The sequence below is a fragment of the Protofrankia sp. BMG5.30 genome (assembly GCF_001983005.1).
Taxonomy (GTDB): Bacteria; Actinomycetota; Actinomycetes; order Frankiales; family Frankiaceae; genus Protofrankia; species Protofrankia coriariae.
In genome coordinates this window covers 115,343-168,726 of record NZ_MOME01000016.1, presented here as the reverse complement: position 1 = coordinate 168,726, position 53,384 = coordinate 115,343, and the positions used below count along the sequence as shown (strand labels likewise).

Below are 53,384 nucleotides of genomic sequence, written 5' to 3'. Positions count from 1 at the left end.
GCCCGGGTCCGGTCCCGGCCCAGGCAGGCCACCACCAGCTCCCGCAGCCCACCCGGCGCCAGCCGGCTACCGGTCGACGTCACCCGGCCCTGTGTCCTCCACACCGACGCGCCGTCGACCTCGGCCCTGCTGCCCGGGGACGGCACCTTCGCCCCCGGGCTGGACGGCACAGGCGGCGGTGCCGTGTCAGCCGAACCCGGCTTGCCGGTGTGGCTCCACTGGTCCGGATCCCGGCCGGCACCATGCCGCCGGCCGGGAACGCGCACGGCACGACCGCCGGCCTCCAGCACGGTCAACGAACGACTCACCGTCGTGCGCGCCAGCCCCGTCTTCTCCACCAGCTCCGCCACCGTCACCGAACCCTCCGCGGCGGCAAGCGCCCCTGCCACCAGGCGCGAGGTAGCGGACCTGTACCCGTCGTCGTTCGAGGAAACCGACACCAGAAACCCTCCGCATATTTCCGAACGGCGACCCGACATGTGCCGGGCCGCCAGCAGGAGAACTCCAAACCGCCGCCCTTGCAAGCAAAAACCAAAAGAAAACCCGGATGCCCACGTTCTGGGCATCGGAAGTTGAGAAGAGTCTCGACGGAGATCTCCGGTGTCGGAGCGCGACGTCGCGCAGGAAAAGTCCGTAGTGCCTAGGCAGAGGAGAACAGGGCTATCGCGTCAACCGGTGACACGACCCCGCCAGACCCGAGCGCAACCCGGCCCGTAGTCGGACGCCGCCCGGCCACCCACCGGCCGAAGAAACCTGTCAGGCGGAGAAGCCCAGCCCTCCCATCTATCGACGTAGTCGTCGCAGCGCCGCACTTCATTTCCCTGACGGTTGAGGTACGCGCCGCCGCGGTCAGCGCCCTCACGGACCTCCTTCGCGCACATCGAAGCAGGCAACAGGAAGAGCCGCCAAATAATGTCGAATGACGGTCGTCCCGCCGTTGAATGCGAGCGATAATAAACAGCGATAACCCGGTTTTCACCATTATCGGTGTTTCGCTGACCTGTCGATCGTTCATTCCCGAGGAGCTCTGACGTGACGTCCAGCCATCGAAAAGGCCGCATCCACCAGCCCGACCGCACGACCAAACGGGTAGCGATCTACCTGCGCATCTCCACCGACGAGAAGAACCAGCCGTTCTCCCTGGAAGCGCAGGAGACCAAGCTCCTGGCGTTCATCACCAGCCAGGACGGCTGGGAACTGGCCAGCAAGTACGTCGACCAGGCGTCCGGCGCCACCACCGACCGCCCCCAGCTCCAACGCGCCCTCACCGCGGCACGCGCCGGGAAGTTCGACATCCTGCTCGTCTACCGCCTCGACCGCCTCACCCGCTCTCTACGCGGCCTGACCGAACTCCTCGAAACCCTCGACAAGGCCGGAGTCGCGTTCCGCTCCGCCACTGAACCCTTCGATACAGGCAACGCCACCGGGCGAATGATTATCCAGATTCTCGGCGTCATCRCCGAGTTCGAACGAGCTCTCATCATCGACCGTGTCATCAACGGCATGGAAGTCAAAGCCAGCCTCGGGCAATGGCAAGGAGGATCCCGCCCCTACGGCTACCAGATCGACCCCAACACCGATCACCTGATGGTGGACCCCGTCGAAGCCCCCATCGTCCGCCGTATCTTCACCGAGTATGTCAACGACCGCCTCGGCAGCCAGGCCATCGCTCGCAAACTCACCAGCGACGGCCTGCGCACCAAAACCGGCCTTCCCTGGTCTCCCGCCGCGATCCTCACCATCCTGCGCAACCGCGTTTACCTCGGTTACATCAGCTTCCGTGATGTCGAGCACGCCGCACCACACCCCACCATCATCGACCCCGACCTCTTCGGTCAAGCCCAGAAGATCCTGACGGAACGCGCCAAATCCACCGCCACCAAACGCGCCGCGTCCGGGTCCGACTACCTGCTCACCGGAAAGATCCGCTGCGCCCACTGCGGCAGGCACTACATCGGCACCGCCGCCCGCGGAAACCTCTACCGATACCGCTACTACAGCTGCTGGACCCGCAACCGCTACGGCACCAGCATCTGCCCCGCCGAGCGCCTGCCCGCCGAACAGGTCGACACCGCCATCCTCAACGCCATGATCGAAACCTACGCCGGCAGCGGACTGGTCACCGAAGCCGCCGCCGCGCTCGCCGGCCGCATCGCGGACACCCGCGCTGCCCACCGCGACGAACTCGCCACCGTCGACAGCGAGATCAGCAAGGCCGAGACCGCTATCGACCGCTACTTCAACGCCTTCGAAGCCGGCACCATGACCRACGCCCTCGCGGGTGGCCGCATCGAGAAGCTCACCATCAAGATCAAGGAACTGCAGGGCCGCCGGGCTGAACTCGTCGATCRCCTCGCCGACGACGCCACCCAGCCCGTCCCACCCACCGCCGCCGACCTGACCCGCCTGTCCACCCAGATCGCCGACGCCATCCACGACGGCGCGCCGGCCACACTGCGCCGGCTCACCGAGGCCCTCGTGGCTGAGATCACCGTGACCAGCCGCGCCCACATCCAGCCCACGTTCCGCATCCCCACCCAGCCAGCCGCACCCACGGGCGGCAGCGACAGCGGGCAGGACGGAACGCAACCGTCCAGCGACGGTACGGAGGTTCGCGCAATACACGGATCGGTGCGCCCGGCAGGAATCGAACCTGCGACCTGGTGCTTAGAAGGCACGGATTGCACTCAGTGTCACAAACCCTCGCCCAGCTCGGACGGTCCAGCACAGTCCGCCATCGTCCGCCTACGTACGCACCCGTTGCTACAGGCGTAGCTACACCTTGAAGCCGCGCACCACACTTCGCCCGGGATCGCTCAGCGATATATCGCAACCACGCTTACAGTGACGCCCGGCCCCTCGACGGCCAGACCATCAGGTGCGCTGGATGTACCAGATGCCTGCATTCTCCGACGATCAGCACGGCTGAAGAGATTTAGTCCAGGAACGGCGAGGAGCGGGTAGTTCTCGCCCTGCGGCCATTTCTTGCGCACTTTACCGAAGACCGTAGCGTCGCCTTCTATATCGGTAACGCTGACCCGAAGGTAATTCTTCTTCAGGTCGAATACCAGGGTCGGTTGACCCTCGTCTATCTCGCCAGTACAAATAACCGATTCACCGACTCCACCAGAGAGTGCGGTGAGACCGTTCAACACTTCCCTATCGCTGGAAGAAATCCTCTCCGGAGCRAATGTCTGCATCAAATCAAAGATGCCCTGGAGTTGTCCTGGTTCCGCCAGCGCCCGACCGATGCTCGGTATATCGATATAGCAATCGCACCGAAACAGCCTCATCGGCTGAATTTGGCCATAGACGTTCGATGCGTCCGCGGAGTCGATCATAATGTACTCGGACTCCGGCATCGAGGCGGCACTCTCGTGGAGTCGGTTAAAGCGACTCTCTGGAGTCTGCCTGCGAGTGCGAGAAGTCTCGGACTCCCGGGTTCTGGTGGAGGTACCTTCGATATTCACGGGAGCGATTGCTACACCAGCGGTTYCCCCGCGCTCACCCGACCRCCGTTCACTTTCCGCCTCTTCGTCGTACAGTCCGTTCTCGACCTGCGCAAGAAACTGGTCAACCAGTTCAGTGTTCAAATATAGAAACTCGCGCATCTGATCTCCCCCTTGAGATGGTGCGGGGGCGAGTCCAACATGTCGTGACCTGCCCACATCCGCGGCTGCCACGGTACAACATCCATAGCTGTCCGCCCGGACGGTGACGCGCCAGCGAGCACGGTTGTCCCACGGTGCGCGCAGGCGGTCGCGCGGAGCCTCCCGCGCCGCGTGCTTGATCATCCACAGCTTTTCCGATGGCGCTGCTACGGTGGATGCACTTCCTGGCTCCGCCGGCTGGTCTCGATCTGCCGGCGCTTGTCCTGTTCGACCGGTAGCGGCGCCGGCTGCGCGACGCAAGGCACCTCGACGACGCGGATCGGTAGTACATCACGAGCTTGGGAATCTTGTGGGCCGCTTGCTGCTGACCTGGGTTCGCATGTTCCGGCCCAGGTCAGCGGCAGTTCGGTACCCGTCGTAGCTTCTCGTTCCAACCCGATGGCCACCGGTGCTACGGGCACACGGCGGGCACGACTTGGTCGTTCCTGGTTTTCCATAGCTGCCTGTCGCGGTTTCCGTCAGCCCCGCGTGGGAGAGCCTCCGCTTGGGGGCTCTTTGATGTCCATGGTAACCGATCTGCTACCATACGATCGCGTCAGCACTTTAGGGGGGATTGTGTCGTCAGTCAGGCAAGCCATAGGTATGGCTTTTACTGTCGTAGTAGCCTTCGGCCGGCTAGCGCGGTCTGCTATGCGGTTTGTTAGAAGAAGTCGAGTATCTCAAGGCGTTGGCACAGGAATTGCATTATTGGGTCTTGTTCTCGCTTTTTTGACCTACTGCGAGYAAAGGCAAGCCTCGAAACCTCCGAAGCTGACCGTAGAAAAAACTCCAACTGTTACCTATACTGCTTTCCCGGCTCCAGGGGCTGACGTTCGAACTGCCGACCGCTTTGTCCTCGGTATTAATGATTCACTAGACGTCGACAAGGACAAGAAGGATTGGCCGAAGTCGCAACCTTCACAGGGAGATGATATCTCCTATAATGGAGAATCCATTTCTTCATCGACAGGCRCCCAATTCAATAGGCTGGGTGAAGGCGTCATTCCTACCTATCGAAAATGTCGTGAAGCTAAAAATATCGCTACAAAGATTAACGTAATTGATTTGCCGACGATTCCACTTATATGTGTTATCACAAATGAAGGACACCTTGCGCTGCTTTCCTATCGGGGAGTCGATTCAAATAGCTCCCTAGTTCTCGATATAACGGTCTGGGAGCCCAAGCCGGACTTGCCGTAGGTATCTCTGATGCTGGGCTGAACGTTGATCAGGAAAATGCAGATGGGCGCGAACGGGCTATTGTATTGCTCTGTGTAGGGATCAGGATCACGTCTTGCGGAACTTGAAGGCCAGCAGCAGACGCGAACGTAATCATGTTGTGCGACAACGGGGCGGCAGGGTGCGACGCGCCCGGCGAGCACGGCCGTCCACGGCCGCGCGCAGCCGGTCGCGCGGCGCGGCCTGCCACCGCCTTGATCCTAAAACGGCTAATTCGGCAGTCCGCTGGACTTGGCTGACGCCGGGTCGGGGCGTACGTACCGTCGTGTGGGTGGATGTAGTGGYTGCTGAGCGGTTGGCGAGCGAGCTTCTTGCGCCTTTGGGTGACCGGTGGGCTCATGTGCAGGCAGTTGCTGCCCGTGCCCGGGAAGCGGCGGCGGCAGTGGACCCGGAGGAACGGGACCTGTTGGTCACCGCGGCCTGGCTGCATGACATCGGCTATGCCCCGGCGGTGGGGCTGCTGCGGTTCCATCCTGCGGACGGTGCTCGGTTCCTCCAACAGCGCCCGGACGTCTCCCGCCGGTTGTGCGCGTTGGTGGCGCATCACTCCTGTGCCCGGATCGAAGCCGAGGAACGCGGCCTGTCCGACGTGCTGGCCTCCTGGGAACTGGAGGAGTCGCCGGTGATGGACGCCCTGGTGTTCGCGGACATGACGACCGGTCCGAGGGGGCAGCGGTTCACCTTCACCGAACGGGTGGAGGAGATTTTCTCCCGGTATGGGGAGGGTTCGGTGGTGCATCGTTCGATTGCGCGTGCTCGTCCGCTGCTTGGGGTCTCGATCGATCGGACGTTGCATCGTCTGGCGGTGGCCGGTCAGCCGATGTAGGGGGTGGCCCGGCCTTCGAGGTAGTGGTCGATGCGTAGCCGCATGGACGGATGGATGTTCAGCTTGTCGAGGTCGGCGGGGGTGACGAACTGGACTTCCTTCGTTTCGCTGGAGGTGCGTAGGGTGCCGCCGAGCATGCGGGTGGTGAAGCATAGGGAGAACTGTTGGCGGACCTCGCCGTCGTCGTAGGCCAGGACGTGGCGGGGGTTGGTGTAGACGCCGATCAGGCCGGTGACTTCGATGTCGATGCCGGTTTCCTCTTTGGTTTCTCGGATGGCGGCGTCCGTGATCGATTCGCCGAGGTCCATGCCTCCGCCGGGTAGTGCCCACAGGTCGTTGTCGGTCTTGTGGACCATGAGGATGCGTCCGTCGGGGTCGGTGACGACCGCGGTGACCGAGGGGACGACGCTGTTGGCCTGGGGGGCGTTGGGGTCGTTGAAGTAGTCGATCCGTGCCAAGGGTTATCAGGCTCCTTCGGTGGTGGCCCAGACGCGCTCGAATCCGGCGGCGTGGTGGTCGAACAGGCTGCCTCCGGTGGTCTGGCGCAGGTGCAACACGGGGGAGTGTGCCGCCGGGGCGCCGTAGACGTGGGTGTTCACGAGCATCTCGTTGTCGAACCGGTAGACGGAGTTGTACAGGGTCGTGCTGTGGAGCCGCAGATCGATGCCGGGGATGTCGCGCAGGCCGGACAGGTAGGTCAGCGTCATCCGGGTGCGGGCGGCGAGGTTGTCACCGATGCCTTCCTCAGCGCCGCGCAGCGCCACCGCGTCGGACGCGGGGTCGCCGAGCACGTAGCGGATCTTCACGCCGCTGGCGGCCTTCGCACGCAGGAGCGGGACGAGATCGGCGTGTCCGTCAGGGAGGAACAGGCCGGCGATCACGAGGATGTCCACGGTGTCCTGGGCGTGGTTGAGCAGCGCCCGCCATATCTCGCCGGGGACGGTGCCGCGGTTGGGATAGATCCGCACGACTTCGGGGACGAGCTCGGTCGGCAGGGGCCGAGTGGGAGCGTCTCGACCGTCCGGCCGCCGGGTGCCCGGTTTTTCGGCAAGGCCGAGCGGGGTCCGGGGGATCCCGAGACCGTCGGCGAGACGCTCGAACAGTTCCAGGCTGGTGACCCGTCGGCGGCCGCTCTGGATCTCGCTGACGTGGGACTGTGGGATCTCACAGGCGCCCGCGATCTGGGTCTGTGTCGCACCGGTGTACTTCCGATAGATGGCCAGGACGACGGCCATGTCCCGGCCGCTGATCGCTTCGGCCATGTCGGGTCGCTCCCACAGCCCTTCGGGTGCGGGGGGTAGCGGACGGCGTCCGGTTCCCATGGGGCCTCCCGATGGCCTGCACGCAAACGGTACGAACGCTCATCGAACGACACGACTATACGGCCAGTGGATAGATCRTGGGGTGTTCGGCGTATACGGCCTGGGACTTTCGGCGACATCCGCGCGCTCGGCACAGTCGTTCGCAACCGGCCCTGTCCCGCGTTGAGGGATCTTGCCCGCGGGACCGAGCCGGCATCCAACCGACGATGCGGACGGGACGGTGAAGCCGGTGACGGTGACCAGCAACGGGACGAGAAACGGTGTGGAGGACAACAGGGCGGACATCCGGACGCCTGCGCTGTGGGGTGTCGTGCGGTTCGAGCCAGGAGCGGAACGCCGCGTCCGCGACACAATGATCACRTTTGATTCGGCGGCGTCGGCGAACCTGTTCGCCATCGAGAACGGCTGGCACGACTACCAGGTCACGCCGCTGTTCTTCTTCGTGGAGAACGTCTCCCGGCAGGTGGGGAGCCGTAGCCAGCTCGAGGCGGCACTCGCACGTGCCGCGYGGCGGCCCGGGCCGCGGTGACCACCGACGCCGACGACGCGGACCGTCCCTTCGACGACGCGCAGACGCCGATCAGCGGAGAGTCGCTGTTCCCCGCTGGCGCGGGGGAGTGGGTTGTCACCCTCACGCCGTCCATGCGGCCGGCGGAGCTGATCCGGATGCTGCGGACGCTGCCGGAGACCGCCGAGTTCGTCGAGTCGTTCGGCGACGTCGACCTATTTCTGATCTTCTGTCTGGCGCTGCCACAGCGAGCCGCGCCGCCGGGATAGCTCGACAGCACGGCCGTGGGAAAGGGCTGGAACCACGCGGGGAGGACTCCGTGAGGTTCCAGCCCTTCCGCGTTTCACAGGCCGCACGTGCTGAGGTGCCGTTCGATGAGAGCAAGACGCTGATCCATCCGCCGGAGATGGCCTTCGATCGCGTCGAGGCGTGCCACGACCCAGCGGTCCGCCGGGGAGGTGGTCCGGTCGGTGTCGTCGTCCGCCTGGTCGCCGAGCAGGACTCGGATCAGGTGGTCGTCCGGCCAGTCCAGCGCGCGGGCCACCGCGGACAGGGTGGCGTTCTGGACCCGGCGGGAGTGCCGGCCGTGCTGGAGCTGCCGCAGAGTGGCCACGGACACCCCGGACGCGGTCGCGAGGGCCTGTTGTCCGATGCGGCGGGCGGCCATGCGGGCGTTGAGCGCGTCGGCGACGGCCTGCCAGTTCTCACCCTCAACCCGGCCGCGTGCCGTGTACGGCGGGACGCCGTTCTTGTTTGTCACCTGTCAAAAATAGCTGTGGGGCAAACGAGTGTCGACATTCCAACCGGTCGGGGTATGGATTTCATACGGGGTGTATATACATAGGCGCGATAACGCTTGGCAAGCGGTTCCTGAGCGCCTCATTGTGGAGGCTGTCCGGGACGCGGCGTCCCGCCGGAACCCGGACCTGATCCCTGTGGAGGTGGGTGACGGTGGCGCTGCCGCGACGAATTCCGGTGCGGTTCGAGGACGTGTTCCCGCACGGCGCGTTCGTGCTCGGTGTGGAGGCCGCCCGCGACTTCGTGAAGGCGCAGGCGGGTGAGGCCGACGTCCAGGAGCGCGACAAGGACACCGGAGAGCCGCTGTGGACGGTGCGGGTCATGGACCCGGATCCGACCGCGCGTGCCGGCTCGGCGGAAGTGAAGGTGAAGATGGCGGCGGCGGTGATGCCGGTGACGCCGGAACCGTTGGCGGGCACGATGCTGCGGCCGGTGGAGTTCATCGGGTTGACGGTGATGCCGTGGGTGAACAGCAACGGGCCACGGGCGGTGCAGGCGTTCGCCTACCGGRCGACGGGCCTGCGTGCCCCGCGGGCAACCACGGGGAAGGCAGCGGCGTGAAGCTCCCGGCCCACGCCCCGGCTGACAACGGTGAACCGGGCTCGTCGTTGCATCTGGGGCTCCACGTCGGTGGGGACTGGACGGTGTTCTGCCACCGCTACCCGGACCGGACACCGATCCTCGGTATCGACACCGGCGCGGCATCCCTCACGTTGTCAGCCCGGGAGCAGGCGGTGACCGCGGGGCATCTGGAGTTCGCCCACGCGCTGGTCCAGGCCGCCAATGACTATCTGTTGGAATGCGAGCGGCTGATGCTGGAGGCCGCCGACACAGGCCCGGACGAGGGGCCCGCGGTCGCGGCATGACCGCCTCCGGCGGATTTCCTGCCCGCCGGATTCTTTTCCTCTGATTCTTCTTTCCGCAAGGTGGGTGTGATCTGCCATGGCAAAAATCAACGGGTCGCGGCCGTTTCCCGAGATGCCGACCCGTAATCCGAAGGTCGACGTGCCGCTGTGGGCGCTGCTCGTCGGGCTGGCGGGCAAGATTCTGTGGCATCTGCTGCGGTGGCTGGCCCGCCGGCCGGTGAGCGTCGCCGTGGTCGCCACCATCATGATGATCCACCACAGGTAYGGGACGGCCGGTCTTGGTGTGGCCGCTGGCGGCTTGGTCCTCGTCGCCGCGGTGTGGTGGCGGCTGCACCGCCGGTCATTCTCCTGGCTGGCCTGGTGGGTGGTCGGCCGCGCACGGTTGGGGTTGGTCTACCGGCGGCGGTGGCGACCGGTCATGGTCCACACCGGGCTGGCGATCCGGGAGCCGACCTCGACCGGGGACCGGGTGGCGTTCGCCGAGACCTTCCCCCGCATCCGACGGATCCGCTGCACCCGCTGGGCCGACCGGCTGCGCGTAGAGCTGCTCTACGGGCAGACGCCACAGCAGTGGGCGGAACAGGCTGAAGCGTTGCGACAGGCGTTCCGCGCCCAGGGCTGCCGGGTGCGGGCTGACCGGCGGGTCGGGTTCGTCTGGGTGGAGCTCATCCGCCGGGATCCGCTGGCTCGCCCGATCCTCCCGGCCGATCTCGACGCCGATGGCGACGGTGACCACTCCGACCACGGGGACAGCGACCCGGCGGACGTGGACGCGGTCACCGTCGGCCGACGCGAGGACGGCGACCCGTGGCGGCTGCCGGTGCGTGGCACGCATGTGCTGGTCGCCGGGGCCACCGGGTCGGGGAAGGGCTCGGTCCTCTGGTCGGTCATCCGCGGCCTGGCGCCGGCGGTACGCGCCGGGCTGGTGGAACTGTGGGTGTGCGACCCGAAGGGCGGGATGGAACTGGCCTTCGGCGAGGCGCTGTTCACCCGGTTCGCCGTCGACACGGCCGGCATCGCCGACCTCCTCGACGACGCGGTCACGGAGATGCGGAACCGGGCGGCCGAACTCCGCGGAGTTTCCCGGCTGCACGCACCGACTGTCGGCGAGCCGCTGATCGTCGTGCTGGTCGATGAGATCGCATCCCTGACCGCGTATGTCACCGACCGGGAGCTGAAGAAGCGGATTGGCGCGTCCCTGCCGCTGCTGCTCTCGCAGGGCCGGGCGCCCGGGGTGGTCGTGGTGGCGGCGGTGCAGGACCCGCGTAAGGAGGTGCTGTCCTTCCGGGACCTGTTCCCGGTGCGGGTGGCGCTGCGGATGACCGAACCCGATCAGGCGGATCTCGTGTTGGGGGACGGTGCCCACGACCGGGGCGCGGTCGCCGAGCAGATCCCCACCCATCTTCAGGGAGTCGGCTACGTGCTGGCGGACGGGCAGAGCGACCCGGTGCGGGTGCGGGCGTCCTGGGTCGACGATGCGGAGATCGCCCGGATCGCGGCGGTCTACCGGAAGCCGATCGTCGGTCAGGTCGTCGGCATCGACCCGTCCACCGGCGACGGCTGGACCCCGGATGCGACCGGCTGGGCGGCATGACAGGTCCGCAACGGCTGGCCGTGGTGTTCGTGCTGCCGCTCTGCGCCTGGTGCCGGCATCTACTGGCCGCGCACTGGTCGGCTGAGGGCTGCCAGGTCCCCACCGGCAGAGGCCGGATATGCGGCTGCCGGGAGCCGCCACCCGATCATCCCGACCGTCCCCATCTCGACCCTGATGATCAGGAGGATTGCGCAGCATGACCGACGGTCAGGCCATCCCGCTTCCCCTCGACCTCACGGAGGAGCGGCCCGGGTCGCGGGCGGCCCGGATGCGGATGCCGCTGGCCCGCCACGTCGTCGAAGCCGTCGCGGCGGAGAACGGGGTGTGCGTCCGGCCGCTGGCGATGCGGAGGACCAACCTGACCACCGGGGAAACCGAGATCGTCCCGGTGGCCTGCCGGTCCACCCTCGCCAGCAAGTGCCCGCCGTGTGCGGAGTACGCCCGCAAGCTGCGGATGGCGCAGTGCGCCGCCGGCTGGCACCTCGACGACGAGCCGTTGCCCGACCCGGATCCGCCCGGTGACGAAGCGAAGATCCTCGTCCAACTGCGCGCGGACCTGGAGGCCGTCCGCACCGACGCGGCGACCCGGCATGACGGCGGCCAGGCCACCGAGGCCGACATGCTGATCAGCCAGGTGGATGAACGGCTTACGGATCTCGGTGTGCGGGGCAGGGCGGCTCCGGACGCCCGGGACCGACCCCGGCGCACCCGGTCGACGAAACGGCGCCAGGACGCCCCCGACCTGCCCCGGCTGCCCGTAGACCGGCGCACGGTGGGCCGGACGTTCACCGCGGCGGACGGCACGGTGTGGCGGCCGTCGATGTTCCTGACGTTGACCTGCGATTCCTACGGGCGGGTGACCTCGGAGGGCACCCCTGTCGACCCGGACAGCTACGACTACCGACGGGCGGCCCGGGACGCGATCCACTTTCCGAAGCTGCTGGATCGCTTCTGGCAGAACCTGCGCCGGGCGGTCGGCTGGGATGTGCAGTACTTCGCCTGCCTGGAACCCCAACGGCGCCTCGCCCCGCACCTGCACGCGGCCATGCGCGGCACGATCCCGCGGGTGCTACTGCGACAGGTGGCGGCGGCGACCTATCACCAGGTGTGGTGGCCACGCTGTGACCAGCCGGTCTACAGCTCGGACCGGCTGCCCGTCTGGGACGACCAGTCCGGCGGCTACCTCGACCCGGATACAGGAGCACCGTTGCCGATCTGGGATGAGGCCCTGGACGCGATCAGTGAGGACGACGAACCCGTCCACGTCGTCCGCTTCGGCGTGCAGATCCGCGCGGACGGCGTCACCGCGAACAGCCGGAACACCGGCAAACTGATCGGCTACCTGACCAAGTATCTGACCAAGAGCCTGGATACCTGCCACGACGTCGCCACCGACGCCCAGCGCACCCATGTCGACCGGTTGGCCGACGCGCTGCGGCACGAACCGTGCGCGCCGACGTGCGCGAACTGGCTGCTCTACGGCGTCCAGCCGAAGAACCCGCGGGCCGGGCTCGTTCCCGGGCGCTGCACCGGCAAGGCCCACCGGCGGGAAACCCTGGGCTTCGGTGGCCGGCGGGTCCTGGTCTCGCGCCGCTGGTCCGGCAAGACCCTCACCGATCACCGCGAAGATCGGAAAGAGTGGGTGCGGCGGCAACTCGCAGTCCTCGGCCACACCCCGGACGACGACACCGCGGACGGCGCGGCAGACCGGACGGTTTGGCAGCTTCTGCGTCCCGGGGACCCGGCCGCACCCCGACGGGAACATCTGCTGCTACGCGCGATCGCCGACCGGCACCGCTGGCGCGCCCAACTGGATGCCGCCCGTACCGCCGGTCCGTCCGGAGCTGGTGCGCTTCCGGCAACCGTCTTCGATCCATCCCGCGCGGCATGATCCCTGACCCGCTCCTTGGAGAATCCATGATCAGGCTCCTGCTCACCACCGGTGAAGTCGCCGACCTGCTCGGGGTCAGCCGCACCACCGTCTATGACCTGATTCGCACGGGTCGGCTCGCGTCTGTCCGTATCGGCCGGTCCCGCCGTATCCACCGTGACGAGCTCGTCGCCTACATCGGTCGGTTGCGGGAGATCGACGGTTACGAGGTGGCGGCATGATCGTCGTCAGGGCTGTCCGTCGGACGGTGTGGGCCGGTATTCGGCAACACCGCCCGGCGCGGGGACCTCCGGATCATCCATAGCGATCATCACGTGACAGATGCTCGAAGCGGTCCCGGTGGGTGCTGGAACACCACACCGGGACCTGAGATCCCGATCCTGCACGAACAGGAGCGAGACCCTGATGCCCATCATTCCGCCTGACCTCGACCCGCCACGCGACCCCTCCGACGGACAGCCCTTCGTCCGCTTGGACGCCCCCGGCCACGGCTACTACGAGATGACCGTCAAGCCGGGCGCAGACCCCTTCGACGTCGCCCGGATCGCCATCGCGATCCCGCACAGCGCGGTGTTCGTCGAAGCCCTCGGAGACGTGGACGTCGTGTTGGTGTTCCGCGTGATCCCCGGCAGCACGCTTCCGGCAACTGCCCCGCCGCCTCGGCCGCATCCGACCGGCGGATGGATTCCCGACGTCACCCCGTACGGACGGATTCCCGCGCAGCGTCAGCCACGCTGATCAGACCTCGCGGTTCTTCTCCCCATTTTTCTGTTCCTCCGCTGGGCGTTGCACCCGCCGGGGGACCGGACGGGTCCAGGGTCGGCGAAGCCGATCACGCAGTGACGCGTAGCGCCCTGGACGCGGCCGGTTCCCCGGCGGACCCTTCACCGCCCGGAGGAACGGAACCCCACCGCCAGCGATCGGCCTGCCGTCCTGGCGGACCCCTGATTCCCTCTTTCTCGCAAGGAGTTGTCCTCGTCATGTCCGAGACTTCCGGCAGGCGTCGGGAACGCAAGAAACGCGCCAACGGTCAGGGCTCGATCTACCAGCGGGCGGACGGTATGTGGGTCGGCGCGGCCTACGTGCTCATGCCCGACGGCAGCACAAGACGACGCCCGGTCTACGGCAGCTCTGAGGACGTCATCCGGAAGAAGCTCACCGAACTTCAGTCCAACTCCGACCAGGGCATTCCGGCGGACGCGACCGGATGGACCGTCGAGAAGTTCCTGACGGTGTGGCTCGCGCAGACGGTGAAGCCGAACCGGCAGCCGAACACCTACGTCACGTACGAAAAGGCGGTCCGGATCTACCTCGTTCCGGGGCTCGGTAAGAAACGGCTGAACAAGCTGACGGCGGCCGATGTCCGGCAGTTCATCCGGCGGATGGAGAACACCTGTCTGTGCTGCGCTCGTGGTCGGGACGAGGCGCGTCCGGAGGGGGAACGGCGCTGCTGCGCGCTCGGCCGGTGCTGCGAACGGCGGCCGTCGAAACGTCAGGTCCAGGTCGTGCATGCCGTGCTGCGCAACGCGCTACAGGCGGCCGTTCGTGAGGAACTGGTCCGACGCAACGTCGCCAAGCTCGTGCAGGTCTCGACCCCGCGCTACGGGATCGACCGGGGCCTGACGGTCGACCAGGCACACACGCTGCTTGACGCGGCGGCCGGTGACCGGCTGTACGCGCTGCTGGTCCTGGCGCTGTTCCTCGGTATGCGCCGCGGGGAGCTGCTCGGACTCCAGTGGTCCGACATCGACGAAGAGCGGAAAACGCTGACCGTCCGGCACACGCTTCAGCGGGTCGGCGGGGAACTGCGGCTGCTTCCGCCGAAGACGGAGGACTCGGAACGCACGCTTCCGCTGCTGGGCCTGGTGGCCGACGCGCTGACCGAGCATCGCAAGCTTCAGGACGCCGAGCGTGAGGCGGCCGGCAAGCGGTGGGTGAAGAGCGGCCACGTCTTCACCACGAGGATCGGTACGGCGATCGAACCGGACAACCTGCGCCGCTTCTGGCTGCCGCTGCGGCAGGCGGCCGGGCTCGACGGGGTGGTGTTCCACGGGCTGCGGCACACCTGCGTGACGCTGCTGCTCGACCTCGGCGTCCCGCCGCACATCGTCCGCGAGATCGCCGGGCACTCGGCCATCGAGGTCACCATGACCATCTACGCGCATGCTTCGATGGGGGAGAAGCGCCGCGCGCTCGGCAAGCTGGACAAACGCCTGACCGGCCCGGCCCGCGGCACCAAGCGTGACTGAGCGCGTTGCTACAGGGGTTGCTACACCTGGGGGTCCCGGGAGGCTCGGGCCTCGGCCGGACGGGGGTCCGGGGACGTGATGATGCAGCGTAGGGGCTTGATCCCCGAGTGCGCCCGGCAGGGATCGAACCTGCGACCTGGTGCTTAGAAGGAACCGGGGCCCTATCGCTGAGCTGACCTGCGAAAACGCAGGTCAGCGCGAACCGAAGAGTCGGTAATTACTCTCTCGCTACGCCTGACCCTGAGAGCGCCGAGATGGCGCCGGATGGGATGGGGAAGCTGTGACCACCGCCACACACCGAATCCGCGTGTCGGATCTCCGACACCGCACCGATGATGCCATACGGGCCGCCGAGCGGGCCGTCACCTCCGGGCCTGCGATGTACTGCGCCCAGTGGCGCGGGGAGCAGTACCCGGAACTCCACCCGGACGAGCGCCAGGAGCGCGCCCTGGATGCGCTGGACGCGCTGACCGCCGCGGTAGCCACCGTCCAGGCCGCCCGCGACGCCCTGGAGGCCGAACTCGTCGACGCCGGCGTCATCGCAGGCCCGCCGGAGCGGCCGACCGAGGACTACCCGGATGCAGCCTGGAAGCGCCTCGAGGAGGAGGGCCACTGGTCGACCCCGCCGGCCCGGCTCGCCCGGCTGGTCGTCTCGGACCGGGCGGCCGACGTCGCGGACACGGCCCGAGGCATGGTGCCGACGGAGGGCCGGCCGAGAGGCGCGCTCGTCGGGGCGGCCCGCTTGGTGGTCCAGGAGGCCGAGGAACTGCTGACCTCCGCCGTCATCGCCGAGCATCTCGCCGGCATGCCGTGGGCGGAGATCGATGAGGAGCTCTCCGGCGGAGCTGCGGCCCGCCAGCCGGCCGAGGCGCACTACGCCGCTGCGGTGGCCTCCTGGCGTAACGGCGTCCTGACGCCGTATCACTATTCGCCCAACACGACTTTCGGCGCCGCCCTTCTGCCCGAGGCCGCGCTGCGCCCCCGATCGACCGCCCGACGGCTGGACAAGTGGGTGGTCGAGCATCGCAGCCCCAGAGATCGTCGGGGCCAGGGCGATGCACCCGTGTCGGCCGCCCTCACGGCCCCGGTCGACGGGTTGACGGCATCCTCGTGGCTGATCGATATCTCCGGCTCCATCATCTCGCTGCCCTGGGGGCGGGGAGTCGGTCCGGAGGGGCGCTGCCTCCAGGAGCGGAAGGGCGCCGCCATGAAGGCCCTCGTCGCGGCTCGACCGGCCGATATCCGTCTGGCCGAGCAGTTCGCTGAGGCCCGGGCTCGACTGGCAGAGCTCCGCGGGGACCAGACGGACACCGAGTGCCATCCCTCGCTCGACACCGGCCCGACCCCGGCCGGCCTGACCGACGACAAGGACTGATCAACGCCAGAAAGCCGGCTCTCCTGCCTGGCGGGCAGGAGAGCCGGGAGAGGCCGGGGTGGGGCCGGCTGAGGTCAGCCGATGAAGTAGGTACTGCGGGCGGCGACGAACGCCCGGTCGGTGGCCGGCCCCCAGACGCCGTCGACGGCCACAGCGAGGATGGATTGGATCGTCCGCACCGTCGCGACGTAGGCGGCCTGCGACCGGGGGCCCCAGGCGCCGTCGACGACGGTGCCGACGGCGGCCTGCTCGGCGCGGGTCCACTGGTGGGTGCGCACGGCGGCCAGGGCGGCGTCGGTGACCGGTCCCCAGATGCCGTCGGCGATCACGTGCACCGCGTGCTGGAGGGCGACGACGGCCGGTGGCGTGGGTGAGCCGGAGTCGTCGACGAGCTGAGCCGCCTGGGCGATGATCTGATGGCGCTGGCCGGTCCGGATGCCGCCGGGACAGCCCGGGTGGTTGCCCCAGCTCGCCGCGCCGGCCCCGTGGGTGATCAGCCCGGACTGGCCGGGCGTGTCCGTCACCGCCAGCGCCCAGCCGAAGGCGTGCACCCCGTCGGCGTAGGCGACGGCCACGCTCTCGATCTGCTCGGGGGTCAGCGCCTCGGTGTCGAAGCCCTCGGTTTCGATCGAGTTGTAGGTACCGTTCCCGCCGAGCTGGGCCCAGGCCCGGACGTCCGAGGGCACGTACTGCTCGCGCTGCCCGGCCTTGCCCGCCCATAAGTTCGACGACACCTGAGAGCGCGGGTCGTTGAACCAGTTGAACTGAGAGCCGTTGCCCTKGGCGACGTGCAGGACGAGGCCGATGGGGACGATCCCCTTGCCATCCGTGTTGCGGACCGGACGGAAGGCGAATGTTTCGACAATGTGGGGCATGACGATCTCCTCACCAGTTCCTGATCACGATGACACTGCTGGCGATCGCCAGCGCGAGCAGGACTGCGGCCAGGGCCCGGGTCGACCAGGTCACCGCAGCGACCAGATGCACACTGCCGCGGGCACAGCGCCCACAGCGATGATGAGCAGGGCCGAGAGCAGCCGGGCCGCGATCGTCTCCGCCGGTGGCCGGCCGGCCGGGCGCATCCACTCCGGTGGCTCAGAGCGGGTGTAGTCCTGGCGGACCTCCCACTCCGCCCACGTCAGGCGCCGCTGCGCAGACCACCTGTCGGCCTGGCGCCACCACGGCTCGGTATCGCTCACGGGTGGCCGTCCAGGTGGCTGTCGAGCCGCTCGCCGATGGCCAGGACGTCGACGGCCAGCCCTTGGAGTCGGCCGTCGACCGTGCCGAGCATCTCGTGGGTTTCCACGATGCGGCGGACCACATGCCAGCCGCGCCGCGCGGTGACGATCAGGACGCCGGTGATGACGGAGAGAGCCGTGATCAGGGCGGCTATGCGGAGGATCGCTTCCTCGGCGCCGGTCACGGCCGACACGTTCCGGTGTCGGCGATCTCTGGCATGGGCTCAGAGTAGCCTGAATCGAAAATTCTTCCGTCTCGCTGCTGTTACGACGGAAGATCTGTCGATGTAGTGCTGCTGTGGCGCTGCCTTCTTCGTGCTGGAGCCCAGATGACAGTGAAGATCCGTGAGTTGAAGGCGAAGCGCACCAAGCTCGGCGCCGACGCCAAAGCGATCATGGATGTGGCCTCGACGGCCGGCCGGAACCTGACCCCGGAGGAAGAGGCGACCTTCGATCAGTTGCTCGACGAACGCGACCAGGTCGACGCCACCATCGACCGGGCGCAACGGCTCCTGGACGACGAGCGTGACCGGCTCGACGACGACCCGGACGAGCCGGACGGCCCCGGCAACCGCGGCGGCGACGACCAGATGGCGGCCTGGCGGTCGTTCCTGGTGGGTGGCCGGTCCGCGCTGACGGYCGCGCAGGCCCGCGCGCTCAACGCCGGCAACGACCCCGACGGCGGGTTCCTCGTCGCCCCGGAGCAGTTCGTGCAGCAGCTGCTCGCCGTGGTCGACGACCTGACACCGCTACGGGGGCTGGCGACCGTGCAGCGTCTGACCACGTCGGAGTCCCTGGGAGTGCCGACCCGGGACAGCGACCTGGCGGACGCGGAGTGGACATCCGAGGTGGGCACCGGCACGCAGGACGACGGCCTGCAGTTCGGGAAGCGGGAGCTGCGGCCGCATCCGCTGGCGAAGCGGGTCCTCGTCAGCCGGAAATTGCTGCGGGTGGCGGCGATCGGGCCGGAGGCGATCGTGCGGGACCGGCTCGCCTACCGGCACGCGACCGCGCAGGAGAACGCGTTCATGACCGGTGACGGTAACCAGAAACCGCTGGGGCTGTTCACCGCCAGCGCGGACGGCATCTCGACCGCGCGGGATGTCGATATCTCGACCGACGCGGCGACGTTCGTCAACGTGGCCACGGGTAACGCGGCGGACGATCTGATCGACGCGAAATACACCCTGAAACCGCAATACCACCCGCGGGCGCAGTGGCTTTTCCACCGGCTGGTACTCGCATCCGTCCGGAAGTTGAAGGACGGCGACGGCAACTACGTCTGGCGGCCTGGTCTGGCGACCGACCGGCCGGACACGATCCTCGATATCCCGTACATCCTGTCGGAGTTCGCGCCGTCGACGTTCGCGAACAACGACTACGTCGGTCTTCTGGGAGATTTCTCTTTCTACTGGATCGTCGACGCCTTGCAGTTCGAGGTGCAGCGGCTCGTCGAGCTCTACGCGGAGACGAACCAGATAGGGTTTATCGGCCGTGCCGAGGTGGACGCGATGCCGGTGCTGGAGGAGCCGTTCGTCAGGCTCCAGTCGAACGACGTGGTGCCGTAAACACCCTTTCTTTACGAAGATCACAGTAATGATGTGAGACTCTGAGAAAGGAACAAGGATGAGGAATGACATCAAAAACCACCTGTCGGTGGTGCAGTCCCTGGCGCCCGCGTCCCGCACGGCCGCGGCGAACGGCACCGGTGTGGACCTGGCGAACTACGACGGCGCGATGATCGTGATCGACGCCGGTGCCGCCGGCGGCACCACACCGTCGTTCACCTTCAAGGTGCAGGAGTCCGCCGACAACAGCACCTTTACCGCGGTCGCTGCCAGCAATCTCGACGGCGCCGAGCCGGTCATCACCGACGCGAACGACCTGGCCGTCTACACGATCGGCTACCACGGCATCAAGCGCTATGTACGGGTAGCGATCACGGTGGTGGCCGGTACGACTCCGACGCTGGTGGCGTCGGCCACAGTCGTGCGGGGTCTCGGCCGGGTGAAGCCCTGATGAAGGTCAGGTTTCTGCGCCGGGTCGCCAACCCCGTGTTCAGCGCGCAGCCCGGAGACGTCAGGGATCTTCCCGAGCAAGACGCGGCGAAGCGGATCGCCGCCGGTGACTGCGTCGCCGTCGACCAGCCGAAGCCGCGGTTGCGGGACCGGCTGCGCCGCCAGCCCGAGCTGGCAGCCCCGCCGGCGCCGGCGGACAAGCCGCTGGACCGGCTCACCGTCGACGAGCTCCGGGAGTACGCCGACGAGCACGACATAGACCTCGGCGAGGCGAGCAAGAAGGCGGACATCATCGCCGTCATCCGCGCGGCCGCCGGCGAGGGTGACGGCGCGGGCTGATGGCGTACRCCACCGCGGAGGACCTGCGGCTCCTGCTCGGTCAGGACGCGTTCAGCGCTGAGGAGACCGCCCGGGCCGACCTGCTTATCGGCATGGCGGAGGGCGCGGTCGAGGACGAGACCGGCCAGCCACTGGAGCAGTCCACCGACACGGTGATCCTGGACGCGCCGACGCGGTCGGACCGCTGGCCGGACTCGCCCGGCACCGGAAGCCGGAAACTGCTCCTGCCGCGGTGGCCCGTCACGTCTGTCACGTCGGTGACGTGGCTGCGGGACGACGCGGACGACGAGCTGCTCGTCGAGGGGGCGGCCGCGGACTACACCTGGTCGGCGTCCGGGATCCTGACCCGGGTGGGCGCCTGGTGGCCGACGACGGACCGGTCCACCGAGGTCGTCTACACCGCCGGGTACGCCACCATCCCGAACGGGGTGAAGCGGATCATTCTCCGGCTGGCGGCGGCCGCGTGGAACAACCCGGCCTTGCTGGCGTCCGAATCCCTCGGGGATCATTCCCGGTCGTTCGCGACGTCCGACGGTGGCGCGGTCGGGATGGCCCTGTCCGCGTCCGACGTGCGAGCCCTTGGCTCCTACCGGGCCCGCACATGATCGGGCACTGGCTGAACCGGACGTTGCAGGTGTGGCGGCCGACCCGGACACAGGACGGCGCCGGCGGCTACCGCACTGTCTACGTCCGGCAGCCGTCGGACGTCCGGGCAAAAGTGGATCAGCCGTCGGACGCGGAGCGGCTGCTGGCCGTGCAGACCCAGTCCGAGCAGACCGACGGCATCTACCTGCTGCCGACCGACGATGTCCGCCGCGGCGACGAGCTGCGCGACCCGGACAGCGGCGAGGTGTGGCGGGTCGCCGGCGTGATGCGGCCGTCGAGCGTCCGCTACCGCAAGGCCCACGGCGAACTGGTCCAGAGCGAAGGGGAAACGAATGGCTGACCTCACCCCCGTGTCCGCGCCCATCGATGGGGGCCGGCCCGATCTGGGCGCCGCCGCCGTGGCCGCGGCCGGCGGCGGTGACACCGCCCCGGTCGGCCCGGGCCTGTTCTTCTACCTGAACAACGGCTCGGGCGGCACAGTCACGGCGACCTTCGCCACGCCCGGCACGGTCAAGGGCCTGGACGTGGAGAACGCGACGCTGGTCGTCCCCGCCGGCAAGCACGGCATCCTGCCCCTGGCCAGCGTCTTCCGGGGCGCGAACGGCCGGGCGGCGATCACCTACAGCGCGGTCACGACCGTGACCGTCGCCGTGGTCCAGATGGGAACCTGATGGCCGGCCCGAAAGCGCCGCCGGCCGGGCCGGAGTACTGCCGGACCCGCGCCCAGGAGATTCTGGCCCGCGACATCCAGGCCACCCCGCTGGAGGCGGTGGGCTGGGCGCTGCTGGCGGTCGTCGGGGAGCTCACCGCGATCCGCCGCGCGCTGGGGAAACGGTGACCGATGGCCAGCAGCGATCGGAGCACGGTCCGGATCGAAGGGCTCGACCGGCTGGCGCGGCGGCTGGCCGACCTGGGCAACGAGGTCAACGAGGCGGTACGCCGCGCGGTACGGACCACGGCCGAGGAGGTCCGCCGCGACACCCAGGCCCAGGTCCGGGTCGACACCGGCGGCCTGCTGCACAACGTCGACATCGAGTACGAGCAGGACGGCCTGGTCGCCGAGGTGGGCTGGCTGGGTGACCGGACGCCGTACTACTACGCGGCGTTCCACGAGGAGGGCACGGCGAAGATCAGGAAGCGTCCGGCGTTGCGTCCGGCGGCCGAGGCCGCCCGGGAGGTCCTCAAGGAGCAGCTGCGGGTCGAGATCCGCAGGGAACTGCGCTGACTGTCGTTCAGAGGAGGTGAGGTGAGAGGTGGCGCAGAAGCAGAACAGCTTCGAGGGCCAGGCGGACGGCGTCACCATCACCGCCGCGAACTCGGGCGCTGGAAGCGGCGACGCCTGGGATGTCGTCAACCTCGACGGCAGCACGGTCGAGGGTGACACGGCCCTTGCGGCGCACGGTCTCGTCTCGGCGCGGCTGGCGACCGGCGGTACGGCGGGTTCCCCGTATCTGTCATGGACGTCCGGTGTCAGCGCCACGGCGGTCTACTCCCGCGCTTATATCCGTACGGGATCTGTCCCCGGATCGAACCTGAACCTGATGCGTTTTCTCGTTGGCACCACCATCGTGGGAACTGTTCGGCTCAACAGCTCAGGGAAACTCGCTTTCCTGTATTCGTCCGGATCACTAGGCGGAACCAGCGCGGCCGATTTTCCGCTCAGTCAATGGTTCCGCGTCGAAATGGATGAGGTGGTCTCCACTACGGCGGGCAGTATGACCGTGCGTTGTTATTTCGGTAACCCGGACGACACGACCGCCACGGAAACCCTATCCATATCCGGCGTCAGCACCGGCAGCAACGGCCCGGTCGACCGCTTCCGCGCTGGGATCATCAGTTCGGCGGCGAACACGGAGCTCAGTTTCGATGGTGTCGCCTGGTCGGACGCCGGGCCCATTGGCCCGGTTGCCGGCTTGGCAGCCGCGACCCCCGCCCCCGTTGTTTCTACGGCAGCCCTGGTGCGTGCCGCTACCTGGTAAGGAGATCTCTCATGGCCAAAGCCGGATACAGCGCCGCTGTCGGCGCCGCCGTTGCCCTGGCTGCTGCGACACCGAAATCGATCCTTTCGGTGATCGCGCCGAGCCAGTTCGGTGTCGATTTGAAAAAGGTCAGGATCAGTTTCGACGGTGTCACCGCCTCGGCGGCACCGGTCCTGGTCGAGATCGTGTCGTTCACGACGGATGGGACCGGTACGGCTGGCACCGTCAACCAGATTTATGGCCGGACAGTGACCCCGGGTTTCACCAGCAAATACAACTATTCGGCCGAGCCCACCACACCCACGGTCATCGACCGGTACACGCTTACTCCGAACGGTGGGCTCGCCATTTACGACTGGCCGCTGGGGGATTCCCCGGACTGTGCAGCTTCCAGCCTGATCGCGGTCAGGTGCACGGCGCCGGCGATCGTGAACGCGAACGCGACGCTGTGGTTCGAGCGCTGCTGACCGCCCGGGTAGGAGGCGGCCATGGCGATCACCGGGCGGAGCCATCCGAATCCTTCGGTGATCTCCCGTGGGTCGCTGGAGGACGAACCGGTCCTGACGACACCGGCTCCGCTGGTCGTCGCTGCCCCGGCTCGGCGGCGGCTGCCGCACGCGCCGATCGTCAGCCGGTCCTCCCTGGAGGACGTCCCGCCGCCGGCGCTGGCGGCTCCGCTGCCGGTCGTCGTCACGCGGCAGCCGCCGCGGCTGGTTCCGGCGCCGGCGCTGATCTCCCGGTCGTCGCTGGAGGACGTGGCAGCGCCGGCAGCGGCTGTACCGCCGGCGCCGGTCGTGGTCTCGCCGCGGCCGCCGCGACGGACACCGGCAGCGGCGATCATTCTGCGGTCCTCGGCCGAGGAGACGATCGCCGAGCCGGCGGTGGCGGCGCCGGCGCCGCTGGTGGTGGCCGCGCCGCGGCCGCGGCCACGGCCGCCAGCCCCGCTGGTGCTGCGGGGCGCGCTCGTCGACGACCCGGTCCTGACGACCCCTGCACCGGTCATCGTCGCCCCGCGGGTCCGGCCGGTACCGGTACGCCCACCGGTGATCTCCCGGGGGTCGCTGGAGGACACGGTCGTCCCGCTGCCGGTCATCGTCACGCGGCAGTCGCCGCGGCTGGTCCCGGCGCCGGCGCTGATCTCCCGGGCCGTGGCGGGGGACGCCCCGGTCGTGGTGGCGCCGAGCACCCCGGCGCCGATCGTGGTGCTGCCGGCTGCGAGGCGCGTCCGGGGACGGCCGCCGCTCGTGCTGCGTGCACCGGCGCCCGGCGACGAGCCACCGCCAGACCTCGGCGTGCCTGCCGAGAGCGCGATGGGGCCGATCCAGCGGGCGGTCTATGAGGTGCTGACCGGGTGGCTCGCCAGCGGTGGCCTGCCCGTGGTCGGCGGGTCGGGCTCGCCGATAGGTCCGATGCAAATAGCTATCTATGATCTGCTCGTTTCCGATACGACGTTGATGGGCGGCTGACGTGATAACCGGTGTTTTCGATGACGTTCCGGAGGGTCAGGAATTCCCCTATGTGACCCTCGGGGATGCTGTCGAAACCCCGGATAACGATCATGGTGGGTTTGGCCGGGAGAGCGTCATGGACATCCATGTGTGGACGAGGGAGCGCGGCCATTCCCAGGGAGCCGACATCGCGAACCAGATCATCAGACTGCTGGACCATCAGGCGCTCCTGATCGATGGCTGGCGGCACATCGTGACCCGCTACCTGCGTCAGCAGGCCATGCGGGACCCCGACCCGGAGATCCGCCACCGCGTTTTGCAGTTCCTGGTCATCACAGCACAGGAGTAACGGAGGAAAAATGCCCGGCATAGACGCGTTCGGTACGCAGTTCAAGCGGGACACCACGGGCGCCGGAGTATTCGCCGCGATCGCGAATGTGAGCGATGTCTCCGGTCCGTCCCGGGAGAGGGAGGGGATCGAGGTCACCGCCCACGACTCACCGGACCAGTACCGGGAGTTCGTGAAGGGGTTGAAGGACGGCGGGGAGGTGGAGATCACCATCAACTACGATCCGGGCGCGGTCACCCACGCGGACCTCGATGCCGATTTCGAGGAGAAGCCGCTGCGGGATTACCAGGTGGTCATCCTCCCCGGTGAGGCCGACGAGCACACCTGGGAATTCAGCGCACTGATCACCAACATTGGTGATGAATTCCCGCACGACGACAAGATGGAACGCACCGTCACATTCAAGATCAGCGGTAAGCCGACGCTGACCGCCACCTGACCGGGAGGAGTCTGAATCATGGGGCTGAAAGACCTTATCCGCGCCGCGGACGACATCCGCCACCAGGACGACGTCGAGATCCCGGAGTGGGCTCCCGGGGTCATGTTCCAGGTCCGCGGCCTGCCTGACGAGGACTGGGAGGAGTACCAGAACAAGCTCAGCCGGCTCACGGTGAAGCAGGGCCGGAATGCGGACGCCGAAATGGCCGTGCGTACCAACAAGGCTGAGATCGTCGCGAAGGCTCTCTACGACCAGGAGAGCGGCGAGTTGGTCTTCCCAGAGCTTAAGGAAGGGGTGGCGATCCTCCGGAAGAAGTCCGCCGGGATTGTGAACGGCCTGTTCGAGCTGGTGAAACATCTTTCCGATGACGACAAGGATTTCGTGGAGAAGGTCAAGGACGCTGAGGAGGATTTCTCGGGCGGCCAGAACTAAAGATCCAGTACGACCTGGCCGTCGCGTTCCGCATGCCCCCCAGCGAGGTACTGGACCGGTTCACCGAAAGAGAGATCATCCGGATGATCGCCTACCAGAACCTGTACGGCCCCGTCACGCCGCGCAGGTACGACCTGCTGGTCGCCCGGCTGGGCATGGACGTCGTCTCCCCCCACATGAAGCGGGGGCGGCGCCCGCACCTGCGGGACCATCTCATCGTCTGGTCACGGCGCCGGGCGCGTAAGACCCCGCAGGAGATCCTGGCTGCGATCAAGGGCATTCAGGCCGGCTACGACGTGGCGGACCAGGCGCGGCGGGGGCGGCGCCGGTGACGCTCCTGGAAGAGCTCCTCATCCGCATCGGCGTCGAAGACGACACCGAGGAAGGTGCCTCGCGGGTCACCCGGGGGATGGAGCGGCTGGCCGCGCCGGCGGCGGCCGCCGGCGGCCTGGCCGGGCTGGCGTTCGCGACCGGGCTCGGGTCGGCGATGGACATCGCATCCGCCCAGAGCTCCCTGCAAACCCAGCTGGGGTTGACCGAGGTGGAGGCGCAGCGGGCCGGCGGGATCGCCGGCGACGTCTTCGGCGCCGGCTTCGGCGAGGGACTCGACGAGGTCAGCGACTCGGTCGCCTCGGTCATCTCGGCCGTCGGCGACATGGGCGCCTACACCGACGCCCAGCTGCAGCAGATGACCAAGAGCGCGATGGCGCTCGGGAAGGCCTTCGAGCTCGATGTGGGGGAGACTGCCACCGCGGCCGGCCAGTTGGTCAAGCAGGGCCTGGTCGACAACACCGAGGAGGCCTTCGACGTCCTGACCACCGCGGCGCAGAAGCTCCCGCGGTCGATGGTCGCGGACCTGCCGGCGATCGTGTCCGAGTACGGCACCCACCTGAAACGCATCGGACTGGACGCGCAGACGTCGTTCGGGCTGATGTCCCAGTTCGTGCAGGCCGGTGGCCGTGACCTCGACCAGGCCGCCGACGTGCTGCACGAGTTCGCGCGCATCACGTCCGAGGAGACCGACCGGGCGACCGAGGGCTTCAAGGCGCTCGGGCTGAACGCCGGGAAGATGCTCACCGACATCGGCAAGGGCGGGAAACCGGCCGCGGACGCGCTGCAGCTCACCCTGGACAAGCTGCGCGGGGTGAAGGATCCCGCCCAGCAGGCCCAGCTCGGGGTGGCGCTGTTCGGGGACATGGCCGGGGAGGCGGCCGGGGCACTGCTGGCGATGAACCCGGCGACCGCGGCCGCGGCCTCGGGGATGGACACGGCGGCCGGCGCCGCCGGTCGGCTGACCGACAAGATGGAGGCCGATCCGGCGCAGCAGATGGCCGCGGCGGTGAACTCGCTGAAGATGAGCATCGGTGAGGCGCTGCTGCCCGTGCTCACGAGTGCGTCGGGGTTCCTGGCTGAGCATCAGGGGCTGGTGCGGGTACTCGGCCCGGTCGTGCTGGTGCTGGCCACCGCCATGGGTGTGTTCGCCGTGGCGGTGTGGGGGGTGAACGCGGCGATGGCCGCGAGCCCGATCACGTGGATCATCCTCGGGGTGACCGCCCTGGCGGCCGGGATGGTCGTGCTCTACACCCAGAGCGAGACCGCCCGTAAGATCATCGATGCGGCGTTTTCGGCGATCTGGGCTGTGATCCAGTTCGGGTACCACTGGGTACGGGACAACTGGCCGCTCCTGTTGGGGATCTTGACGGGGCCGATAGGCCTGGCGGTCGTGGCCATCRTGAAGAACTTCGACAAGATCAAGTCTGGGGCGGGGGCCGTCTTCGACTTCATCACCTCCTCGCCCCGGATGATCGGCGCCGCGCTGGCCGGACTCGGACAGATCATCGCCGCGCCGTACGTCTTCGGCTTCAACATGATCGGCCGGGCCTGGAACGCCACAGTCGGCAAGATCGGGTTCGACATTCCGAGCTGGGTGCCGGGCCTGGGCGGTAAGGGGTTCCACATGCCACGGGTGCCGATGCTGGCCGAGGGCGGAATCACCACGGGCCCGACCCTCGCGATGATCGGAGAAGGTCCGGAGCAGGAAGCCGTCCTGCCCCTCTCACAGCTCGAACACATGATCAACATGGAGGCGCGGTCCACCGGCAAGGTCGAGCCCAGCGGCCTGGTCGTCAGCTTCGCGCCCGGCGGGGGAGACAGCTTCACGCAGTGGCTACAGGAGACGATCCGGGTCCGCTTCGGCGGGGACGTGGCCGCGCTCGGGCAGGAGGGTTGAGATGACCGTCGCCGGCGACCTCACTGTCGAGCTGCAAGTCGACGACGCTTACCTGACGCTGTCGAACGCGGGCAACACCAGCGCCGCCTACACGCTCGATACCGCGGTCCTCGACATCACCGGGGACATCGACCTGCGCGTGGATCTGGCCGCGCAGGACTGGACTCCTGCGGTCGATCAGATCATCGCGGCGAAGTTCTCCACGACGGGGAACAACCGGGCCTGGGTGCTACGGCTGCTGGCCGACGGCCGGCCGGTCATCAACTGGTCGCCGGACGGCAGCGCCGGGAACCTCACGGCCGACGCGCGCGGCCGGTCCTCTCTCGCGCCGACGGTGGCGAACGGGTACCGGCTCGCCCTGAGGGTCACCGTGGATGTGAACAACGGGGCGGGCGGTACCACCGTCACCTGGTACACCGCCCCGGACATCACCGGCCCGTGGACCCCGCTCGGCACCCCCATCGTCACGGCAACCACAGTCGCGATCGCCGCGACCGCCGCCACGCTGGAGCTCGGCACCGGCAACGGTGGGACGGCCGTGTTCGCCAACACCAACCGGTGGATCGGCCGGATCTACGCGTTCCGGATGTACAACGGCATCGCCGGGACGTCCGTGGCCTACGCCGATTTCCGCCGGCAGGACGAGGGCACCACCTACTTCACCGACGTGCACGGGCTGACGTGGAACGTCAGCGGACGCGGGTACGTCCAGCGCGGCTGGATCGACGTCACCGGTCTGGGGGACGTGCGCGAGCAGCAGGCCGTGGCTATCACACGCGGTCGCAGCAACGAAACCTCCACGGCCCCGCCCACGTCCTGCGCACTGACCCTCGACAACAGGGACGGGCGCTATTCGCCACGTAACCCGACCGGCCCGTATTTTGGCCGGCTCGGCCGGAACACTCCGCTGCGCACCTATCTGTCGGGTGCGGCCGGTCATGTGTTTCTCCGCCGGAGCCCCGAGGACTATGTGGTGGCGCCTGACTCGGCAGGGCTCTCCATCGTCGGAGATATCGATCTGCGGATCGACCTGGATCTGTTCTCCTGGGACGGCCCGACGATCGCCCTGATCGACAAGTTCAACATTGCCGGTAACCAGCGCAGCTATACCCTCGTCATGGAGAACGGCGGGCTGACGTTCAGCTGGTCGACCGACGGCACCCAGGCGAACACCACAGACGTGTTCTCGACGGCGGGTGTGCCGGCGCCGCGCCATGGCAGGAAAGCGGTCCGGGCCACCCTGGACGTCAACAATGGTGCGGGCGGTCACACGGTCACGTTCTACACCGCCGACACCATCGCCGGCCCGTGGATACAGCTCGGGAATCCCGTCGTCGGTACCGGGGTGACATCCATATACGACAGCACCGCACAGGTGTCTATCGGCGCCAGGGAATCCACCCCGACGGTGGACGGCGCCGCGTTCTCCTCCATCTACGGGATCCAGATCAGGAACGGTATTGACGGGTCCCTGGTAGCCAGCCCCGATTTCACCACCCAGAATGCTGGGACGCTCTACGTCCTCGACGGTCAGGGCACCCCGTGGAGCCTGATCGGCTCCGCTGAGCTGAGGGCCTGGAACGCGCGCGCCCACGTCGAGGTAGCGAACTGGCCGCAGGAATGGGACCTGTCCGGCGCGGACGTACGGACCGCGATCGRGGCCAGCGGCATTCTCCGCCGGCTGGGGCAGGGCAAGACCCCGCTGAAGTCCGCTTTGTACCGGGGCATCACCGGGATCAGCAGCGCCGTGGCCCGGCCTGTCGCCTACTGGCCCTGTGAGGATGGTCAGGACGCCACACGGATCGGCGCGGCTGTCCCCGGCGCGCCGGCCATGACGTTCACCGGCGAGCCGAGGTTCGCCGCGTTCGCCGATTTCCGCGCGTCCACCCCGCTGCCCGAGCTGAACGGGAGCGTCTGGACGGGGGCCGTGCCGGACTACACCAGCACGAACATCGTGCAGACCCGGTTCGTGCTGGCCGTGCCTGACGGGGGCGTTCCCGCAACGATGGTCCTGTGCCGGATCGAGCTGTCAGGGTCAGGTTCGATTTGGCATCTGTCCGTGGACGCGAGCGGGAATCTGCGCATCCAGTGCTATGACATTTTCGCGGTGGAGCTGTTCGACAGCGGCCCGATCGCGTTCGACGTTAATGGCCGGCTGCTACGGGTCAGTATCGACCTGGTGCAGGACGGCGCCGATATCGACGCCAGCATCCACGTGCTGGAGGTCGGCGCGTCCGTGGGAGCCCAGTGGGCCGGGACCCTGTCGGGCCGCACGGTCGGCCAGGCCCGCACCATCATCATGAACTACTCCGGTGCCGCGGGGGACGTGGTCCTGGGACACATCGCCGTGTACGACACGGCGGAGAACATATTCGACCTGTTTGACGAGTTGAACGCGTTCCACGGGGRAACGGCGGCGGAGCGGTTTATCCGGCTGTGCGGCGAAGAAGGTATTCCCTGTGCGGTCAAGGGGAGCTGGTCCGATACCGTGATGGGCTATCGGCTCAGTAACACACTGCTGGACCTGCTGCGTGAGGTCGAGCGGACCGACGGGGGAATCCTCTACGAGGACCGGAGATTTTTCGGTCTGGTCTACCGGACCCGAGCCTCGCTCTATTCCCAGCAGCCCGCGCTCGTCCTGGACTACGCCAACGCGGAGATATCCGCTATCAAACCCCGGGACGATGACCAGGGCACCCGTAACGCTGTCACCGTGCAACGGACCGGTGGGGGCTCGGCGGTGGCGCAACAGACCAGCGGGCCGCTGAACCTGGCCGACCCTCCGGACGGAGTCGGGCGGTACGAGAGCAGCGTGGAGGTCAGTCTGCCCGGTGACGAGACACTGCCCGACCATGCCGGGTGGCGGCTGCACCTGGGGACCACAGACGAGTCCCGCTACCCCACCATCGGAATCAACCTCGTCCGTACGCTGTTCACCGGCGACCCTGCGCGCACCGCGGCCGCGCTGGCCCTGGACGTCGGCGACCTGATCGCCATCGACAACCCGCCGCCGTGGCTGCCACCGGACCAGATCCGCCAGCTGGTGCAGGGCCTGAAGGAGATGCTGTCCGGTACGCAGCTGCCGGTGCAGTGGAACGGCCAGCCGGCCAGCCCGTGGGACATCGCCGTCTACGACGACCCGGCCAGCCGCTGGTCGTCGGACGGGTCGATCCTGGCCGCGGACGCCGACGCCACCAGCACCACGCTGACGGTCGCCACCCCGACCGGCCCGCTGTGGATCAACAGTGATGGGCGGATGACCGGCAACCCCGACTTCGAGGTGGATGCCAGCGGGTGGGACATGTTCGGGGGGATGCTGACCCGGGCGGTGACACCGCCGGACGCGGGCGGCCGGCCGGCGCCGTTCGCCGGCTCCTGGTCCGGCCGGCTCGTCCCGGACGGGACGAGCGCCACCGCCTACGTCGAGAGCGTGCCGAAGGCGGCCGCGACGGCGGGCTCGCGCTACTACTTCCACGCCTGGCTGCGGTGCGAGACCGGCCACGCTCTCCAGCTCAACGCGAACTGGTTCACCGCCGGTGGCTCCTACCTCTCCACATCCACCATTCAGGCGGCCACGGTGGCCGCCGGCCAGTGGACCCGGTTCGCCGGCGTGGCCACCGCCCCGGCGACAGCCGGGCTGGTCACGGTCGATCCGGGTGTGCCGGGCACCCCCGCGACCACGGACATCCTGTACATGGACGTCGTGTTCGTCGCGGCCGCGGCCGACAGCCTCAGCGCCGAGCTCCCGATGGATATCACCGTGGCGGGTGAGCGGATGCTCGTCACGGATATCGCCGGCGGGACGTCCCCGCAGACGTTCACCGTGGTCCGCGCGGTGAACGGTGTCGAGAAAGATCACGAGCCGGGAGAGGAACTGACCGTGTGCAAGCCTGTGTGCTGGGGGCTGTGATGGTGCTCGCAGGTGAGAGAGCGCGGGCCAGCGACGTCCGTCACGAGATCGCGGTCGGGACAGCGACCACGAACAGCAGCACGTTCACCACGACGGAGACGGTGCTGCTGTMCGTCTCCGCGGATCTGATCGGGGGGCGCACCTATGCGATCGAGGCGTGGCTGGAGCTGCTACCGTCCGTCAGCGCCGACAAGTGTGACCTGCGGATCCGTGAGAACAACGTGACCGGGGCTGTGGTGCGCAGCGCGCGGGTATCCCTGGATACCGCAGCCAGCTCCGAGCACGTGTCGTTCTACGGCCGGTACACCGCGGCCGAGACCGGCGCGAAGACGCTGGTGCTGACCGGGCAGCGCGGCGCGGGCAGCGGGAACATCCAGCGGATCTCCGGCCCCACCTTCCCCGGGTACCTGATCGTGAACCAGGTCTCCTGAGCCGTCGCGGGCGGCCGGGCGCGACGGCTACAGGCCGGCCAGGCGCAGCAGCCGGGCGCGGTCCGGCCCGGTGTGCCGGCCGTCCTCGTCGTCGTCGTCGGTGCCGCCGGCGGCGTCCAGGAGCGCGGCCAGCGCGGCGACCGCGTCCTGGACCAACTTCTTGTTCGCCTTGCTCAGGACCGCGCCGGCGCGCAGCTCGCCGAGTGCGCGGACCAGCGCGAGCTGGTCGCCGGCGCGGCCGGACTCGACGATCGCATCGGGGTCCATCGGCAGCGGGACGGCGGACACCTCGTAGAGCTCCCAGCCCTCCGGGACACCGTCCTTGCCGATGTTCCACGCGTCGAAGCCGATAGAGAACGCGTTCATGATCCCGGCCCGGTACTTGCGTTCGACGGTGCGGGCGAAGTCGTCGCCGTCGTCGAAGACGATGTCCATCATCAGCCGGCCGTCGTCGATCCACGTCTTGTCGGACCGGCCGATCGGCAGCCCGTCTCGGCCCCAGTACATGTGCCCGTAGCCGACCACCGGGTTGGCCTGGAAGCGGCCGAGCCGGGCGCCGTCCATCGTCAGGTTCAGCCCGTCCGGTTTCCGCCCCTCGGTCGCGGCGATGATCCGCAGCGGTCCCTTCGTGTCGGCGTTGTCGGCACGCTGGACGTATCCGCGCACGTAGTGGCGCATGCTCACCGGTTCCTCCTCGAGTACAGCTGCCGGTCGCGGGGCACGTGCTGCGCGCGGGTGCCCCGCTGGGTCTCCTCGTCCTGCTCGGCCGGCGGCCCGCCGGGGATCGGCAGGGCGGCGGCCTCGTCGTCGCGGCCCTGGCCGTAGCCGTCCCACCAGCCGCGGGCGTAGCCACTCGGGTCTGTCACGATCGCTCCGGTTCGATCACACAGTCGCACCCGGGATGTATCGGTGGGTGGCGGGTGTCCCGCTTCGCGACGAGCTGCTCTCCCTCGGCCTCGCCGTCGACCTGGTCGCCCTTCGCGATGAACGGCTGGTCGATCGCCACGATACGACCGTCCAGCTTCGAGCAGTACGGACAGTTCGTGCCAGACGCCCGCCACCGCAGCCGCTTGACCCCGGCTTCCTTCCACGCCTCCCGAGCCGCGGCGTTCGTCAGCTGGCTGCCCTCCCAGCGGGCGGTCTGCGCCGGCCGTTCGTCCTGCCACTTCGCCAGCCGGGCGAGAACCTCGTTGACGACGTCGTCGACGGTGGGCGCCTGCTCGGCCCGCCCGCGTAGCTGGCCGAACGACGAGGCGAGCCGGTAGGCGACGTGGGAGAGGGAGTAGGCGCGGGCCCAGATGGACAGGTCGATGTCCTCGTCGTGGCCGACCTCGTCGGCGGCGTCCGTCACGACGTCGGCCGCGAACGCGGTGAAGATCGGCAGGAAGGCTGCGGTCATGGCCTCGCCGATCGTCCCGTCCGCGGCGTACAGCGCCTGGAGCGCGACGAGGAACGAGCCGAGCGAGCGGGCCCGCTCGTCCCCCAGGTGCGCGTCCAGCAGCGCGCTGACCTCGTCGTGCTCGAGGTCGGCGATCTCCTGATCTGCCGCTTCGATCTTCGGCGCCCAGGCGTCGGCGAGGCGGCGGCGGGCGGCGGCCCCGCGGCCGCGTAGCGCCCGGGCCCGGCGGGCGGCCGCGCGCGCGTCGTCCCCGCCGGCGGGGACCATGTTCAGCGGGATCAGGTAGGCGTCCCCGCCGGCGATGGGGTTGTCGTTCTCTTTCTCGCGGATGTCGTTCGCGGACAGCCAGCCCCACTGCCGGCCGATCGCGTACGCCTGGTAGCGGGCCATGGTGTCCCCGCGCAGCAGCGCGTCGACGAGGTGCTCGGGGAAGTAGCGGGCCCGCTCGTCGGGGAGCAGCAGCTGGGTGAGGATCGCCTGCTCCCACCGGATGAGCCAGATGTTCAGCGCGCTGGAGATGTAGTCGAGCTGCTGCTGCTCGATGTTGCTGAACGTCGCCCGCTCGAGGTCACCGATCTTGTGGGGTGGCAGCCGCAGCCACCGGGCCATCTCGGTGATCTGTAGCTTCCTCGTCTCGAGGAACTGGGCGGAGTCGTTGGGGATCCCGACCTGCTGCCAGGTCACCCCCTCCTCCAGGATGGCCACCCGGTGGGAGCGGTCGATCCCCCGGTGGATGTTCTCCCAGTCATCCGCCATCCGCTTCCGGGCGTCGGGAGAGAGYAGGCCCGGATGCGACAGCGCCCCGCCCGGGGCGGACGAGTTGCTGAAGAACTTGCTGCCGTGGTGCTCGGTGGCCAGGCCCAGGCCGATGCTGTTCGCGGCGAGCTCGACGATCGAGTAGCCCCGCACCCCGTCGAAGCCGAGGCCGGCGATGTGCAGGACCTCCTCGGCCGACAGCTTCGCCTCGATGCCGTGGTGCGGATCGCGGTAGATGTACCAGCGCTGGAGCTGACCGGCGCCGGTCCGCTTGACCTTGATCTCCAGTCGGTCGGGGCGCAGTGGCCAGATCTCCTCGATCACGCCGGTGCGCGGGTGGGTGACCAGCTGCGCTACGCCGTTGCCCCAGGTGATGGCGTGTCCCTGCAGGGTCTCGCGCAGCTGCACGCTGGTCATCATCGGGTTCGGCTGATCGTGCAGCAGCGGGTACAGCGGGTGGCTGGTCGCGCGCCGCTTGCCGCGGGCCAGGCGCTCGTAGAGGAACAGTGGYAGACCGCCGACGTCCTCGCTGATGACGCGGACGCCGGCGAAGAACGGGCTGTACATCCGGGCGGTGTCCTGGTCGACACGGACCCCGGAGGAGTTCGCGATGTCGCCGCGGAACCAGTCCACGACCCACTGCTCCGGGGTGGCGATCCCGGACAGCGGCCCGGCCGAGGCGCGCAACAGCGAGCGGACCAGGCCCATCAGCCGCCACCGCCCCGAGTCCTGATCAGCTCGCTGGTCAGGTCGGCGCGCTCCTGGACCAGCGCGCCGCGGACCCCGACGACGATCAGCAGGAGGCTGGTCACCGAGATCCCCAGCCACGGGGCGAGCAGCCCTAGGCCCACGCCCAGGCCGCCGATCCCGACCGCGACGAGCGAATCCCACCAGTCCACCCGGGTACCTCCCCTGTGCGTGCCTATCCCATCATCCCCAGACCGCGGGATTCGTAGATGGACGGCTGCGGCAGGCCGCGCATTGCGCCGTCGATGGCGAACAGCAGGGCGGGCATCCCGTCGATCCGCTTCCCGGACTTGCCGCGGTCGGGCTTCACTGGCCGGATCCGGTCGGGGTCGTCCCGGGGGCTCTTGCACTCGAGGTTGTCGGCCATCCACCGGGCGACCGGGTTACCGAACTGGGCGAGCTCCTCGGCCTTGAGTCGGCGCATCAGCTCGTTCATCGGCGGGGTCATCCGCATGTAGGTCGAGTCCGACTCGATCATTTTCAGCCGGGTACGTTTGGTGATCTCCTGGCGTACCGGCTCGCCGGACCACTTGTCGTAGGTGACGTCGACGATTCCGTACCGCTGATGGTCGGTGACGATGTCGTCGTAGATCGTGTCGTAGTCGATCGTGTCGCCGTCGGTGAGCGTCACCCAGCCGGCCCGTGCCCATTGGCTGAACGCCCCGCCGGTGTGCAGGTCGAGGTAGCCGGCGATCGACTCCGGCGCCCAGAACCGCCACAGCACCGACCCGTCGACGAACAGCAGCGCCCACGCCGTGAGGTCGAGCTTGGACGACAGGTCGAGCCCGGCCCAGCATCGCTGACCGGCCAGCCGGGCGGATACCCAGTCCGGTGTCAGCGCGATCTCACGGGCGTTGGCGTCCCACAGGTCCATCGGGATCCACCGGGTCACCTGGGAGACGCGCTGGTTGGTCTGGAACTGGCGGAAGCCGTTCTCCTTGACCGGCTCGGCCTTGGCCTCCAGGGCCTGGCGACGCATCGCCTCACGGGACTTGAACTGGCCGAGGGCCGGGTTGGCCCACTTCCAGTTCGCCTCGTCGAACGGGTCGCAGCTCGCCGGCAGGTCCGGATGCCCTGGGAAGATCCGGTGCAGCCGGTCCAGCTGGTCGGGGTTCGACGGCAGCTTGCGGACGAACGCGAACACGTGCGGGGCCCGGGCGGGATCCTCCTGGATCCGCTCGGCCTCGTCGATCAGTTCGGCGCCGAACGAGGTCGGGTCGTTGGTCTCGGTGGTGGTGGCGTARCAGAGCTCCTGGAGCCGGGCGCCGGCCGCGGTCGTCATGGCCTCCCACAGCGTCCCGTCCGGCTGGGACACCACCTCGTCGAGGTTGAAGGCGTGGGGGTTGTGTCCGAGCTCGCCCTTGGCGTCGGCGGTGAGGATCTCGTAGTGGCTGCCGGAGGTGTCGTCGACGAGGCGGCGGGCGTTCTTGATGTGGACCAGGCGCTTGGACAGCCGGGGGGAGAGCTGGACCATGCGCAGCGCGGGCTCGAAGACCTTCCCGGCCTGCTTGGTGTCCTTCGCCGCGCAGTACACCTCGGCGGCCTCCTCGTCGTCGCCGACGAGCATGTACAGCTGGATGCCGGCGGCGAGCTCGCTCTTGCCGTTCTTGCGGGCCACGACGATGTAGGCGATGCGGTACCGGCGAACGTAGGTCTGCCACTCTGGTGACCAGAGGACCTCACCGAACAGCGGCCGGATGATCTCGTGTTCCTGCCAGTCCAGGAGCACGAACGCGGTACGGACCAACGGGCCCTTGGTGTGGACCAGCATCCGGGCGAAGAACGTCACGACCCGGTCGGCGCGTGGCTGGCAGTAGTGCGCGCCGCGGCGGGTGCAGGTCAGGTCCCGGAAGGTGTAGCCGCAGGTGCGGCCGCGGCGGTCGGCGGGGCGCCACCGCCTATGGTGGTCAGCCGGTGAGCAGGTCGGCGTCCGGGTCACCACCGGCATCCCCGATGGACAGGTCGGCGCGGTCCGAGGGAGTCAGGCCGAACCGGGCGCCGTAGCGCTGCACCTGGGCGTCGGCCTGGTTGAGCACCAGCAGCCACGGGTTGGCCGCCAGCCGGACACCGGTCTGCTCGCCGTTCTTGTTGAACACCGGCGCCTCGATGATCTCACCCTCGTCGCGCAGCGCCCGGGCTGCGCGGCGGCGGCGGACGACGGCGTCGCACCAGCAGGCGAAGGCCTCGACGTCCCAGCCGGTGAGGATCTGTTTGGCGATCAGGTCGGGGGCGAGGTGCTTCCAGACGGTGCGCGCGGAGGTGTCGAGCCAGGACGGGGGCTTGACCTCGACGGCGGCCGGCCTGGGCTCGGCGGTGTTGATCCGGTCCTTGCGGTAGCCGTGGAGGATCGCGACCTGGGTCGGCGTCTTGGCCGGGCCGCGCTTACCCACGGTCACCCCCTGTCGGTTACGGATTGTTACGGCCGTCGGCTGGTACGGCGGGCCTCGTTACCTGTCAGCGCGAGAGGAGGCTCCCCCCCGCGTTCCGGCGCCCCTCCAGCCAGAGATCACAGCCCCCTACCCGCCATCGGCGGCGGGCACGGTGGGTAGCGAGCCGCCCAGGAGCCGGTAGACGGTCGGGTAGGCCCGTGCCGCGGCCTGGGAGAGCACCGTGTTCTGGATGGCGTGGACGTGGTGCACGAGCTCGGCCACGTCGCCGCTGCGGGCCGGCTCGTCGGGCCCGACGATCTCCCCGAGCAGGCCGGCGACCTCCGCGAGCAGCTCGACGACCCGCTTCTCCTGTGCGGTCAGCAGCTCGGCGCCGGCGCTCACCGGGCAGCCCCTGCCGCGTGCCAGCCCGCGGGCTGCGCCCGGGCGGTCTCCCGGGAGTGGCACGGCTGGCACAGGCCGCGGCCGTGGCGCGGGTCGTGCTCGTCCATGCCGCGTGCCCGCAGCTCCCGCTTGCTCAGCGGGTGGTGGTCGGCGTGGGCCGAGGGCGCGGCCTGGCAGACCACGCACACCGTGTCACGGGCCAGGACGCCCGCGCGGAAGCGGTCGCGGTGCTCGGCGTTGTAGCCCTGCGCGGTCGCTGACGGGCGTGCGCGGCGCCGTCGACGGCCGCAGGACGGGCAGGTGGACGAGGCGGTGTCCGGCTGGCCAGCACAGCCAGGTGTGGTGCAGCGTCGGGGCGCGCGGCTGGGCACGGACACCTCCTCTCAGGGTTGATCACATCATAGCTTCGGCGCAGGTCGGAGCGGGTACGACGATCAGCTGTCCGTGTCCTCCTCTGCTGCCGTGGGCGAGCTGGAGAGCGCGCGTGCTGCCCCGCGGAAGAGCCTCCACGTCGTCTCGGCTACTACCCAGCGGCCGTCATCCAGCTGGATGGCGAGACCGACCGAGGCCCGCCCACTGGTCGTTCCGTGGCGGAGCATGCCGATACGGGCCAGGTGGCCGTGCAGGGGTCGCGGCTCGGCCAGGTCCGACCAGGGATGACGGTCAAGATCGGGGCGGACCTCGAGGTGGGTGTGGCCGTCCATCAGCAGTCTCCTGTCTGTTTGATCACGATGGGTGGTGCGGTGCAGGACGGCTCCCAGCGGGCCCCGGTGCGGCGCCACAGGCACTGGCCGGCCGTCCGGGCCTGCTCGTGCGTCCGCCGCTGGCCGTTGATCAGCGTGGCGTTGTATGGCACGGCCCCGTATGGGCTGGTGGTGGCGACCCGGCCGCACCTGCACTGGGCTCCCTGGAGGAGACGGTGGGCGAGTGCGTCGGCGGCGGCCTGCGGGGTCGGGTGGTCCTCGCAGGTCAGGCGCGCCCCGCGGTACTGGGCGTGGGCGTACCAGCGCGGATTCGCTGGGTCGTCGTCGAGGTAGCCGATCTCGAAACCGCTCGCGCCGGAACGGCCGACAAGATCGGCACAGGCCAGGACCTCTTCAAGGTCCATCGGCTTCATCAACGGGATTCCTCCGTGGCGCAGTCGGCACGCACGAGGGCTGCGAGAGCGATGACGGAGTAGCCGTCCTCGGCGTGTCGCAGGTCGCGACGGCGCTGCAGCTGCTCCTCGGGGTCGTCGGTTGGCTCCCATCCCCAGCGGCCGGTCCCGATCAACGCCAGGTCGATGTCGTCGTCTTGCGGCTCGTCGTCGGAATCCGCGAGCCGCTCCAGCGCGGCTCGCAGGATCGCGTTCTTCGCCGCGAGGTCCACCGTGGGCTCGTCGGCGCTGGCCATGGCGGCGTCTGTCATGATCGTGACTCCTTGTCGGGTGAGCGCCGCGACCACCGCGTCCAGGCCGGGCAGCCGCAGCCGGCTGCGGCACAGTCCGTCCCGGGCCGGTGGTGCTGGTGCCAGACGCGGGTGTGGCCGCACCGGCATGAGGTCAGCCAGCGGACGAGGTCACCAATCAGGGACGTCACGGTGGTCCTGGCCGCCGTCGTCCTCGTCCTGGATCACTGCGGCCCGGGCGAGTTCGGCGTGCAGTTCGCCGGCGGTGGAGATGCGGCTGGTGGTTGTGTCCCGCCACCACAGGTAGGCGTGGACGTGCCAGGGCAGAGCCCTGTGGAGAGCCTCCAGTCGCTCGCTGTCGCTCTTGGCGATCAGCCTGAGGAGGGTGTGGGTCCAGTTGTGCGAGTCGCTGCTGCCCCCGAGGGCCAGGGCGAGGTCGCCGAGGCCGTCGAGGTGGTATCCGTCGTCAACCGCGGAGGGCCTCGCCCAGGCGGGCCGGCTGACGGGGGTCCGGCCTGTGCCCTGTGTGGAGTGCTCAGTCATCGGTTTCCTCTTGGCCGATGGGGCTGGCCGCCAGGGCGCGGACGGCGCCTCGTAGTAGCCGCCAGGTGGTTTCCGCGATGACGTAGGTGCCATCCTCGAGTCGGATTGCCAGCCCGACGGTGGCTCGGCCGCTGGTCGTGCCGTGACGCAGGAGGCCGATACGGTCCAGGGTGCCGATCTTGGAGTTGGCCACGGTGATGTCGGTCCAGGGGGCGGCCTCGATGTCCGGCTGGATCCGGATATTGGGCATTCCGGGGCGGTGGGCGCTCATCAGAACGTGGTCTCCTCGTCATCGATGTCTGTGCTGGCTGCCGGGAGTTCCCAGGGGTGGACGGGTTCGGGCTGCCAGCGGGTGGYAGCCGCGCGGGCGAGTTCCTCGGTGGTGGGGGTGAGCGCGTAGATCGCTTTCGGGCTGATGAGCTGAGTGATCCAGCTATCCCCATCCGGGATGTCCAGGCGCAGGAAGCCCTGACCCGCGATCTCCTGCTCGCGAACCCGTCCGGCTCGGCGTATGTGGCCGAACAGTTCGAGGATCGCCCATTCATTGAACGTCTCGGCGTTCTGGTCAGTGGTCATGATTGCCTTCACATTCGGTCTTGTTGTGCATGGCTGCGTCCGCGAGGTTGGCGAGGAAGCGGCGAATGAGGGTGAGGTGATGCTCCACCGGTTCGCTTTCCATGCGGTCGGCTAGCTCGAATCCTGTGTCGGTGAGCTGGCCGAGGTGGGCAAAAATCCCTGCTGATGTGTGGAGTAGGTGGATTTCCCCGGTGGCCATCTGGTGGCGTGTCGGGCTTGGGGGTGGCGCCGAGGCCGGGGCCGCCAGTGCGGTTGCGCGGAGGTCCTCGGCGATGCCGTGGAGGCTGTCCTCGACATCTATTCCACTGTTCAGGGCCACGGCGCTCAAGCTACCTACGAGGAGGACTTTCATAGCCCTGACGATGCTGTCGGCGTCGTTAAGGTCAATGATCAGCGGTCCGGTAATCATTGGGTCGATGAGGTCCGCGATCATAAGCATGACCCGTGGGTTCTCCGGCGGACTGAGCTCGGCGATCATGATTTCCCCTGAGTAGAGGTAGGGAGCTTTCGTCCGAGTGCGATGTCTATTCGCTCCTGCACGCGGCTGGTCAGCCGCTCGCGTTCGCTGGAGAACCATTGGGGGTGGCCCACGGCGCCGATGTCCTTTCGGGCCTGCTCCAGCGCCTGCTGGAGCGCGGCCACTTTGTCCATGGCCACTCGGGCCTGCGTCTCGCCGAGGGTGTGTGCCGTCATCGGGCTGGCTACCGCTCTGCCGGTGAGTACGGCCCAGGCGCCGGGGAGCCGTCGTGTGCGATCAGTCATCGGCTCRTCCTGGCCTCGCGGGCTGGAACGAGTTGCTCTTCGGTGCAGCCGCACGGCATCCGCAGCGTCAGCATCGTGTCCTCGGTGAAGCCTTGGAGGGGATGCCAGCCGCGGCCGTCGCATGAGGGGCAGCCCGGTTCTTCGTTGGTGTCGTCGTCGGGGTAGTCGTCCTGGTCCTGCTCGGCGTGGCGGGCGGTGTCGCACCCCTGGTGGTCGGCGCTGCCGCATCCGGTGCAGTCGTCACACAGGACGTCGACCATCAGGACGGCCCGCTCGGTCGTCCACTCGTAGCGCAGGTCGGTGACGCCCTTGCCTTTGCACGAGGGGCAGGGCGGGCCGGTAAAGGTCGGGGCGGGGAGCTCAAGCGCGAGCCGTGGGAGGTTATTCATCCGAATGATCTTTCGTCGTGTTGAGTCGGGCGTCGAGGTAGACCCGGACGAGCCGGGAACTGCCACGGTCTGGGTAGGGCCCGGACTGGGCGACGACGTCCAGGGCGCGGGCGATGACGGCTGCGGCGACGGTGCATTCGTCGGCTGTGCCGTGCAGGCGGATCTTCATTACGCTGCTTTCGCGATGGCGGCGGCGTTCCGTATGGCGGTGATCATGTTTCCGCGTGGTATTTGTTCGCGGTCGGGGTCGCCGTAGRACTGCTGCTGGATGTCGTCGGGGCGGTTTCGGTATTTCGTTGTGACCCACAGTCGTTGGTGGATGTCTGCGGTGAATACTGAGACGATCTCCATGCGTTCGGGATGGAGGTGTAGTCGGCGGGCTCGGTGTTCCCGTTTGAGCTGGGCTACCTGGGCCTGGTCGGCTGTGGGGTCGACCGTTACTCCCCACATTTCGATCATGACCATGTAGAGGTATGCCTGTTTTCCGCCGGCTGCTTCCTCACTGGCGATCCGGGCGAGGTGTGCCGGGTAGGTGGTGGGCGGCACATCATTCGTGATCAGTGCTGCTGTCAGCGGTGCGAGCTGCCCTGTGCCCGCATTCCAGGCCATGGAGAACACCCAGTGGGGTCCGTCCCAGTCGGTGTGGTAGTCGGCGAGGATCTGGCGGGTTGCCTGTGAGACAACCTCGCGGGTGGGGATGGAGATCCGGATGGTCATGCTGCTATTGCCTCTCGGGGCTGGCTGTGTGTGCGGACGCGGACGGCGAGGATCTGGGCTGCGGTGGTGCTCAGGGCGTGGCCCTGGTCGCGGAGGGCGGCGCCGAGGGTGCGCCGGTTGACGGTCTCTCCGGCCGAGGTGATGGCCGCGGCCGCGGCGAGGGCGGGGGCCAGGAGCCRCTCGGCGGCCTGCTCGGGCGTCTCCCTCGGGCCGCCGGCCGGGCGGGGTGCGCTGCGCGGTCGCGGCGCCGGTGGCTGGCTGGCTGGGGTGGGCGTGGTGAGCTGCTCGGCGCCCGCGGCTGACGCCGGCACGGCCGCGGGCGCTTCCCGTTCGATGCGTTTTTCCGCCGCTACGGCCGTGCCCTCGGTGGGTGCTCCGTATCGCCGTACGAGGGCGTACAGGTGGACGATGACGGCGCCGGAGAGGGGTGGGACGGCGGTGACGGCGGCGGCGACGGCGCGGGGGACGACGAGCTGACCGCCGAGGGGCGCCCAGGCGTGCAACGCGTTGCCCAGGACGCTCAGGCCGACGAACGTGATGGTGACGGCGAGGGGTACTGCGCGGATGTGTCCGGGGGCGCCCTGGAGTCGTAGGGCGGCTCGGTAGGCCGCGGCGGCGAGCAGGTCTATGGATAGCGGGTAGGCGAGGGCGAGGGTGCGGTTCAGTCCGCTGGCCCTGGCGAGCTGGACGAGGACGTCCCAGCTCAGGGCGAAGCAGACGAGCAGCACCAGGCCGGCGAGGAGCTCGAAGGGGATGTCTCGGCTGTCGGAGGTGTGGTGCACGATGACCGTGGAGCTTGGTTGAGATGGGATCCGCCTGGGCTCCTGCCGGCCCCCGGAGCTGCACCCGGGGGCCGGTGCCGTTATGGGGCCTGTGCCCTGACGGGGCTGCGTTTGCCTCGGCGTAGTCGGCGTCGTAGCCAGGGTCGGCAGGTCAGGCAGGGTCTGGCTCGGCCCTCGTTGTCCTCGCCGAGCCAGCCGGTGCAGTCGGCCGGGTGGGGTGGTGTCGGTGGTGGTGCGGTGAGTGCGTCCTCGCGGTCCTCGCTGGCCACGTAGGGGGCTGCGTACATCGGCGGTCACCTCCTGTACTGGAGTGTGATCGCTACCTACGACATGATCCATCCGATTTCTCCCGTTCATGCGGTCGCGGCCGCGGAGTCCAGGTCCGTGGGTAGCGCGGAGGGCGGGCCGGGCGGGCTCGCTGGCGCGGGTGGGGGTGGCGCGATGTCCAGCCAGAGCGGCAGGCCGCGCTGCTGCCATGCCGGCTCCGGCGGTCGCCGGCGCAGTTTGGGGTGGGGCAGGAGGCGGATGCCCTTCTCGGCGGCCACGCGCCGCAGCGTCGCCCGCGCGTGTTCGGGCCCGGTGGCGTCGGCGGGCAGGTTGCGGCGGCGAGGCTGGTCAGCCGCCTCAGAGGTCGCCTGCCGCCCGTTTGCAGCGGGGGCAGTGTGTGACGGTTTCTCGGCCGAGGTCGGCGATGCCGCCGATGAGGGTGCTCCAGCCGCAGTCGGTGCGGTCCCAGCGGTTGGGCCGGGTCTGCTGGGACTGCACGGGTCGTGCTCCTGATGATCGTTGGGTGGTGCACCCACCCCATTCCCATCACCACCACGAAGTGGTGATGGGAATGGGTATGGGCATGGGGTCTGGATCGGTTCCGGACATGATTCGGATCGGTTCTGGATCGGACCTGGATCGGACCCAGATGGTTTCTGGATAGGTTCTGGATCGGACCGGGATCGCATCTGGATGACGGCGGCGGCATGGGGTCGGYCGCCGCGGGGTCCTGCGGGTGGCTGTCCGCCACGGGCTGGACCGAGGGTCATGCCCGCGGCCTCGGCCGGGCGGCCGAGATGCCGCCGCTGGCAGCCGCGGCAGGCCACGACCATGTTGTCCGGGCCGGCCGGCTGGTCCGGGTCCACGATGTCGAGGACTCCGCCGCGGACGGTGCGCCGGTCACCCCAGGACACGGCCCTGCCGCAGTCCCGGTAGCGGCACCAGTTGCCGTCGCGGGCCTTCACCACGGCGCGCAGCTCCGGGTCGACCGCCAGGGCCTTTTTCACGGCCCGGTCCGCGAGGATCTCGACTCGGGAGGGGTTGTGGTCCAGGTAGTCGTGGATGGACCAGCCGCCCTCGACGTCGTCGAGGAGGCGGACCGCGACGAGGCGGTCGATGAGGTCCTGGGAGCCGTAGCGCAGCGCGGCCGCGGCCGGGACGGCCCCGTCGGTCAGGTAGCGGGCCGCGTAGGAGCCGAGCCGTACCCACAGGCCGAACGCCTCGTTCCCCGCGGCGAGGACCTTCGGGTGGTCGGTGGCGTCGTCGGAGATCCGGAACCAGGGCATCAGGCGCCCTCCGGGATGTAGGTGCCGTCGGCGCCCAGGAGGACCCGGCGGCCGTCCGGGAGGGTGATGGCGACCCGGRCCGGGTCCGCGCCGCGACGGACCAGCAGACCTACGTCATAGGCGGAGTCCGGATTGCGATGGACCAGACCATGGCAGCCCGTGGCGTTGTCTCGGCCGCAGAGCACCAGGAGGTTGATCGGGCTGTGCGCGACCTGGTCGCGGGTGCCGCCCATCCCGCGCGGGCGGCGGTGGTGCACGCTGTACGGCCGGCCGAGCAGGTACCAGCCGCAGGACTCGCACCGGTGCCCGGCCCGGGCCAGGACCAGGGCCCGGACATCGTCCGGGACACCGGAGACAGCCCGGGCTGGCTCGGCCTGCTGGGCCTGCTGGGAAAGCCAGTGCGGCCGGGCCCTCATCGGACCGCTCCCGCCGTGCTCTCCTCGGCTGGCTGGTCCAGGCCCGCCGGGCCGGCGGCCTGATCCCGGATCTCCCGGGCCACGACCAGGCCGAGCAGGACCAGGCCGCCGAGCAGGACCAGCGCGGCCGCCAGGGCGCCGGCGGCGATGCACCAGGACGTGAGCGTCACGAGCGTGTCCGCTCCGCTGGAGCAGGTCATAGCCCGTCGCCCCGGATCAGGTCCGCGTCGAACGGCAGACCGCGGGCGCCGATCCGCTCCTGGCGGGCCAGGTCCATCAGCTCCCGCAGCGAGGCCRCCGAGACGGAGCGGCAGGCCAGCTCGATGGCGTGAATGCCGATGACGGGGACCTGGTAGTCGAGCGCGATGTCCCGAACGATCCGGATCGTTCCGAGCTCGACCACGGCCAGGACGGGATCTCCTGGCCTGGTCACGAACGTGTTGATGTTGCCCAGCAGTCCGTTGGACTGCTCATCCGGGGGCAGACTCGTGGAGAGCCTGATCGGTGCGGCCATGGTGCGCCCTCTCGGGATCTATGTGTGAGCCCGGCCCTCGTCAGGGCCGGGCGGATCTCTTCATCGGCGGCGGTGCTGCTCCGCGGACGGGCAGTCCTGCCAGTGAGGCCGCCACCGCAGCCGGCCGGTGGCCTGCCGCGATGGCGGGTTGATGTAGGCCACCGGGACGGCGCCGTCGCGGATCACCACGACCGGCCCGGCCGGGTCGGGGGTGTCCGCGAGCGGCATCCACCGCGGCGGGTCGGCCTGCGTCAGCGCCCACCGGATCGGGGCGCGACAGGACGTACAGGTACGGGGATGGGCCGATGCCCGCTGCCGCCACTCCTCCTCGCGGCGACGACGACGGGCCCGGCGGGCATCCGCGTCCATCTGCTCGAGGCCGGGTAGCGGCAGCGGGTCACACATCGGGGGCTATCCCTGCTCCACCTGGCACTCGCACGGGCCAGGGGCACAGGCCTCGTGCGGCACACCCCGCACGCCCTGCACACCCCGCACGCCCTGCACGCCCTGCACGCCCTGCACGCCCTGCACGCCCTGCACGCCGCGAGGCAGCGGGCCGCAGTAGGACACCGACGCCCACATCGCCTCCCGGCCACACGGGCACGGCGCCGGGTAGAGGACATAGGACAGCAGCGTGGAGCCGGCCGGCGCACCGACCAGTTCCAGCGCCACCAGCGCCCCGAACCGGCGGGGCAGGAGCGGCAGGGTCATGCCGGCACGCCCGCTACCGCGGCGACCAGCCGCCGGCCCTGCTCGGTCARCTCCCACCCGTCAGGTGAGCGGGTCAGGCTGCCCGCGAGGACCTGGCGCCGACACCAGAGCGCCATCGTCCGGACCGGGCAACCGACCCGGCCAGCCAGCCCCGGGCCGGGAAACCGGTCCGGGGCGCCGGTGGTGTCCAGGTCGGCCAGCGCCGACCAGACCTCGGCGTCCACCAGGGGGCGGGTGTAGAGGTGGGCCGCATACGCGGCCCCGTCGTCCGTCAGGATCCAGCGGGCCGGGCGGCCCTTGGGAGAGAGCAGGCCGGTGGACGCGGCCACCGCCAGCAGGAGGGTCAGCTCCAGCCTGTCGATCCGCCGGCGGGCCGGCCCGTCCAGGCGGACGATCAGGTCATCCGTGGTGATGCCCGTCGTCCCTCCGCTGGCGAGAGCGGTCCACACCGCCCGCGGCGAGAGCGCGCTCATGACGCCGCTCCACTGCGCAGCCGGTACGCCAGGCCCATGTCGGTGCGGACCTGGTCCAGGACCCCGGCCGTGACCAGGGCCCGCAGCCATCCACCGGCCTGATACCGGGAGGTCTGCAACCGGTCCGTGATCAGACCGGCGGAAAAGCCGCGCTCGCCGGCGGCGCGGGCCCGGGCGTCAGCCCAGGTCAGCGCGGCGCGCAGCTGGCGTGCGGGGATCTCCTCCAGGGGTCGCGTCATGCCTGTACCTCCGGGGTGCGCAGGACGCGCCACGTCTGCATGGCGGCCCACAGATGCTGGGCATCGGTCTCGTAGATCACGGTCAGGGGGCGGATGTCAGTCCTGCGCAGGGTCAGGACCTGGCCCCAGTCGTCGCGCATCCGGCGGATCGCCAGCGCGTAGGCACGCAGCGGCGCCGCGATCGGCGGCGCCGACGTCAGCGCCTCCATGTCGAGCGTCAGCGGGCGGCCGGGCGTCGGCTCGACCTGTAGCGCGCTGGCGGCGCCGATCAGGGTGGGGACGGTGGTCCTGTAGGCCTGGGCCAGCGCGACGACGCGGTCGAGCGGGATCGTGCGGGTCCCGATCTCCCAGGACGCAACGGTTTTCTGCGACACGTAGAGCCGGCGGGCCACGGCGCCGCGGGAGATCTCCAGCGCTTCACGGACCTGCCGCAGCCGGGCGCCGAGCATGCGGTCGAACTCCTGTTCGCTCAGGGCGGTCACGAGCCGCCCCGCTGGAACGGGAGGAACCAGGGCGACAGCGCCGCCGAGTCCACCATCACCGCGATGTCCGGCCGTCGCGGCGCTGGCGGGATGAGCTTGTCGAGCTGCTCGTCGGCGTCCCGGACCAGCCGGAGCAGACCGGCGAGGTCTGCCGGAGTGACCGCCAGGGCCGAGACGAGGTCCTGCCAGATCAGCGGGCGCATACCCGCGGGCGCCTCGGGCGCCAGGTCCCGGGCCAGCGCCAGCTGCATGGCGGGCGCCAGCGCGGTCCGGGTCGCCAGGTAGAGCAGGGCCAGGCGGCGCTGCTCGGGAGGCTGGAGAGCGCGATGTGGCGGATGGTGTATCGTCATGATCACTTCCAGTCGGGGGAGTGTTCGGCCCGCTCGCCCGCCCCCATCCGGGCGAGCGGGCCCGTTACTCGGCGACGTCGTCAGCGACACCGAGATCACGGGACGCGAGGAACTCCGTCCACGACGCCGGTATCGACCCCGCGCCCGACGGGCCCATCGACACCGGCGCCGACGTCGGCGGGGGCTCCTCAGCCCGCTCCTGTCTCGCCTCCCGCGCCCGCCGGACGCGGGCGAGAGACACCCGCGCCATCTGCTCCGACAGCGCCGCCTTGGCCTTCGCCGCCCGAACGTCATCCGGGAGGACTCCGTCCGGGTCGACCTGCCGCTCGAACCGGGCCAGGAACGCGGCCCGGGCCGGAGCCGTCATCGCCGCCGGCGACTCGGCCTGGCGGACCCGGGCGTTCCCACCGATCCGCGCGACCAGGTGGCGGGTTGTCTCATCGGGGAGCCGGCGGGTCATGATCCCGTACCGGCCATATCCAGCTCCGGCGCGTCGAACAGCTCGCCGAACGGCACGTCGAGGGCGGCCGCGATCCGGAGGCGGACCTCGTCGGACGACCCCATCAGGCCCCGCTCGATGCGGGACATGGTGGCCTGATCAATCAGGGCAGCCTGAGCCAGCGCGCGCTGGCTCAGGCGCCGCCGGGCCCGGGCTATACGGATGCGATCCCCCCAGCATGTCCGGAGAGCGCGCACGTCAGTTGCCATGCGCATAAGTGAAGACTCAAGAGCTATGCGCGTCAAGCATAGAAGATGCGTTTAGAACATTATTCTCGTGTGTCGTGCATTAGTTGTGCATGTCGCGCATGCCATGATGATTGATGCGTGTCGTGCAACACTGAGGGTCGTGACGCGAACCGACGAGCGCCGGGAGCGCCTGGCCAGGCAGCAGCAGGCCGGGGAATGGCTACGACAAGCGCGAGAGGCCGCCGGCTACAGCGGCACGCGGTTCGCCGCAGCACTGGGAGTACATCAAGCCCAGGTGAGCAAGTACGAGACCGGCATATCGAAGCCTGATGATGATCGGGCTCGGGAGATCGCTCGCCTCCTCGGCCTCGACGAGATCGATGTCCGGCGCAAGCTCGGCCTATGGATTCCCGAGAGCCTGGAGCCGCGTCCGATGACCCCGGAGGAGGCAATTCGGATTGATCAAACGTTACGGYCGGCATATCGAGGCCTGCTGCTGGCCGTATTGTCAGCCGTCAGGAGCCARCAGCAGGATGCCAGTGTGAGCGAGGGTGCTACGCGGTCATCTGATCGCCTCCAGAAGCCCTGGGAGTGACCTCTCGGCCGGTCAGGATGTAGATCGCGGCGGCGGCCCCGTCTGCGTATCCCGTGGCGTACCCGCGATCCCACGGAGGCTGCCGGGCGTCAGTGGCCCAGTGGTAAGCAGCCAAGATCTTTTCATCCAGGCCACCCAGCGCGGGGTCCGCGTGCTGGTGTGGCTCCCCCTGTGTTGTCATATGACTGCGCAACGGCGTATGCACGTGCAGCGGAACGCCACTCCGATTGTCCGCAAGGGGCGGACAAGGCGTCACGTTCCGGATAGGGTCTTGTGCGCTCACGGGGCTATCGGACCCCATCCGTAGCCGGATGGGTAGTAGGTGATCTCTCGTCACCTACATCGAGGTCACATGTGAGTCCGGGAACTCACACACACCGGGGAGCCGGGATGGATCCTCTCGCCGCGCTGGGCGCGGACGTGCGCCGACGGCGCCTTCGCGCTGGCCTCACCCAAGATCAGCTTGCTGCGCGGGTCGGGTTCCCCAGGGGGCGTGCCATCGTCAGCAGGTGCGAGCAGGGCAAGGAGCCGCCCTCGGAGCGATTCGCCCGGGGGATCGATGCCGTCCTTGGGGCAAACGGTGAGATCACACGCCTGCTCCGGCTCGTCGAGGCCGAGAGGTTACGGCAGGCCGCCAACGCGCTTACCGCAGGCGATGCAGTGGACTCCCCTGTCGGGTCACGGGCACTCTCGGGGGAGGGACCTGTCGAGGAGGCAATCACGAACCGCCGGGAGTTCGGCGAGCTCGCGGCCCTGTCCGCGCTCGCATTCGAGACCGCCCGTCGTATCGACGCGTCCAGCGCGGCGCCCACGCTCGGCGAGCTCGAGGACGACGTCGCGGACATTGCCGTCAGTTACGATGCGACCCCGCATCCGGTGCTCATTGCCCAGGTTGGCCAGCGATGGCAGCAGATCGAGGGGATGCTCGACCATCGGCTGAGCGTGACCGATGGGCGGCGGACGACCCGTCTTGGCGGCCAGCTCGCCTACTACCTCGGCCGGCTCGCGTTCGCCGGTGGGCACTATCGCGATGCGCGGCGATTCTGCGATCTTGCCGACCGATACGCGGGCCAGATCGACGACGACGTGCTGGTCGGCTCGCTCGCTGCCCTGCGCTCCAGCATCGCCTACTACACCCATCGCTGGGATGAGGCTGCCGTGGCCGCGGGGCGCGCCCTGCAGGCTGCTCCTCCGTACCTCGCTGCCCGCCTGRCCGCCTACGAGGCCCGCGGTCATGCCCGGCTCGGACGGGTGCGGGAAACGGAGAACGCGCTGGCCGCCATGCGACGACATGCCGGCGCGGTGACCATGCCGCGGCCTGGTTCGTCTCCGTTCACCGCAGGCAGCATGGCGATGTTCAGCGCGGTGTGCGCGCTCGAACTCGGCGATGGCGCCAGCACGCGACGCTGGGCCCAGGATGCCATCGACCTCATCGATCCTCGGTCGCACGAGGAGCGCAGCCACGCCTACCTGTGCCTGGCGACGGGCTTCCTGCTCCAGGACCAGCCCGACCCCTCGGCCGCGGTTGCCGCCAGCTACGCCGCARCATCGGTTCCTGAAGGGCACCTGTCCGCCACGATCGTGTCCGCGATGGCTGAGGTTGCCAGAGATCTACGGCCATGGGCTTCAGATCCCGATGTCCGGTCCTTCGATGCCCTGGTACACCAATCTCGTCTCGCCCTACCCAGGGGCCCGGCATGACCCTCGAGTTCGGCCCGCCTGATGTCGTCACCATCCCGTCGATCATCACATCGCGCTTGGTGCTGCGCGGGTGGCGGCAGGCGGACATCGAGCCCTACCTCGCGATGGCCGTACACCCGGACATGTCCCTCTACACCAGCTCACCGTCGTCGGCGGGCTCGGTATGGGGCATGACCGCGTTCCAGATCGGCCACTGGGCGCTGAACGGGTTCGGAATGTGGATCATCGAAGACCGAGTAACGGGCGAGTTCCTCGGCCGGGCCGGCCTGTATGAGGAGCACGGCTGGCCGGATATCGAAGTGGCCTGGACCGTGCGGCGCGATCAGTGGGGGCGGGGTATCGCGACCGAGGGCGCCCGGGCCGCGCTCGAGTTCGCCTTCGTGGAGGCGGGCCGGGATCGGGTGATCAGCATCATCCACCCGAAGAATGCCGCATCGATCAGGGTCGCCGAGAAACTCGGCCTCACCCTGGCCGAGGGGCCGGTGGACCGCGGCGGTGAGCCGCGGAACATCTACGCGATCAGTCGCGAGGAGTGGAAAGTGGCGAACCGCCCGCAGGCTGCGGAAAGCTGACGCCTGACGGAGCTCGCCGGCCGGTCGAGCGCTTAGTCAGGACAGGCTGTACGGCCCGGACGGCCCGGAGTCGGGCGGTTCCGGTTCCGGATCTGRCTGGGGCGCCCACACCATCCGGCAGCGCGGGCAGTTGTCCCGGCCGGGACGAGGCCCCTTGAGGGGGTCGCCCCCCGCTCGGGAGCGACGACTGYGGCGGCCGCGGTGGTCCGGACAGCGGAGGTCGATGAACGTGACCATGATCTCACTCATTTGCGACCCTTGATCGGTAGTCGTCCTGTGCCCTTGCACGAGAGGCAGTCCACTTTCACGGTCTCGTTGAACGTCCCGTCCTCATCGGCGCCCCCGACGTCGCGGAGAACTTTCCCTGTACCGCCGCACGCCCCGCAGTCCTTCCAGGTGGGGTTGCCGCGGTTGGTGTCCTGTTTCTGCCRCTGGCCCTTGTCCATGCGGTCACGGTCTTCGCCTCCGTCGTCGTCCCGGCGCCGGAATCCCACATCCACTCCCCAGTGTCATATGGTAGCGATAGCGCTACTTGGCGTCTTGTTGCATGCGGACGAGGCCCCCGCCACGGCCGCGGTGGCGGGGGCCTCGTGTTGGACGGGCCCGTCGGCCCGCCCCGTCTACAGGGTGGTGATCGTGCCGGCGTACCGGCCGGCCTGGACAGCCCCATGGAACGCCGCCCACTGCGCCCAGGTGAGCGGGAGCTCGCCGGCGCCGGCGCGCAGGAACACCCCTCCCTCGCGCACCACCAGCTCGACGCCGGCTGAGTCCCGGCGCCGCCAGGTGGGAGGAGGTCCCGGGTACGCCATCGCCTCGTCTGCCCGGTGGGCCGAGAAGTGCACGGGCACGACGAGGCACTCGCCGCCGGGCTGCTGCTCGCGGGCCCAGGCGTCGGCGTCCGCCGCCGACCCGAACGCGATCATGACCGAGTCCGGGCGGCCCTCGGCGTCCTGGCGCAGGACACCGTAAAGCGGCTCGGCCCCCGTACCGGCGAGCAGCCGCGGGAACTCGCGCCTGGTGCCCGTCTCCGTCATCCCATCCCCCATCCGCGGTAGGTCAGTGGGATCTATGGGACCGCGCCGACGGATGTACCACAAGGATGTGACCTCTCGTCACCTACACGGAGGTCACATGTGAGCCCGTGGACTCACATCGGGGCGCACGCGGTATGACGGTGCGGCCTGGAAGGGCGGCCGGGCCTGCTACAGCGGGCGGGTCAGCGTGGTGAACGTGTCGCAGACGACCCGATGCGCCTGTTCCTCGATCCAGTAGGAGCAGCAGACCACGGCCCACTCCCCGTGCTCGGAGCCTGGTATGGGGCCGAACCACAGGTTCGCGAAACCGGGCTCTCGCCGTACACCCTGATAGGGATCATCTATACGGGTGAAGATCCAGGCGGTCACGAGACGGCGCAGATCATCGGACGGGGACTCCGTCTCGATCCACAGGTCGAGCCGTTCGACGAAGTTGACCAGTACCCAGGGTTCGGGGGCGTCAGGCACTCTGCTCCAGCCGCGCGCGCAGCTCGTTGAGGTCGTCGGGATGCTCCGGGCCCTGGCGGCGGTCGGCCGCGTCGCTGAGCCAGTGGGCGACGGCGGCGGAGTCGAGCAGCGGCTCGTCCTCGGTGCCGTCCGGAGCCCCGGCCGTTGCGAAGTACTCCCGCATCGACTCCAGGGTGATCGAAACTGAGGCGCCCGGGCGACGCTTCAGGTCGGCTGCATGCCACGGCAGTTCGCCGTGACTGAGCACTTCGAGGTCGCGGCCCGTCAGCGCCCCATAGCGGCTCAGGACGTAGCCGATCGTGTTCAGCTCCGCCTCGCCGAGCTCGGCGCGGCCGGGCGGCCGGGGCTGGCCGTCCTTCTCCTCCCGCCAGAGCTGGCCGACGACCGGGCCCATGTCCCACGCGGAGATCGTCTCGTTGAACAGCGGCCTGTCGAAAGTGGCCAGGTGATGTCCCTGGCAGTAGTAGAGCAGCTTGTGCAGCTTCTTCGTCCCCAGGCCAGGGAGTCGGGCGCGCAGGATGGATGCCACGTCGCGCGCCGAGACCGTCATGGCGTTGATGGTACGACCAGAGYGGAGTGGGAGCCCGGTATTCATGCCGGCAATCTTATCGAACATGAGTTCGATATCAACGGGATGTCGGTGACCCGGCCGGGCGGGCAGGTCCGGTACGCCGCCGTCGAGGAACGGGGGTCGAGAGACGCTCGCCCAGGGCGAGCCGTTCATGCTCCTGCTGGGCGCGGCGAGCCCGGCCGGCGGCCCCGTAGCGCCGGACCATCTGCGTTCCGGCCCAGCCCATGTGGTCGGCCAGGGTGAGCTCGCCTCCGCCCGCGGTGAGCCAGGCGTCGGCCAGGGTGTGGCGGAACAGGTGTGGTCGGAGTTTGATCCCGGCCTCCTGTCCTCGGCGGCGGACCATCTGGTACACGCCGGAGGGCGTCATGGCGTCGCCGCGGTGGGCGAGCCACAGCGCCGGGATAGCCGACTTTTTGTGCTTGATTCGTAACCGTAGATAGCGGTTGATGGCGA

General features: G+C 68.9%; 77 protein-coding genes (2 of these 77 running past the window's edge). 33 read left to right on the top strand and 44 right to left on the bottom strand.

The window, feature by feature from the left end:
* On the bottom strand, positions 1–440 hold the 5' portion of the coding sequence (locus BL254_RS10905; protein ID WP_157180468.1) for a MarR family transcriptional regulator. The gene continues 136 nt to the left of window position 1, outside the view; only the first 440 of its 576 coding nucleotides appear in the window; it begins with the start codon at positions 438–440; its stop codon lies beyond the left edge, outside the window.
* 592 nt (positions 441–1,032) lie between these two features.
* On the opposite strand from BL254_RS10905, the gene BL254_RS10900 reads away from it, so the two are divergent.
* A complete protein-coding gene (locus BL254_RS10900; RefSeq protein ID WP_076843226.1) occupies positions 1,033–2,775 on the top strand; it encodes a recombinase family protein in 1,743 nt (580 codons plus the stop codon).
* A gap of 41 nt (positions 2,776–2,816) precedes the next feature.
* Here the strand turns inward: BL254_RS10900 and BL254_RS27660 are convergent, their stop codons facing one another.
* Complete coding sequence (locus BL254_RS27660; protein ID WP_217699261.1) at positions 2,817–3,341, bottom strand: hypothetical protein; 525 nt, start codon at positions 3,339–3,341, stop codon at positions 2,817–2,819.
* 1,819 nt (positions 3,342–5,160) lie between these two features.
* Between BL254_RS27660 and BL254_RS10895 the strand changes: the two genes are divergently transcribed.
* The gene (locus tag BL254_RS10895) at positions 5,161–5,715 is read left to right on the top strand and encodes an HD domain-containing protein (RefSeq protein WP_076843242.1); all 555 of its coding nucleotides are present in this window, start codon (positions 5,161–5,163) and stop codon (positions 5,713–5,715) included.
* On the opposite strand, the gene BL254_RS10890 is transcribed toward BL254_RS10895, so the two are convergent.
* Entirely contained in the window at positions 5,703–6,173 is a 471-nt protein-coding gene (locus BL254_RS10890; RefSeq protein WP_047222958.1) for an NUDIX hydrolase, read from the bottom strand. The genes BL254_RS10895 and BL254_RS10890 overlap by 13 nt on opposite strands.
* Before the next feature lie 6 nt (positions 6,174–6,179).
* Positions 6,180–6,977: a helix-turn-helix domain-containing protein gene (locus tag BL254_RS10885; RefSeq protein ID WP_235433483.1), complete on the bottom strand. Its 798-nt coding sequence runs from the start codon at positions 6,975–6,977 to the stop codon at positions 6,180–6,182.
* A gap of 289 nt (positions 6,978–7,266) precedes the next feature.
* Between BL254_RS10885 and BL254_RS26990 the strand changes: the two genes are divergently transcribed.
* Both BL254_RS26990 and BL254_RS10875 read left to right on the top strand, forming a co-directional pair.
* Positions 7,267–7,566, top strand: a complete 300-nt coding sequence (locus BL254_RS26990) for a hypothetical protein (RefSeq protein ID WP_217699260.1) — start codon at positions 7,267–7,269, stop codon at positions 7,564–7,566.
* Positions 7,563–7,814: a hypothetical protein gene (locus BL254_RS10875; protein ID WP_047222956.1), complete on the top strand. Its 252-nt coding sequence runs from the start codon at positions 7,563–7,565 to the stop codon at positions 7,812–7,814. The genes BL254_RS26990 and BL254_RS10875 overlap by 4 nt, the downstream gene beginning before the upstream one ends.
* 74 nt (positions 7,815–7,888) lie before the next feature.
* Here BL254_RS10875 and BL254_RS10870 read toward each other — a convergent pair whose 3' ends face one another.
* Positions 7,889–8,305: a helix-turn-helix transcriptional regulator gene (locus BL254_RS10870; RefSeq protein ID WP_047222955.1), complete on the bottom strand. Its 417-nt coding sequence runs from the start codon at positions 8,303–8,305 to the stop codon at positions 7,889–7,891.
* A 191-nt stretch (positions 8,306–8,496) separates the two neighbouring features.
* On the opposite strand from BL254_RS10870, the gene BL254_RS10865 reads away from it, so the two are divergent.
* The 8 genes from BL254_RS10865 to BL254_RS10830 all read left to right on the top strand — a co-directional run bounded on the left by BL254_RS10865 (position 8,497) and on the right by BL254_RS10830 (position 16,318).
* Positions 8,497–8,904 carry a plasmid replication, integration and excision activator gene (locus BL254_RS10865; protein ID WP_076843241.1) on the top strand — a complete coding sequence of 136 codons (408 nt, stop codon included), beginning with the start codon at positions 8,497–8,499 and terminating at the stop codon, positions 8,902–8,904.
* Positions 8,901–9,209 (top strand): hypothetical protein, encoded by a 309-nt coding sequence (locus BL254_RS10860; protein WP_047222954.1) that lies wholly within the window; start codon positions 8,901–8,903, stop codon positions 9,207–9,209. The genes BL254_RS10865 and BL254_RS10860 overlap by 4 nt, the downstream gene beginning before the upstream one ends.
* Positions 9,210–9,285: 76 nt before the next feature.
* A complete protein-coding gene (locus BL254_RS10855; protein WP_047222953.1) occupies positions 9,286–10,803 on the top strand; it encodes an FtsK/SpoIIIE domain-containing protein in 1,518 nt (505 codons plus the stop codon).
* Between the two features lie 196 nt (positions 10,804–10,999).
* The gene (locus BL254_RS10850) at positions 11,000–12,694 is read left to right on the top strand and encodes a replication initiator (protein WP_076843225.1); all 1,695 of its coding nucleotides are present in this window, start codon (positions 11,000–11,002) and stop codon (positions 12,692–12,694) included.
* A 26-nt stretch (positions 12,695–12,720) separates the two neighbouring features.
* Complete coding sequence (locus BL254_RS10845; protein ID WP_076843224.1) at positions 12,721–12,915, top strand: helix-turn-helix domain-containing protein; 195 nt, start codon at positions 12,721–12,723, stop codon at positions 12,913–12,915.
* 184 nt (positions 12,916–13,099) lie between these two features.
* Positions 13,100–13,432, top strand: a complete 333-nt coding sequence (locus tag BL254_RS10840) for a hypothetical protein (RefSeq protein ID WP_076843223.1) — start codon at positions 13,100–13,102, stop codon at positions 13,430–13,432.
* A gap of 242 nt (positions 13,433–13,674) precedes the next feature.
* Positions 13,675–14,943 (top strand): site-specific integrase, encoded by a 1,269-nt coding sequence (locus BL254_RS10835; protein WP_047222950.1) that lies wholly within the window; start codon positions 13,675–13,677, stop codon positions 14,941–14,943.
* A gap of 307 nt (positions 14,944–15,250) precedes the next feature.
* Positions 15,251–16,318 (top strand): hypothetical protein, encoded by a 1,068-nt coding sequence (locus BL254_RS10830; RefSeq protein ID WP_139342271.1) that lies wholly within the window; start codon positions 15,251–15,253, stop codon positions 16,316–16,318.
* A gap of 74 nt (positions 16,319–16,392) precedes the next feature.
* On the opposite strand, the gene BL254_RS10825 is transcribed toward BL254_RS10830, so the two are convergent.
* The 3 genes from BL254_RS10825 to BL254_RS10815 form a co-directional block, all read right to left on the bottom strand.
* Positions 16,393–17,193: an N-acetylmuramoyl-L-alanine amidase gene (locus tag BL254_RS10825; RefSeq protein WP_076843222.1), complete on the bottom strand. Its 801-nt coding sequence runs from the start codon at positions 17,191–17,193 to the stop codon at positions 16,393–16,395.
* Positions 17,194–17,283: 90 nt separating this feature from the next.
* Positions 17,284–17,517, bottom strand: coding sequence for a hypothetical protein (locus BL254_RS10820; protein WP_047222949.1), 234 nt, complete (start codon positions 17,515–17,517; stop codon positions 17,284–17,286).
* Entirely contained in the window at positions 17,514–17,741 is a 228-nt protein-coding gene (locus tag BL254_RS10815; protein WP_047222948.1) for a hypothetical protein, read from the bottom strand. Before BL254_RS10815 ends, BL254_RS10820 begins: the two co-directional genes overlap by 4 nt.
* 144 nt (positions 17,742–17,885) lie before the next feature.
* Between BL254_RS10815 and BL254_RS10810 the strand changes: the two genes are divergently transcribed.
* The 18 genes from BL254_RS10810 to BL254_RS10730 are packed head-to-tail and all read left to right on the top strand — an operon-like array spanning position 17,886 to position 31,737.
* Positions 17,886–19,124, top strand: a complete 1,239-nt coding sequence (locus BL254_RS10810) for a phage major capsid protein (RefSeq protein ID WP_139342270.1) — start codon at positions 17,886–17,888, stop codon at positions 19,122–19,124.
* Between the two features lie 58 nt (positions 19,125–19,182).
* The gene (locus BL254_RS10805; protein ID WP_047222946.1) at positions 19,183–19,575 is read left to right on the top strand and encodes a hypothetical protein; all 393 of its coding nucleotides are present in this window, start codon (positions 19,183–19,185) and stop codon (positions 19,573–19,575) included.
* Positions 19,575–19,913 carry a hypothetical protein gene (locus BL254_RS10800; protein ID WP_076843220.1) on the top strand — a complete coding sequence of 113 codons (339 nt, stop codon included), beginning with the start codon at positions 19,575–19,577 and terminating at the stop codon, positions 19,911–19,913. Before BL254_RS10805 ends, BL254_RS10800 begins: the two co-directional genes overlap by 1 nt.
* Positions 19,913–20,518, top strand: coding sequence for a hypothetical protein (locus tag BL254_RS10795; RefSeq protein WP_076843219.1), 606 nt, complete (start codon positions 19,913–19,915; stop codon positions 20,516–20,518). Before BL254_RS10800 ends, BL254_RS10795 begins: the two co-directional genes overlap by 1 nt.
* The gene (locus BL254_RS10790; RefSeq protein WP_047222944.1) at positions 20,515–20,859 is read left to right on the top strand and encodes a head-tail adaptor protein; all 345 of its coding nucleotides are present in this window, start codon (positions 20,515–20,517) and stop codon (positions 20,857–20,859) included. Before BL254_RS10795 ends, BL254_RS10790 begins: the two co-directional genes overlap by 4 nt.
* Entirely contained in the window at positions 20,852–21,190 is a 339-nt protein-coding gene (locus BL254_RS10785; protein WP_047222943.1) for a hypothetical protein, read from the top strand. Before BL254_RS10790 ends, BL254_RS10785 begins: the two co-directional genes overlap by 8 nt.
* Entirely contained in the window at positions 21,190–21,357 is a 168-nt protein-coding gene (locus BL254_RS26985; protein ID WP_157180463.1) for a hypothetical protein, read from the top strand. Before BL254_RS10785 ends, BL254_RS26985 begins: the two co-directional genes overlap by 1 nt.
* A 3-nt stretch (positions 21,358–21,360) precedes the next feature.
* Entirely contained in the window at positions 21,361–21,744 is a 384-nt protein-coding gene (locus BL254_RS10780) for an HK97-gp10 family putative phage morphogenesis protein (protein ID WP_047222942.1), read from the top strand.
* Positions 21,745–21,772: 28 nt separating this feature from the next.
* On the top strand, positions 21,773–22,498 hold the full coding sequence (locus tag BL254_RS10775; RefSeq protein ID WP_047222941.1) for a hypothetical protein: 726 nt from the start codon (positions 21,773–21,775) through the stop codon (positions 22,496–22,498).
* A gap of 11 nt (positions 22,499–22,509) precedes the next feature.
* On the top strand, positions 22,510–22,965 hold the full coding sequence (locus BL254_RS10770) for a hypothetical protein (RefSeq protein WP_047222940.1): 456 nt from the start codon (positions 22,510–22,512) through the stop codon (positions 22,963–22,965).
* A gap of 21 nt (positions 22,966–22,986) precedes the next feature.
* Positions 22,987–23,964 (top strand): hypothetical protein, encoded by a 978-nt coding sequence (locus BL254_RS10765; RefSeq protein ID WP_076843218.1) that lies wholly within the window; start codon positions 22,987–22,989, stop codon positions 23,962–23,964.
* Position 23,965: 1 nt separating this feature from the next.
* Entirely contained in the window at positions 23,966–24,295 is a 330-nt protein-coding gene (locus tag BL254_RS10760) for a DUF3168 domain-containing protein (protein WP_047222939.1), read from the top strand.
* Between the two features lie 10 nt (positions 24,296–24,305).
* Positions 24,306–24,734, top strand: a complete 429-nt coding sequence (locus BL254_RS10755; RefSeq protein WP_047222938.1) for a phage tail tube protein — start codon at positions 24,306–24,308, stop codon at positions 24,732–24,734.
* A gap of 18 nt (positions 24,735–24,752) precedes the next feature.
* Positions 24,753–25,166, top strand: a complete 414-nt coding sequence (locus BL254_RS10750) for a hypothetical protein (protein ID WP_047222937.1) — start codon at positions 24,753–24,755, stop codon at positions 25,164–25,166.
* Positions 25,167–25,198: 32 nt separating this feature from the next.
* A complete protein-coding gene (locus tag BL254_RS10745) occupies positions 25,199–25,498 on the top strand; it encodes a hypothetical protein (RefSeq protein WP_047222936.1) in 300 nt (99 codons plus the stop codon).
* Positions 25,495–27,396, top strand: a complete 1,902-nt coding sequence (locus BL254_RS10740) for a phage tail tape measure protein (protein WP_083730971.1) — start codon at positions 25,495–25,497, stop codon at positions 27,394–27,396. Before BL254_RS10745 ends, BL254_RS10740 begins: the two co-directional genes overlap by 4 nt.
* A gap of 1 nt (position 27,397) precedes the next feature.
* Positions 27,398–31,306, top strand: a complete 3,909-nt coding sequence (locus BL254_RS10735) for a hypothetical protein (protein WP_076843217.1) — start codon at positions 27,398–27,400, stop codon at positions 31,304–31,306.
* A complete protein-coding gene (locus BL254_RS10730; protein ID WP_175648344.1) occupies positions 31,306–31,737 on the top strand; it encodes a hypothetical protein in 432 nt (143 codons plus the stop codon). Before BL254_RS10735 ends, BL254_RS10730 begins: the two co-directional genes overlap by 1 nt.
* A 27-nt stretch (positions 31,738–31,764) precedes the next feature.
* On the opposite strand, the gene BL254_RS10725 is transcribed toward BL254_RS10730, so the two are convergent.
* The 32 genes from BL254_RS10725 to BL254_RS10575 all read right to left on the bottom strand — a co-directional run bounded on the left by BL254_RS10725 (position 31,765) and on the right by BL254_RS10575 (position 48,011).
* Positions 31,765–32,421, bottom strand: a complete 657-nt coding sequence (locus BL254_RS10725; RefSeq protein WP_139342268.1) for a hypothetical protein — start codon at positions 32,419–32,421, stop codon at positions 31,765–31,767.
* Positions 32,418–32,603 carry a hypothetical protein gene (locus BL254_RS10720; RefSeq protein WP_047222932.1) on the bottom strand — a complete coding sequence of 62 codons (186 nt, stop codon included), beginning with the start codon at positions 32,601–32,603 and terminating at the stop codon, positions 32,418–32,420. Before BL254_RS10720 ends, BL254_RS10725 begins: the two co-directional genes overlap by 4 nt.
* A complete protein-coding gene (locus BL254_RS10715) occupies positions 32,600–34,600 on the bottom strand; it encodes a phage portal protein (protein ID WP_052914565.1) in 2,001 nt (666 codons plus the stop codon). Before BL254_RS10715 ends, BL254_RS10720 begins: the two co-directional genes overlap by 4 nt.
* Entirely contained in the window at positions 34,600–34,791 is a 192-nt protein-coding gene (locus tag BL254_RS10710; protein ID WP_047222931.1) for a hypothetical protein, read from the bottom strand. The genes BL254_RS10715 and BL254_RS10710 overlap by 1 nt, the downstream gene beginning before the upstream one ends.
* 23 nt (positions 34,792–34,814) lie before the next feature.
* Positions 34,815–36,578, bottom strand: a complete 1,764-nt coding sequence (locus BL254_RS10705; protein ID WP_052914564.1) for a terminase large subunit — start codon at positions 36,576–36,578, stop codon at positions 34,815–34,817.
* Positions 36,547–37,035 (bottom strand): phage terminase small subunit P27 family, encoded by a 489-nt coding sequence (locus BL254_RS10700; protein WP_052914563.1) that lies wholly within the window; start codon positions 37,033–37,035, stop codon positions 36,547–36,549. The genes BL254_RS10705 and BL254_RS10700 overlap by 32 nt, the downstream gene beginning before the upstream one ends.
* A gap of 120 nt (positions 37,036–37,155) precedes the next feature.
* Entirely contained in the window at positions 37,156–37,410 is a 255-nt protein-coding gene (locus tag BL254_RS10695) for a hypothetical protein (protein WP_047222930.1), read from the bottom strand.
* Positions 37,407–37,781, bottom strand: coding sequence for a hypothetical protein (locus BL254_RS27655; RefSeq protein ID WP_047223029.1), 375 nt, complete (start codon positions 37,779–37,781; stop codon positions 37,407–37,409). Before BL254_RS27655 ends, BL254_RS10695 begins: the two co-directional genes overlap by 4 nt.
* Before the next feature lie 63 nt (positions 37,782–37,844).
* On the bottom strand, positions 37,845–38,114 hold the full coding sequence (locus BL254_RS10685; protein ID WP_047222929.1) for a hypothetical protein: 270 nt from the start codon (positions 38,112–38,114) through the stop codon (positions 37,845–37,847).
* Positions 38,114–38,527, bottom strand: a complete 414-nt coding sequence (locus BL254_RS10680; protein ID WP_047222928.1) for a hypothetical protein — start codon at positions 38,525–38,527, stop codon at positions 38,114–38,116. Before BL254_RS10680 ends, BL254_RS10685 begins: the two co-directional genes overlap by 1 nt.
* Entirely contained in the window at positions 38,527–38,946 is a 420-nt protein-coding gene (locus BL254_RS10675) for a hypothetical protein (protein WP_047222927.1), read from the bottom strand. Before BL254_RS10675 ends, BL254_RS10680 begins: the two co-directional genes overlap by 1 nt.
* Before the next feature lie 21 nt (positions 38,947–38,967).
* Positions 38,968–39,339, bottom strand: coding sequence for a hypothetical protein (locus tag BL254_RS10670; RefSeq protein WP_047222926.1), 372 nt, complete (start codon positions 39,337–39,339; stop codon positions 38,968–38,970).
* Entirely contained in the window at positions 39,332–39,610 is a 279-nt protein-coding gene (locus BL254_RS10665) for a hypothetical protein (protein ID WP_047222925.1), read from the bottom strand. The genes BL254_RS10670 and BL254_RS10665 overlap by 8 nt, the downstream gene beginning before the upstream one ends.
* Positions 39,610–39,915 carry an acetyltransferase gene (locus BL254_RS10660; protein ID WP_076843215.1) on the bottom strand — a complete coding sequence of 102 codons (306 nt, stop codon included), beginning with the start codon at positions 39,913–39,915 and terminating at the stop codon, positions 39,610–39,612. The genes BL254_RS10665 and BL254_RS10660 overlap by 1 nt, the downstream gene beginning before the upstream one ends.
* Positions 39,905–40,393, bottom strand: a complete 489-nt coding sequence (locus tag BL254_RS10655; RefSeq protein ID WP_047222923.1) for a hypothetical protein — start codon at positions 40,391–40,393, stop codon at positions 39,905–39,907. Before BL254_RS10655 ends, BL254_RS10660 begins: the two co-directional genes overlap by 11 nt.
* A complete protein-coding gene (locus BL254_RS10650) occupies positions 40,390–40,677 on the bottom strand; it encodes a hypothetical protein (RefSeq protein ID WP_139342267.1) in 288 nt (95 codons plus the stop codon). Before BL254_RS10650 ends, BL254_RS10655 begins: the two co-directional genes overlap by 4 nt.
* The gene (locus BL254_RS10645) at positions 40,674–41,066 is read right to left on the bottom strand and encodes a hypothetical protein (RefSeq protein ID WP_076843214.1); all 393 of its coding nucleotides are present in this window, start codon (positions 41,064–41,066) and stop codon (positions 40,674–40,676) included. Before BL254_RS10645 ends, BL254_RS10650 begins: the two co-directional genes overlap by 4 nt.
* Positions 41,059–41,235: a hypothetical protein gene (locus BL254_RS26980; RefSeq protein WP_175648343.1), complete on the bottom strand. Its 177-nt coding sequence runs from the start codon at positions 41,233–41,235 to the stop codon at positions 41,059–41,061. The genes BL254_RS10645 and BL254_RS26980 overlap by 8 nt, the downstream gene beginning before the upstream one ends.
* Positions 41,235–41,783 (bottom strand): hypothetical protein, encoded by a 549-nt coding sequence (locus tag BL254_RS10640; protein WP_076843213.1) that lies wholly within the window; start codon positions 41,781–41,783, stop codon positions 41,235–41,237. Before BL254_RS10640 ends, BL254_RS26980 begins: the two co-directional genes overlap by 1 nt.
* Positions 41,780–42,565, bottom strand: a complete 786-nt coding sequence (locus BL254_RS10635) for a hypothetical protein (RefSeq protein ID WP_076843212.1) — start codon at positions 42,563–42,565, stop codon at positions 41,780–41,782. The genes BL254_RS10640 and BL254_RS10635 overlap by 4 nt, the downstream gene beginning before the upstream one ends.
* 353 nt (positions 42,566–42,918) lie before the next feature.
* Positions 42,919–44,118, bottom strand: coding sequence for a hypothetical protein (locus BL254_RS10630; protein ID WP_076843211.1), 1,200 nt, complete (start codon positions 44,116–44,118; stop codon positions 42,919–42,921).
* Positions 44,118–44,534 carry an HNH endonuclease gene (locus tag BL254_RS10625; protein ID WP_083730969.1) on the bottom strand — a complete coding sequence of 139 codons (417 nt, stop codon included), beginning with the start codon at positions 44,532–44,534 and terminating at the stop codon, positions 44,118–44,120. Before BL254_RS10625 ends, BL254_RS10630 begins: the two co-directional genes overlap by 1 nt.
* Complete coding sequence (locus BL254_RS26975) at positions 44,531–44,704, bottom strand: hypothetical protein (protein WP_157180458.1); 174 nt, start codon at positions 44,702–44,704, stop codon at positions 44,531–44,533. Before BL254_RS26975 ends, BL254_RS10625 begins: the two co-directional genes overlap by 4 nt.
* Positions 44,705–44,730: 26 nt before the next feature.
* Positions 44,731–45,048, bottom strand: a complete 318-nt coding sequence (locus BL254_RS10615; RefSeq protein ID WP_076843210.1) for a hypothetical protein — start codon at positions 45,046–45,048, stop codon at positions 44,731–44,733.
* Between the two features lie 60 nt (positions 45,049–45,108).
* Positions 45,109–45,453 (bottom strand): hypothetical protein, encoded by a 345-nt coding sequence (locus tag BL254_RS26970; RefSeq protein ID WP_047222915.1) that lies wholly within the window; start codon positions 45,451–45,453, stop codon positions 45,109–45,111.
* 6 nt (positions 45,454–45,459) lie between these two features.
* Entirely contained in the window at positions 45,460–45,759 is a 300-nt protein-coding gene (locus BL254_RS26965) for a hypothetical protein (RefSeq protein ID WP_076843209.1), read from the bottom strand.
* Positions 45,756–46,232, bottom strand: coding sequence for a hypothetical protein (locus BL254_RS10600; protein ID WP_047222913.1), 477 nt, complete (start codon positions 46,230–46,232; stop codon positions 45,756–45,758). The genes BL254_RS26965 and BL254_RS10600 overlap by 4 nt, the downstream gene beginning before the upstream one ends.
* A complete protein-coding gene (locus BL254_RS10595; protein WP_047222912.1) occupies positions 46,229–46,471 on the bottom strand; it encodes a hypothetical protein in 243 nt (80 codons plus the stop codon). The genes BL254_RS10600 and BL254_RS10595 overlap by 4 nt, the downstream gene beginning before the upstream one ends.
* The gene (locus BL254_RS10590) at positions 46,468–46,953 is read right to left on the bottom strand and encodes a transcriptional regulator (RefSeq protein ID WP_052914561.1); all 486 of its coding nucleotides are present in this window, start codon (positions 46,951–46,953) and stop codon (positions 46,468–46,470) included. Before BL254_RS10590 ends, BL254_RS10595 begins: the two co-directional genes overlap by 4 nt.
* On the bottom strand, positions 46,950–47,303 hold the full coding sequence (locus tag BL254_RS10585; RefSeq protein WP_139342264.1) for a hypothetical protein: 354 nt from the start codon (positions 47,301–47,303) through the stop codon (positions 46,950–46,952). The genes BL254_RS10590 and BL254_RS10585 overlap by 4 nt, the downstream gene beginning before the upstream one ends.
* A gap of 64 nt (positions 47,304–47,367) precedes the next feature.
* The gene (locus BL254_RS10580; protein WP_076843208.1) at positions 47,368–47,763 is read right to left on the bottom strand and encodes a hypothetical protein; all 396 of its coding nucleotides are present in this window, start codon (positions 47,761–47,763) and stop codon (positions 47,368–47,370) included.
* Positions 47,760–48,011 carry a helix-turn-helix domain-containing protein gene (locus BL254_RS10575; protein WP_162233201.1) on the bottom strand — a complete coding sequence of 84 codons (252 nt, stop codon included), beginning with the start codon at positions 48,009–48,011 and terminating at the stop codon, positions 47,760–47,762. Before BL254_RS10575 ends, BL254_RS10580 begins: the two co-directional genes overlap by 4 nt.
* A gap of 139 nt (positions 48,012–48,150) precedes the next feature.
* Between BL254_RS10575 and BL254_RS10570 the strand changes: the two genes are divergently transcribed.
* The 3 genes from BL254_RS10570 (at position 48,151) to BL254_RS10555 (ending at position 50,858) form a co-directional block, all read left to right on the top strand.
* Entirely contained in the window at positions 48,151–48,585 is a 435-nt protein-coding gene (locus BL254_RS10570) for a helix-turn-helix transcriptional regulator (protein ID WP_076843207.1), read from the top strand.
* A gap of 390 nt (positions 48,586–48,975) precedes the next feature.
* Positions 48,976–50,286: a helix-turn-helix transcriptional regulator gene (locus BL254_RS10560; protein ID WP_083730967.1), complete on the top strand. Its 1,311-nt coding sequence runs from the start codon at positions 48,976–48,978 to the stop codon at positions 50,284–50,286.
* Positions 50,283–50,858 (top strand): GNAT family N-acetyltransferase, encoded by a 576-nt coding sequence (locus tag BL254_RS10555; RefSeq protein WP_047222908.1) that lies wholly within the window; start codon positions 50,283–50,285, stop codon positions 50,856–50,858. Before BL254_RS10560 ends, BL254_RS10555 begins: the two co-directional genes overlap by 4 nt.
* A gap of 620 nt (positions 50,859–51,478) precedes the next feature.
* Here BL254_RS10555 and BL254_RS10545 read toward each other — a convergent pair.
* From BL254_RS10545 to BL254_RS10530, 4 genes are all read right to left on the bottom strand, one after another.
* A complete protein-coding gene (locus BL254_RS10545; protein ID WP_047222907.1) occupies positions 51,479–51,892 on the bottom strand; it encodes a hypothetical protein in 414 nt (137 codons plus the stop codon).
* 168 nt (positions 51,893–52,060) lie between these two features.
* Positions 52,061–52,360, bottom strand: a complete 300-nt coding sequence (locus BL254_RS10540; protein ID WP_076843205.1) for a hypothetical protein — start codon at positions 52,358–52,360, stop codon at positions 52,061–52,063.
* Entirely contained in the window at positions 52,353–52,910 is a 558-nt protein-coding gene (locus BL254_RS10535) for a Panacea domain-containing protein (protein WP_047222905.1), read from the bottom strand. The genes BL254_RS10540 and BL254_RS10535 overlap by 8 nt, the downstream gene beginning before the upstream one ends.
* 76 nt (positions 52,911–52,986) lie before the next feature.
* Positions 52,987–53,384, bottom strand: partial view of a tyrosine-type recombinase/integrase gene (locus BL254_RS10530; protein ID WP_076843204.1) — the end only. Its footprint extends 724 nt past the window's final position; only the last 398 of its 1,122 coding nucleotides appear in the window; the start codon falls outside the window, past its right edge — the gene reads right to left on this strand; the stop codon is at positions 52,987–52,989.

Coding starts and splice junctions, on each gene's coding strand:
- BL254_RS10885 (WP_235433483.1), bottom strand. CDS start 6,977: ATGGCCGAAGCGATCAGCGGCCGGGACATGGCCGTCGTCCTGGCCATC.
- BL254_RS10850 (WP_076843225.1), top strand. CDS start 11,000: ATGACCGACGGTCAGGCCATCCCGCTTCCCCTCGACCTCACGGAGGAG.
- BL254_RS10845 (WP_076843224.1), top strand. CDS start 12,721: ATGATCAGGCTCCTGCTCACCACCGGTGAAGTCGCCGACCTGCTCGGG.
- BL254_RS10840 (WP_076843223.1), top strand. CDS start 13,100: ATGCCCATCATTCCGCCTGACCTCGACCCGCCACGCGACCCCTCCGAC.
- BL254_RS10835 (WP_047222950.1), top strand. CDS start 13,675: ATGTCCGAGACTTCCGGCAGGCGTCGGGAACGCAAGAAACGCGCCAAC.
- BL254_RS10805 (WP_047222946.1), top strand. CDS start 19,183: ATGAGGAATGACATCAAAAACCACCTGTCGGTGGTGCAGTCCCTGGCG.
- BL254_RS10800 (WP_076843220.1), top strand. CDS start 19,575: ATGAAGGTCAGGTTTCTGCGCCGGGTCGCCAACCCCGTGTTCAGCGCG.
- BL254_RS10790 (WP_047222944.1), top strand. CDS start 20,515: ATGATCGGGCACTGGCTGAACCGGACGTTGCAGGTGTGGCGGCCGACC.
- BL254_RS10785 (WP_047222943.1), top strand. CDS start 20,852: ATGGCTGACCTCACCCCCGTGTCCGCGCCCATCGATGGGGGCCGGCCC.
- BL254_RS26985 (WP_157180463.1), top strand. CDS start 21,190: ATGGCCGGCCCGAAAGCGCCGCCGGCCGGGCCGGAGTACTGCCGGACC.
- BL254_RS10780 (WP_047222942.1), top strand. CDS start 21,361: ATGGCCAGCAGCGATCGGAGCACGGTCCGGATCGAAGGGCTCGACCGG.
- BL254_RS10770 (WP_047222940.1), top strand. CDS start 22,510: ATGGCCAAAGCCGGATACAGCGCCGCTGTCGGCGCCGCCGTTGCCCTG.
- BL254_RS10765 (WP_076843218.1), top strand. CDS start 22,987: ATGGCGATCACCGGGCGGAGCCATCCGAATCCTTCGGTGATCTCCCGT.
- BL254_RS10755 (WP_047222938.1), top strand. CDS start 24,306: ATGCCCGGCATAGACGCGTTCGGTACGCAGTTCAAGCGGGACACCACG.
- BL254_RS10750 (WP_047222937.1), top strand. CDS start 24,753: ATGGGGCTGAAAGACCTTATCCGCGCCGCGGACGACATCCGCCACCAG.
- BL254_RS10745 (WP_047222936.1), top strand. CDS start 25,199: ATGCCCCCCAGCGAGGTACTGGACCGGTTCACCGAAAGAGAGATCATC.
- BL254_RS10685 (WP_047222929.1), bottom strand. CDS start 38,114: ATGGACGGCCACACCCACCTCGAGGTCCGCCCCGATCTTGACCGTCAT.
- BL254_RS10680 (WP_047222928.1), bottom strand. CDS start 38,527: ATGAAGCCGATGGACCTTGAAGAGGTCCTGGCCTGTGCCGATCTTGTC.
- BL254_RS10675 (WP_047222927.1), bottom strand. CDS start 38,946: ATGCCGGTGCGGCCACACCCGCGTCTGGCACCAGCACCACCGGCCCGG.
- BL254_RS10670 (WP_047222926.1), bottom strand. CDS start 39,339: ATGACTGAGCACTCCACACAGGGCACAGGCCGGACCCCCGTCAGCCGG.
- BL254_RS10665 (WP_047222925.1), bottom strand. CDS start 39,610: ATGAGCGCCCACCGCCCCGGAATGCCCAATATCCGGATCCAGCCGGAC.
- BL254_RS10655 (WP_047222923.1), bottom strand. CDS start 40,393: ATGATCGCCGAGCTCAGTCCGCCGGAGAACCCACGGGTCATGCTTATG.
- BL254_RS10650 (WP_139342267.1), bottom strand. CDS start 40,677: ATGACTGATCGCACACGACGGCTCCCCGGCGCCTGGGCCGTACTCACC.
- BL254_RS26980 (WP_175648343.1), bottom strand. CDS start 41,235: ATGAAGATCCGCCTGCACGGCACAGCCGACGAATGCACCGTCGCCGCA.
- BL254_RS26970 (WP_047222915.1), bottom strand. CDS start 45,453: ATGTGTGACCCGCTGCCGCTACCCGGCCTCGAGCAGATGGACGCGGAT.
- BL254_RS26965 (WP_076843209.1), bottom strand. CDS start 45,759: ATGACCCTGCCGCTCCTGCCCCGCCGGTTCGGGGCGCTGGTGGCGCTG.
- BL254_RS10595 (WP_047222912.1), bottom strand. CDS start 46,471: ATGACGCGACCCCTGGAGGAGATCCCCGCACGCCAGCTGCGCGCCGCG.
- BL254_RS10585 (WP_139342264.1), bottom strand. CDS start 47,303: ATGACGATACACCATCCGCCACATCGCGCTCTCCAGCCTCCCGAGCAG.
- BL254_RS10580 (WP_076843208.1), bottom strand. CDS start 47,763: ATGACCCGCCGGCTCCCCGATGAGACAACCCGCCACCTGGTCGCGCGG.
- BL254_RS10575 (WP_162233201.1), bottom strand. CDS start 48,011: ATGGCAACTGACGTGCGCGCTCTCCGGACATGCTGGGGGGATCGCATC.
- BL254_RS10555 (WP_047222908.1), top strand. CDS start 50,283: ATGACCCTCGAGTTCGGCCCGCCTGATGTCGTCACCATCCCGTCGATC.
- BL254_RS10545 (WP_047222907.1), bottom strand. CDS start 51,892: ATGACGGAGACGGGCACCAGGCGCGAGTTCCCGCGGCTGCTCGCCGGT.
- BL254_RS10535 (WP_047222905.1), bottom strand. CDS start 52,910: ATGACGGTCTCGGCGCGCGACGTGGCATCCATCCTGCGCGCCCGACTC.